The following is a 56,222-nucleotide window of genomic DNA, read 5'->3' on the forward strand; positions in this document are numbered from 1 at the left end:
GCATCACCCGGGCGCAGGCGCCCAGCGAGGTGGAGGAGATTTCATGATCCGGATCGCGGCCGTGGGCGACGTCCACGTGGACAAGGACGTGGTGGGCCGCTACCGGCCCGCCCTGGAGGAGCTGCCGGACCGCGCCGACGCCCTGCTCGTGGCCGGCGACCTCACCCGGCACGGCACCGTCGAGGAGGCCCGCTGCTTCGCCAAGGAGTTCGGCGGCCTGGCCGTGCCGGTCGTCGTGGTGCTCGGCAACCACGATCACCAGAGCGACCAGCAGGACCAGGTGACCGACGTGCTCCAGGACGCCGGCATCACGGTGCTGGAGGGCACCGCGACGGTGCTGGAGATCAACGGGCACCGGCTGGGCATCGCCGGCACCAAGGGCTTCGGCGGCGGGTTCGCCGGAGCCTGCGCGAGCAACTTCGGCGAACGCGAGATGAAGGACTTCGTCGGCACCACCGAGCGGATCTCCGCGAGCCTGCGCGAGGCCCTGCACTCGGTCGAGGCGGACGCGCTGGTGGCGCTCACCCACTACGCCCCCGTGCCCGAGACGCTCGTCGGCGAGCCGCTGGAGATCTATGCCTTCCTCGGCTGCTACCAGCTCGGCCAGGCGATCGACTCGGCGCCGACCTCGCTGGCCCTGCACGGGCACGCGCACCACGGCTCCGAGCGCGGGCGCACCCCCGGCGGGGTGCCCGTCCGCAACGTGGCGCACCCGGTGATCAAGCAGGCGTACAACGTGTATCAGCTGCTCAGCGGCGATATCGAACCGGCGCTGACGTCCGTCGGATAGGCACGTTTTCGAAATCGGGCGTACGGGTACACGGATCTCATGGAATTCGTACTCTGGATCCTCGCAGTCATTCTCGTGGTCGCCGGTATCCTCGCCCTCTTCCGGCGGCAGCTCCTCTGGGGAATCGTGCTGATCATCGTGGGCCTGCTGGTCGGCCCCGGCGGTGTCAGCATCTTCTCCTGACCCCCTTCACCACCTCCGAGAACCCCCGACGATCCCGAGCCGGGGCCACCTGAACGGGTGGCCTCGGCTCCATGCATGAGTGGGCCGCACTCGCCGTGCGATGACCTGCGCCGGAATCCTGACTGAATCACTCGCGGAAATTCTTCGATCTTTCTCGCGAGGTGGCTCCCACGTGGCCGAGGTTCATCACTTCACGTACGGCGTCTTCAATCCGCTCGCCGCATACCTGCTGGCCTTTCTCGGATCGTTCTTCGGCCTGCTGGGCACGGCGCGCGCCCGGGACGCCCGTACCTCGAGCCGGCGCAACCGCTGGCTGCTGATCTCGGCGTTCGCGATCGGCGGCGGCGCGATCTGGCTGATGCACTTCGCCGCGATGCTCGGCTTCGAGGTGCCGGACAGCCCGGTGCGCTTCGACATCCCGATGACCGTGCTGAGCCTCGCCTTCGCCGTCGCGGCGGTCGGCACCGGCCTGCTGATCGTCGGGCACGGCCGGCGCAGCCTGCCCAAGGTGATCGCGGCCGGTGTGCTCACCGGCGGCGGCGTCCTCGCGATGCACTACACCGGCATGTACGGGATGAACGTCGCCGGCGAGATGCGCTACGACCTCGGCCTGGTCGTGGCCTCGGCGATCATCGCGGTGGTCGCCTCGACCGTCGCGCTCTGGTTCGCCGTGTCGGTGCGCGGGTGGGCGCCGATCAGCGGCGCCGCGGCGATCATGGCGGTGGCGGTCTGCGGCATGCACTACACCGGCATGGCGGCGATGTCGGTGCACCTCGACCCGGCGACGCCCACTCAGGTGGACGGCTTCCGCCCGCTCACCATGATCGTGCCGATCACCCTGATCACCGCCGCCACCATCGTCGGGGTGGCGCTCAGCGCCCTCCAGGCGATGACCGAGGAGGAGTTCACCGACGGCGCCGGCACGCCACGCCGCGGGGTGCACGCCGAGACCGCCGTCCCGTGGTCGCTCAAGCAGGCCACGATGGCCACGCCGACGGTGGGACGGCGGCCTTCGCCGCGCCCGGTTCCCCTGCGCTCTCCCACCAACGGCTGACGTGTCCGGTACGTTCTCGGCATGGCTCCACGGATGCTGCTGTCGATGCCGTTGCACGCGATCACCGAGGTGTACGGCGAGGCCGGTCTCCGTGAGCGGTTCCTGCTGGAGGTGGAGTCCTTTCCGGAGGGCGAGCGGGAGACCCTGACCGAGGCGCTCGACCTGGCGGCGCGGCTGCACGCGAACGACCGGCGGGTGCGCGAGCCGTACCTGAACCACCTGCTCCGGGTCGCCATCCGGATCATCAAGTACTACGGGGTCCGGGACGTGGACGTGCTCACGGCGGCCCTGCTGCACGACGCCGTCGAGGATCACCCGGCCGAGCTGGCCGGCCGCGCGACCGGCACGTACCAGGAGCTGACCGACGCGGCGATCGCCGAGCTGGCCCGCCGCTTCGGCCCGCGCACCGCCGAGCTGGTCCGCTCGGTCACCAATCCCGAGTACGACCGGGACCGCGACCGCCACGAGCAGTACCGGCAGCACGTGGCGGCGAGCCTCGAACGCGACCCGTGGGCCCGGGTGATCAAGGTCTCCGACTTCACCGACAACGGCGTCGGGGTGGTCCACACGACCCCGGAGAAGGCGTTCAAGGCGGCCGTGAAATATCGCCCGCTCGTGCCGAAGCTGCGCGAACTGGTCGGCCGCCCGGACACTCCCCTGTCGATCGCCGCCAAGGACCACATCCTCGATCAGCTCGACCTGGCCGAGGAGAGATTCGCGGCAATCCTGGATGACTAGCCTGGGTGCATGCCCCGCACAGAACACTGGTGGCGCGACGCCGTCATCTACCAGGTCTATCCCCGTTCGTTCGCCGACAGCGACGGCGACGGCATGGGCGACCTGCCCGGGATCACCGGGCGCCTGCCCTACCTGCGAGAGCTCGGCATCGACGCCGTGTGGCTCTCCCCGTTCTACCCGTCGCCGCAGCACGACGCGGGCTACGACGTGGCCGACTACCGCGGCGTCGACCCGCGCTTCGGCGATCTCGGTGACGCCGACAAGCTGATCACCGAGGCACACCACCTGGGGCTCAAGCTCATCGTCGACCTGGTGCCCAACCACACCTCCAGCGAGCACGAGTGGTTCCGCGCGGCGGTGTCGGCGCCCAAGGGCAGCCCGGAGCGGGCGCGCTACATCTTCCACGACGGCAAGGGCCCGGACGGCTCGGAGCCGCCGAACTCGTGGCAGAGCGTGTTCGGCGGCAGCGCGTGGGAGCGGCTGCCGGACGGGCAGTGGTACCTGCACCTGTTCGACGTCACCCAGCCCGACCTCAACTGGGACAACCCGGAGGTCCGCGCCGAGTTCGTGGACATCTTGCGGTTCTGGCTCGACCGGGGCGTCGACGGCTTCCGGGTGGACGTGGCGCACGGCCTGATCAAGGACAAGGACCTCACCGACTGGACGTCGACCAGCCAGATCCTCGGCGGCCTCGAGCCGGCCGGGCCGCCGCCGCCGATGTGGGACCAGGAGGGCGTGCACGAGATCTACCAGCAGTGGCGCTCGGTGCTCGACGAGTACGACGGCGGCCGCATCCTGGTGGCCGAGGCGTGGGTGCAGCCGGCCTCGCGGCTGGCCCGCTACGTGCGGCCCGACGAGATGCACCAGGCGTTCAACTTTCCGTACCTGGACGCGCCCTGGACCCCGCCGCGGCTGGCCGAGATCATCGACGAGTCGCTGGCCGCCAACGACGCGGTCGGCGCGACCACCACCTGGGTGCTGTCGAACCACGACGTGGTGCGGCATGCGACCCGGCTCGGCTATCCGGTCGGGCAGGCGCGGATGCACGGCATCGGCGCGGAGGACCCGCAGCCGGACACCGCGCTGGGCCTGCGCCGCGCGCGGGCGGCCACGCTGCTGATGCTCGGGCTGCCCGGCTCGGCCTACCTCTATCAGGGCGAGGAGCTGGGGCTGCCCGAGCACACCACGATGCCGGACGAGTTCCGTGAGGACCCGGCCTGGGAGCGCTCGGGGCACACCGAGCGGGGCCGGGACGGCTGCCGGGTGCCGCTGCCGTGGGAGGCCGACGCCCCGTCGTACGGCTTCGGGCCCTCGGACAGGAGCTGGCTGCCGCAGCCGCCGGTCTGGGCCGAGTACGCGGCCGACCGTCAGCAGGGGGTGCCCGGCTCGACCTGGGAGCTCTACCGGGCCGCGCTGGCCACCCGGCGGTCGCACCACCTCGGCGGCGGCACTCTCGTGTGGGAGAGAAAGGACGAGAACGCCCTGATGTTCCGCAACGGCGACGTGCTGGTGCTGACGAACTTCGGGGTGGAGGCCGTTGAGCTACCGGCCGGGGCCACCGTCCTGCTGAGCAGCGAGCCCCTCGACGACGGGCGGGTCCCCGCCGACGTCACCGTCTGGGCGATGCTCTAGCCGGGCCGCGCGGGCCAGCAGGGCGGCGTGCGTGTCGGACATGTCCTTCGCCACCGTCCTGCTGGCCAGCCAGAACATGACGCCGGTCGGCACCCAGAAGAGCTGGAAGGCGGCCAGCCCGACCGCGTAGTTGAGCGGCGGCGGAAAGGCTCCGGCCAGCACGCGGAAGGCCACCGCCACCATGGCGTTGCCGCCGGCCCGGCCGAAGCCGTTGATCAGGTTGCCGAGGCTGTAGACGGTGCCGCGGTGCTCGGGCGGGTTGACGTCGGCGATCAGCGCGAACCAGTTGGGCGAGTTGGCCGAGGTGAGCATCAGCGCGAAGACGGCGGTGGCCAGGCAGATGCCGACCGTGGGCGAGGTGAAGACGCTGCCCAGCACGGCGCCGATCACCGCGCCCGTCCCGGCGCCGTCGGGCACGTCGATCTCCATCGGCACGAAGAAGAGCACGATGTAGAACGGGACGGCGGCCAGGACGCCGACCGAGGCGACCAGGGCGCGGCCGCGCGGCGTACGCCGCTGGAGCCGGTCGCCGGCCAGGCCGCCCAGGATCGACAGCGCGCCGCCGAGCTGGAAGAGGGTGGCGAAGACGCTGCCGACCAGCACCGCCGTGCCGGCCGAGTAGCCCTGGTCCTCGGCGCGCGCCCGGAACAGCACGGGCAGCCACACCAGCGAGCCGAGGGCGATCTGGGCGGTGCCGCCCTGGAGGATCAGCCAGATGTTCGTGCGCCGGCGCAGGATCAGCGGCAGGTGGTCGTGGTGGATGCGCTCGTCGTAGTCGACGCCGGCGAGCTCGGGCTGGCTGTCGCCGCGGGGCACGTTGTAGGTGAACAGGTAGGCGACGCCCGCGACCACGCCGGCGGCCGCCGTGACGAGGAACGGCTCGCGCCAGTCGGCGTGGCCGAGCAGCCCGCCGACGAGGGTGCCGGCGAGCGTGCCGACGCCCTGGGAGAGGCCCCAGAAGCTCATCACCAGGCCGCGGCGGCGCGGTGAGATGAGGTCGCTGACCACGGCGAAGCTGACCGAGGCCACGGCGCCGAGGCCGAACGAGGCGACGATCTGGGCGATCAGGAAGCTCGGGTAGCTGCCCGCGAGGCCGGACCAGGCGGTGCCGGCGACCCAGATCAGCGTGCCGAGGATCAGCACCGGCTTGCGGTCGGTGCGGTCGCCGGCGTACGCGAAACCGATCGCCGCCACCGCGCTGATCAGGAACATGATCGTGGTGGCGAGGGCGATGTGGCCCTCGCCGACCCCGAAGGCGTCGCCGATGCTGCCGTAGAGCGGTGGCACGAGGCCGATGGCGACGTTGTCGAGCGAGGCGAGGACCACGAAGACCACCACGCTGTACGCGCGATGGGCGGCGCCTCCCCTGGTCACCCGCAAAGGTTAGCGGGCGCGGTCGACAACCGCGTCTCGTGCGGCCGCGTACTGCTGCCGGATGAGCGGGACCGGCGTCGCCTCGTACGTCTCGGGCTGCTCGGCCGACCACGCGGGCGGTTCCGCGCCGCCGAGCGCGACCCAGGCCGCCTGCCGCGCCGCGCCGTCCGCGACGTATTCGCCGGGCGGCGGGACCAGCACCGGCAGGCCGAACAGCTCGGGCGCGATCTTGCGGACCGCCTCGCTGCGCGCCCCGCCGCCGACCAGCACGATGCGGTTGGCCGTGGCGCCGTTGGCCACCAGCGCGTCGAGGCCGTCGGCCAGCGCGCAGAGCATGCCCTCGACCGCGGCCCGGGCCAGGTGGGCCGGGTCGGAGGTCTTGAGCGTGAGGCCGTGGACGGCACCGGTGGCGTCCGGCTTGTTGGGGGTGCGTTCCCCTTCCAGGTACGGGATGAGCACCAGCCCGTCGGCACCGGCCGGCGCGCTCAGCGCGAGCCGGGACAGTTCCGCGTGGTCGACGCCGAGCAGCTTGCCGGCCGCGTCGAGCACCCGCGCCGCGTTCAGCGTCACCACGATCGGCAGGAACCGGCCGGTGGTGTCGGCGAACCCGGCCACCGTGCCGGTCGGGTCGTTCGGCGAGACCTCGGACGACACGAACACCGTGCCCGAGGTGCCGATCGAGACGATCACGTCGCCGGTGCCGGCGCCCGTGCCGAGGGCGGCCGCCGCGTTGTCACCGGCGCCCGGGCCGAGCGGGGCGCCGTTGGGCAGGTGGCCCGCGATGCCGGTGGGGCCGAGCACCTCGGGCACCTTGATGCGCCGGCCGAAGCCCAGCTCGAGCAGGTCGAGCCGGTATTCGTTGGTCTTGGCCGACCAGTACAGCGTGCCGCTGGCGTCGCTGCGGTCGGTTTTGATGTCGTCGATGTTCGTCGACCCGGTGAGCTTCCAGGTCAGCCAGTCGTGCGGCAGGCAGACCGCGGCCACCCGGGCCGCGTTCTCCGGCTCGTTGCGGGCCAGCCACCGCAGCTTGGTCAGGGTGAAGCTGGCGACCGGCACGATGCCGACCGCGTCGGCCCACTTCTCGCCCCCACCCAGCTCCTGGATGAGGTCGGCGGCCGCCCCGGCGCTGCGCGTGTCGTTCCACAGCAGCGCCGGGCGGACCACCTCGCCGTTCTCGTCGAGCACCACCATGCCGTGCTGCTGGCCGGCGACCGAGGCCGCGGCCACGTCGTCCAGGCCGCCGGCCTGCTCGATGGCCTCCTGGAGCGCGGCCCACCAGGCGTCCGGGTGCACCTCGGTGCCCTCCGGATGGCTGGCGCGGCCCTGGCGGACCAGCTTGCCGGTCTCCGCGTCGCGGATGACCACCTTGCAGGACTGGGTGGAGCTGTCGATCCCGGCTACGAGGGTCATGTCTTCCCTAACTCAGTTCGCGCGGAGAAGGTGGTCGATGGCCAGCTGGTGCAGCTTGACGAAACCGTAGCCCTGAGCGCCGGCCGCGTCGACGTCGTACTCCTCGAAGGCGCTCTTGTCGTTGAGCAGGTCCTGGTAGGTCTCCCCCGGGTTGAGGGTCGGGGTCTCCAGCTCGAGCACCTTGCTGGCGCGCAGCGCCTCCTGCACGGCCGGGTCGGCGCGGAACTCCTGCGCGCGCTCCTTGAGCAGCAGGTACATCCGCATGTTGGCCTTGGCCGACTCCCACACGCCGTCGAAGTCCTCGGTGCGGGACGGCTTGTAGTCGAAGTGGCGGGGGCCGTCGTACTTGGGGCCGCCGCCGATCGGGCCGTGCTCGAGCAGGTCGACCAGGGAGAACGCGTTGAGCAGGTCGCCGTGGCCGAAGACCAGGTCCTGGTCGAACTTGACGCTGTGCTGGCCGTTCAGGTCGATGTGGAAGAGCTTGCCCTGCCACAGCGCCTGGGCGATGCCCTGGGTGAAGTTGAGGTTCGACATCTGCTCGTGGCCCGTCTCCGGGTTGATGCCGAACAGCTCGGGGCGCTCCAGCTCGTAGGTGAAGGCGATCGCGTGGCCGAGGGTCGGCAGCAGGATGTCGCCGCGGGGCTCGTTCGGCTTGGGCTCGATGGCGAAGCGCAGGCCGTAGCCCTTGTCCTCGCTGTACTGCGCGACGAGGTTGAGGCCCTCGCGGTAGCGGTCGAGAGCGGCGTTGATGTCCTTGGCCGCGTCGTACTCGGCGCCCTCGCGGCCGCCCCAGAGCACGAAGGTCTTGGCGCCCATCTCGGCGGCGAGGTCGACCTGGCGCAGGACCTTGCGCAGCGCGTAGCGGCGGACGGAACGGTCGTTGCTGGTGAACGCGCCGTCCTTGAAGACCGGGTGGCTGAAGGTGTTGGTGGTGACCATCGGGACGATGAGCCCGGTCTCCTCGAGCGCCTTCTTGAAGCCCGCGATGATGTTGTCGCGCGTCTGGGCGTCGGTGCCGAACGGGATCAGGTCGTCGTCGTGGAACGTGATGCCGTACGCGCCGAGCTCGGCGAGCTTGTGCACGGCCTCGACCGGGTCGAGGTGCGGGCGCGTGGCCGAACCGAACGCGTCTTGGGCCTGCCACCCGACGGTCCAGAGGCCGAATGAGAACTTGTCTTCGCGTGTGGGCTGGACCGGCACGGTTACCTCCACGTAACAGCTCGGATTTGTTTAGTGGTTGAATTATTTGGCGCCCGTGTGGCATTGTCAAGGCCGTGAACGGTCGCCTGATGAGTCCTTCCCGGGCGCCCGTCCGGCAATCGAGCGTGCGAGCCCACAATCTCGCGCTGGTGTTGCAGACAGTGGCAAACAGCGCAGAACGCCCGTCACGGGCGGCGATCGCGGGTGCCACCGGGCTCACCCGCGCCACCGTCAGCGCGCTCGTCGACGACCTCATCGCCGGCAGCCTGCTCACCGAGCACGGTCCCGCGCCCCGCAGCGGCGCCGGCCGGCCCGCCACCGCGCTGGCCCTCTCGCCCGACGGCCCCGCCGGGCTCGGCCTGGAGATCAACGTCGACTACCTGGCCGCCTGTGTGATCGACCTCACCGGCGCGGTGCGGCACAGCTTCACGACCGGCTCGCCCTCGCTGGCCGGGCTGGGGCAGCTCGCCGCGCGCGCCCGGCAGGCGGCCGCCGAGGACGGCCTGCGGCTCGCCGGCGCGGCCCTCGCCGTGCCCGGTCTGGTGGCGCCCGACGGGCTGGTGCGGGTCGCGCCGAACCTCGGCTGGCAGGACGTGGACGCGATCGCCTACCTGCGCGAGGTGCCCGCGCTCGCCGACCTGCCGATCACGGTCGACAACGAGGCCAACCTGGCCGCCCTGGGCGAGCTGCGGGCCGGCGGCGGCGAGCCCACGTTCCTCTACGTCTCGGGCGAGGTGGGCATCGGCGCGGGCATCGTGCTCGACCGCGAGCTCTACCGTGGCGGGCGCGGGTGGAGCGGCGAGATCGGGCACGTCACCGTCTATCCCGACGGGCGGCCCTGCCGCTGCGGCGCGAACGGCTGCCTGGAGCAGTACGCGGGCGCCTCGATGGTCGCCGACGACCCGGCCCTGGCGGCCAAGGCGCTGGGCATCGCCCTCGCCGCCGTGGTCAACCTGCTCGACCTCGACGTGATCGTGCTGGGCGGCGGCTACGCGCCCTCGTTCGACCGGCTGCGCGAGGGCATCGAGGCCGAGCTGCGCCGCCGGGTGCTCACCGCCGAGCTGGCCCCGGTCACGCTGCGGGCGGCCACGCTGGGCCCGGACGCGGCCGTCCGCGGCGCTGCCGACGCGGTGATCCGCGGCGTGCAGGACGATCCGGCGGCGTGGCTGGCGCTTCAGGCCGTCTGAGCGGGGGCCGACCCGTCGCCCGACTCGCCCGCCGCCGCCGCGAACTCGGTGAGCCCGCGCAGCAGGGCGGCCCGGCCGGTGGCCGACATCTTCTCGAGCACGACGGTCAGCGCCTGGCGGCGGATGCGCCGCAGCTCGGCCAGGAGCGCGCGGGACGCGGGCGTCAGGTAGAGCGCGATCTCGCGCCGGTCGGCCCGGCCGGGAACGCGCTCGACCATGCCCGAGGCGACCAGGCGGTCGCAGAGCCGGCTCGCCGACGACAGCAGCATGCTCAGCTCGGCCGCGAGACCGCCGAGGTTGATGCCCTCGGCCCGCTCGACGGCGAGCAGCGCGCTCAGCTGCACCGAGGACAGCCGCGGCGTGACCTGCTCGCGGGCCACGTCCCAGGCGAGCAGCAAGGCTTGCGCCGCGTCGTCGATCGCGGCGGCGTGCGTCGGGTCCGGCCCATCCGGCCCATGGTGAACGGCCATGGTGCGCAAGACACTACCGGTACCCGTGGATCCGATCGAGGAGGTCGCCATTGACCGACAGGCTACGCGCGGTCCGCCGGGCACTCGCCGAGGCCGCCGCCGACGCCGTGCCCGAGAGTCTCGCCGCGGCGCTGACCTCCGAATTCGCGCTCAGCGACATCGAGATCTACGTGGTCGACTACCGGCTCGCGGCCCTGCTGCCGCTGCTCGGCGGCGAAAGCGTCACCCATCCCGGCGACGCGCCCTGGCGCTGCTTCGATCACCAATCCGCGGTGTTCGACGACGGCGTCCTCCACCTGCCGGTCACCGCCCGGGGCGAGCGGATCGGCGTGCTGCGCGCCGGGCCGGTCCCCGACGAGCCCGCGACGCGCGGCGACCTGGCCGAGGTCGCGACCCTGCTGGCGCACGAGCTGCAGAGCGCGGCCGCCGGCACCGACCGCTATCGCACGGCGGCGCGCACCAAGAGGCTCACCCTCGCGGCCGAGATGCAGTGGGAGCTGCTGCCGGGCCGCAGCCGGGTCCGGCCGTCGTTCAGCCTGGCCGGGCAGCTGGAGCCGTCGTACGCGGTGCGCGGCGACAGCTTCGACTGGGCCGAGCGGGACGGCCGGCTCTTCCTCACCGTGCTCAACGGCATGGGCGAGGGCGTGCAGGCGGCGCTGTTGACGGCCCTCGCCACGTACGCCCTGCGCAACGCGCGCCGGTCCGGCATCGCGCTGGCCGACCAGGCGGCCCTCGCCGACCAGGCGGTCTTCGCCCAGCATCGCGGAGCGGAGCACGTGTCGGCGCTGCTGCTGGAGCTCGACCTCGCGACCGGCGAGGTCCTGGCGGTCGACGCCGGGTCGCCCCGGCTGCTCCTGCTGCGCGACCGGGCGGTAGTGGAGCAGAAGCTGACCGCGCAGTTTCCGCTCGGCATGTTCGAGGACACCGACTACCGGGCGCAGGGCTTCTCGCTGCGGCCCGGCGACCGGCTGGTGATCGTCAGCGACGGCGTCCACGACGCGGTCGCCGGCAGCGGGCGCTACGGGGAGGCGGCGCTGGCCCGATTCGTGCGCCGGACCGGAGCGCTGGCGCCGTTGCAGGCGGTCCGGTCGCTCCTCGGCGACCTGCGGACCTTTGTGGGAGAGACCGACCTCGACGACGACGCGGTGGCCGTCTGCCTGGACTGGGCGGGGCCGCTCGCCTGAGCGCGGCCCCGCCGTCGTCCGTCGTCTAGCTGGTGGCGCCCGTACGGCGGCCGATCGCCTCGGCGAAGATGGCCGACATGCGCGCCGGGTCCCGGGCGATGAAGACACCGCCGGCCGGCGTGACCTGCACGATCTGCTGGAGCACCGGCTCGTCGACACCGTCGCCGATACCGATGATCACCAGGCGGACCGGCTGCTTCGGGTCGTTCAGCTTCTTGAGGTCGGCGAGCAGCTTCTCCTTGCTGATGCCGTCCGGGTTCTCTTCCTTGCCGTCGGTGAAGAGGATGACGGAGTTGACCTTGCCCGGCTCCCAGGTGCGCTTGACCTCCTGGTAGGCGGCCAGGATCGTGTCGTAGAGACCGGTGTCGCCGCCCTTCTTGGGCACGATCTGCGGGATCGCGCTCGCGATCTCGGTGCGCGACGACGCGAGCGGCTTGATCGACTGGACCTGCCTCCAGGGCCGCTTGCCGTTCATCTCGGTGGAGAACAGCCAGACACCCACGGCCCACTTGTCGTCGAACATGCTCAGACCCGCGGCGGCGGCCTTCTGGGTCACCACGGCCCGCGACTGGTTGCCCGCCGAGGGCACCGGGTCGGCCATCGAACCGGAGACGTCGAAGACGGCGAGCACCCGGCCCGGCTGCGTGATGGCGTTCCAGCTGCCGAGCACCTGCGAGAGCGTGCTCGCGTCGAGGCCGGCGGCAGCCGTGCCGCCACCGTTCTCGTCGCCGCCGGCCGCGGGCTTCGTGACCGCCGGGGAGGCGTCCGGAGCACCGAGCGGGCGGGCGAAGCCTGCGCCGTAGGAGCCGTCGGGCGAGCGCAGGCCGGCCGCGCCGAGCGCGTTCTTGAACGAGGCGCTGGCGAGCTGGCCACGCAGGCCCTCGGCCACCTTGCTCTTCTGGAGATCGACCTGCGGCATGACCGCGTACGGGTAGTCGAGCGGCAGCGGGCTCGGGTTGAGGTAGAGCGCCACCAGCGGGACGGCCGGCTTCTCGGCGTTGTACGCGACCACGTCCTCCTCGGACAGCGGCGCGGCGCCGAGGCTCGAGGCGATGTCGGTCGGGTCGGCCGAGCGCGGGAACTTCTGCAGCAGGTCGTCGCGGAGGGCCGACGCGCTGTTGGCCAGCCCCTTGATCGCGGAGACCTTGGTGGACTGCGCCTTCTCGCCGGAACCGGCCGCCTGCCCGAGCGCGAGCAGGCCGGAGAGGCCGGCCGCGTCGAGGCTCGGGTTGACGATGCCCGTGTTGAGGCTCGTGCTGGTCAGCATCTGGCCGAGCAGCGTGTTCCAGGTGAGCTTCTTGTCCGGCCAGCCGATCTTTTCGGCGACCGGCTTGGGCATGGCCACCACGACGGGGCTCTGGGCGATCGGCTTCTGATCCGTCGGCGCGAAGCCCGGCGCCTCGGCCTTGAGCCGGAGCAGCCAGGTCGACGAGTCGGGGATCCACACGTCGGGCACCTTGACCGACTCGGGCGCCGTGCCCAGCCCGGTCAGCTGCACCTTGTGCTCGCCCGCCACGGCCGCGGCCATGGTCGACGAATTGGCATTGACCACGCTGACTGCGACACAGGTGCCGTCTACATTTGCTCCGTCCTGCACCCAGCGTTGCGCAGCTTGATCAACTGCGGGCTGGATCTCGTTGGCGGCGGCGACCGTCAGCCGGATGGAACCGGTGCAGCCCTTGTCGGAGAGTTGCTGGTAACCGAGGTAGGACCCGGCCAGAACGACGACTATCGCCATCGCGGCCCCGACGACGCCCGCTCCTCTGGAATTGAAGTTTCTACGATGGCGGCCAGACACGCGCTCGATTGTGCGCATCACCGAAGGCGAATGCCATATACGTTCGGGCGAAAGTTACTCGGATTGGGATTGTTGGCACCCTGAGTGACCGATAGTGATGCCGCCGTTCCGATCAGTCGCGGGCGCTGACCGTTTTCTTCCAGTTAACCCTTATGCCTCTTTAGCCGTAATCGTCCAGCGCAGCAGGGCCGTCGGGCTGGCGACGGCGGTGGGTTCGCCCTGGACGGCGGGAACGCCGGTCTCGGGGTCGATCCGGAAGGTCGTCACGCTCTGTGACAACTGGTTGGTTACGTAGAGGTGATCCCCGAGCAGGATCATGTGCCGCGGCCAGTCCCCGCCGGTGGGCGTCTCGGCGATCAGGGTCGCGTCGTCGCCGTCCCAGGCGAAGGTGGCGATCGTGTTCGGGCCGCGGTTGGCCACGTACACGAAGCGGCCGTCCGCCCGCACGATGATCTCGGAGGGGAAGTTCTGGCCCTCGGCGGTCGTGGTCGGGGCCTCACCGGCCAGCTCGAGCGTGCCGTCGACCGCCGGCCGCCACCAGCTCAGCGTGCCGGAGAGCTCGCCGACCAGCATCAGCGCGCCGTCCGGCGACCAGCGCAGGTGACGCGGGCCGGTGCCCGGCTCGGCGACCACGGCCGGCGGCAGCATGGTCAGCCGGCCGGCGACCGGGTCGAGGCGGGTGCGCCAGACACGGTCCGAGCCCAGGTCGGCGACGAGGACGTCGTCGCGCACCGGGACGACCATGTGCGCGTGCGGGCCGGCCTGACGGTCGGCGACCGGGCCGCTGCCGGCCAGGCCGAGCAGGTCGGAGCGCTCGCCGGGAGCACCCTCCGGGTCGAGCGGGTGCACGGCGACGGAGCCGCCGGCGTAGTTGGCGACGAGCAGGAAGCGGCCGTCGGAGGTGACCGAGAGGTGGGCCGGGTCGCCGCCGCCGGTCGGCTGGATCGACAACGGGGTCAGCTCGCCGCCGGGCGACACCGTGAACGCGCTGATGCTGCCGTCCGGGTCGAGCTCGTTGACGGCGTACAGGATCGGGAGGGTGGGGTGCTGGGCCAGGAACGACGGCGACGGCGTGCGCGCCGCGACACCCAGGTGGGTCAGGACCCCGGTCGCCGGATCGCGGCGCAGCAGGGCGATGCCCTCACCGTCGCCACCCTTGTCGCCCGTGTAGCCGCCGACGAAGATCAGCTCATCGCTCGTGCCCATGGCCTGATCCCATCACAAGTTCCCGCGCCGCCTCACGGCAGCCCGCGTCCACCGGCAGATCGACGCGCGCCTCCAGGACGTCCACCAGCTCCGGGCGGCGCACGGTCCCGACGTTGCGGATCCGCCGCGCCACCGTTCCCGCGCAGCCGGGATAGCGGTCGGCGAGGCCCAGGCGGGCGATCACCCGGTCCAGCGGCGCCGGCCGGCCGATCTCGTCGGTGCCCATCGCGGCCAGCAGGTCCCCGGCCTGGGCGCTGCCCACCTCGGCCAGATCGCCGGTCACGGCGGGCGGGTCCGAGGACATCGAGCTGTACGGGAAGGAGGCGAGCCGCCCGTCGGACCGCCACCAGTGGAAACGGCGCGCCCGGGGGCCGGCGTGCAGGCGCCAGCGCGCGGCACCGTCGCGCCCGCCCAGAAAGAGCGGCCAGCGGGCGCAGTGGTACGCCTCGACAGCGGCGGCCCACTCGGTCGCGACACCCCGCTCGCGCAGGCAGGCGACGTGGCACGGGCCGGGGATCACGCCGGTCGCCTCACCGCCGGTCATCCAGGGCAACAGCGTCCAGTCCCATCCGGTCAGGCCGAGCACCGGGCGGCCGCAGAGTTCGCACATGATCCGGCTCTTCGCAGGCCGGGCCCCGCTCAGGCCTCGGCGGCCGCGCGGACCCCCGTAGACCCGCGCGACCGCCTCGGCGGCTTCGGTTGACGTCAGCTGTTCAGCAGCTCGTAGACGGTGGCCGTGGGCCTGCTCGTCTCGGCCGGGACGGTCGGCGTCTTCGTCCGGCCGTACCCGGCGTAGGTGACCTTGTAGGTCGACGCCGTGGACCCACCGGTCGCGGGGATCTTGACGGTGAGGCTGGTCAGATGCCCCTCGGGGCCGACGACCGCGTCGAACGGCACGGACTTCGCCTGCTCGCCGAGCGCGGTCAGGGTCTTCTCGTCGACGATCTCGGCCGCCTTGGCGCCGGTCAGGTCGGTCGTGCCGGCGTACCGGCCCTTGCCGGTCTCCACCACGTCCTGGGAGTTCCGGATGATCAGCTCGGTGTAGCCGGGGTCGATCTCGTCGTCGTTGTACGAGAGCGGTGCGTCGTCCGGGTCCTTGATCTTCTTCGGGTCGATGAGCATCCACTTCTTCGGCAGCCGGGGAAAGCCCTCGGGCGCCCCGGTGACCGAGAGCTTCATCCAGCTCTTGTTCTTGATGATCAGGGCGTGGAGCGTGAGTGACACGCCGTCCTCGGCATGGGTGACCTTCACCTGGGCGGTTCTGTTCGGCGCGTCCAGCAGGCCCGAGAACGGGGACATCCCGCCCTTGATGTCGAAGGTGTAGGCGCCCACCTTCTCGTCCGGCACGGTCTCGATCAGGACCTCGCGCGGTGACTTCTCCGGCGTGGCCGGACGGTCGCCGAGGGCGCTGGTGTCGCGGGCGCCGCCCACGAAGCCGCAGCCGGAGAGGGCGAGCGCGACAGTGGTGACGCCGAGGGCCAGTCTGTATGTGTTCATCGATGGCACGTCCGTTCAGCTCGGGTGATGCCTCGAAGCCTCCGGGAGCGTGCTGCGGTCGCTCTGCCGTTATGCTGCTGCCCGCTGCCGTTCCACTGCCGAATCACGTTCGCGCAGCTCACGCATGGGGGGACACGCTGCGATTCGAAATCCTCGGCGACGTGCGGGCGCTCCGCGACGGCACGCCGGTCGACCTGGGACCGGCCAAACAGCGCGCCGTGCTCGCCGTCCTGGTGCTGCAGGCCGGCCGTCCGGTGCCGACGCACCACATCGTGGACGCGGTCTGGGGCGACGATCCCCCCGAGAACGGCGCGAACGTCGTGCAGAAGTACGTGGCCGGGCTGCGCCGCGTGCTCGACCCGGCCCGGCAGCCGCGCACGCCGGGCGAGTTGCTCGCGCTGACCGGCAGCGGCTACGTGCTGCGGATCGAGGGGCATGCGCTCGACGCCGACGAGTTCATGGCGGCGGTCACCGCGCCGGAGGCCACGGCCGCGGCGCTGCGGGAGGCCCTCGCCCTGTGGCGCGGGGAGGCGCTGGCGGGCCTGACCGGGCCGGTGTTCGAGGCGGCGCGGGTGCGGCTGACGGAGGCGCGGGCGACGGCCTGGGAGCGGTGGGCGGAGCTCTCCCAAGGGCGGGAGCCGGGGCTGATCGCCGAGCTGAGCCGGCTGATCGGCGAGTTCCCGCTGCGCGAAGGGCTGCGCGCCCAACTCATGATCGCGCTGCATCGGAGTGGGCGGCAGGCGGAGGCGCTGGCGGCGTTTCGGGAGGCGCGGGCCTATCTGCTGGACGAGTTCGGCATCGAGCCGGGTGAGCTGCTCCAGGAGACGCATCGCCGGATCTTGCGGGGCGACGCCTTTCCGGTGCCGGCGGGGCCGGATGCTGCCGAGGTCGCGGGCTCGGCGCCCTCCGGCCCGCCTTCCGCTCCGCCTTTCGCTGGGCCGCCTTTCGCTGGGCCGCCTTTCGCTGGGCCGCCTCCTGCTGGGCCGTCTTTCGCTGGGCCGTCTTTCGCTGGGCCGCCCGCCGCCGGGCCTGTGGTGGCGTGGCCGCACGGCTTCGCTCCGCACGGGCCTGTGCCGCCCGCGGTGCCGGACTTCCTGGCCCGCCCGGCCGCGGGGCGGCCACGGGTGCCGGTCCTCGAGGTGCTCTTCGCCGCCGTCCTGCCGGTGGTCACGCTCTCCCTCGGCTCGTGGATCTACTTCGTCGTCGCCGCCGCCCGGCTGCACAACCGGCGGCTGCTCATCCCCGCGGCCGTCTACGCGCTGATGGTCGTCGCGGCCGTCGTCTTCATGGAGCTCGACCCGTCACCGCTCGACTCGGCCGAGACGAGCGCCGCCGAGGGCGCCGGCATCATCCTGTTCGGCGCCACGGTCCTCCTCTCCGCCGTGCACGGCGCCGTGATCGCGGCGCTGTCCGCGCGCACCACCGGCGAGTGGCTGGTCCGGGAGCAGTCCCGCCTGTTCGCCACGCTCGACCCGCGGCGCGCCCGCACGCTCGGCATCGGCCGCCCCGACCTGGCCCGCCGCTTCGACGACGGCGGCCTGATCGACATCAACCACGTGCCCGCGGCCGCACTCCCGCACCTCACCAAGCTCGCCCCGAAGACGGCCGAGCGCATCGCCGCCGCCCGGCCCTTCACCCACCCGGCCGACCTGCTCCACGGCGGCCTCCTCTCGGCAAGGACCTACCGCCGCCTGGAGCCACGCCTGATCGCCCTGCCCCCAGCGCCGCCGGAAGCGACCTCGCCCACCTGATCCGCCGACCCGACCTCGCCGCGCTACGGGGCGTCGACGAAGCGGGCGCCCGGTCCCGGCGTACGGCAGATGTCCTCGGGGTGGAGGTGGGTGTGGCCCGCGGCGCACTGGAGGACGACGCGGACCGGCTCGTCGCAGGCGGCCTCGTCGTCGGCCGGGCGGTGGCGGACGATCACCGACGGGCCTTCCGGGGTGGGCAGGTACTTGTCGCCCCACTCCAGCAGGGCCACGAGGGTGGGGCGCAGCGCCTCGCCCTGCTCGGTCAGCTCGTAGGCGAAGCGCTGCCTGCTGCCAGGCTCCTGATAGGGCACCCGGCGCAGGACCCCGGCGGCCACCAGGGAGTCGAGGCGGGTCGTCAGGAGGTTCTTCGCGATGCCGAGGCGGGCGTGGAACTCGCCGAACCGGCGGGCGCCGTCCAGCGCCTCGCGGACGATGAGCAGCGACCAGCGCTCGCCGACCACCGCGAGGGAGCGCGCCACCGAGCAGTTCACCGGGTCGATCCGCCGCGTCCGCATGCGGCCAGCCTACCCGGCTGAGTTGACAACTTGAACTCAGCATCCCTATGGTCCAGCTGAGTTGAAGAAATAAACCCAGGAGAGCCGATCATGCCGATGCTGGACGTGTACATCCCCGAGGGCGCGCTGCGGCCGGACGCCGAGGCCGCGCTGCTCGACCGGATCACCGAGATCCTGATCCGCCATGAGGGATTCGACCCGGCCGACCCGGTGACCCGTTCGGTCTCCTGGCTGTGGCTGCACCGGCCGGCCGCCGTGTACGTCGGCGGCAAGCCCGCCGGCGAGCCGCGCTACAAGGTCGTCCCGTCCGCGCCCGAGGGTCAGCTCGGCGAGCGGGCCCGTGCCGGGGTCATCGCCGAGGTCACCGAGGCGATCCTGGACGCCGAGGACGGCGCCTGGCCACGCGACCCGAGCCGGATCTGGGTCTTCCCCACCGAGATCCCCGAGGGGCACTGGGGCGGCTGGGGCACGATCAGGCCGCTCGCCGCGATCCTCGCCCGCCTCACCGGCGGCGACGCCGAGCAGGCGCGCATCCTGGCCCGCCGCAGGATCGAGGCCAGCCGAGCCGAACGAGCCCGCCAACCCTGAGCGGGACCCGGGCCTCCCTAACGGGAAGCCGAGGCCAGCTGGCGGCGGGCCACGTACTCCACCAGCTCGATGAGGACGTTGCGGGCGGCCTGGGGCTCGCGGGCGTCGAACAGCACCACGGGGACGCCCTCGTCGAGGTCGAGGGCCCGGCCCACGGCCTCGGGGGCGAAGCGCTGCTCGGACTCGAAGCAGTTGACCGCGACGACGAAGGGAGTGCCCCGCTGTTCGAAGTAGTCGATCGAGGGGAAGCAGTCGGCCAGGCGGCGCGTGTCGGCGAGGACCACCGCGCCCAGGGCACCCTCGGAGAGCTCGTCCCAGAGGAACCAGAAGCGGTCCTGGCCGGGCGTGCCGAAGAGGTAGAGCTGCAGGTCGTCGGTGATCGTGATGCGGCCGAAGTCCATCGTGACCGTCGTGGTGGTCTTGCCCTCGACACCGTCGACGCTGTCGGCGCCCTCGACGCCGGTGAGGATCTCCTCGGTCTGCAGCGGACGGATCTCGCTGACCGAGCCGACCATCGTGGTCTTGCCGGCGCCGAATCCGCCGGCGATCAGGATCTTGAGCGCGACCGGGATGCGCGACGACGCGCCGTTGTGGTCAGAGCGCACGGAGTCCATTGACAACCGCCTTGAGTACGTCGACGTCGTGCGGCTGGGTGGCCGCGGGAGGTTCGTACAGCGAGATGAGCCCCGCCGAGCGTAGATCACCGAGCAAAACGCGGACCACGCCGATCGACAGGTCCAGGCCCGAGGCGAGCTCGACGACCGAGATCGGCTCCCACGCGGCGGCGACGATCGCGTGGTGCTCGGGCTGGAGCGGGGTGTCCTCGCCCGGCCGCCCGCCGGCCGTCGCGACGACGAAGGCGACGAGGTCGAACTCGCCGCCCTCGGGCGCCACGCGGCCCTGGGTCATCGCGTAGGGGCGGACGACCGGCCCGGCGTCGTTGTCGAGCCAGTCGTGCGCCGCTCGGGGGAGGTCAGCTGGCATCGGACGGAGCCACCGCCGAGCGCTCCGGCGCGCTCATGTTCTGGCCGACGCGGGTGACGAGCATGGCCATCTCGTACGCGATGAGGCCCAGATCGGCGTCGCTGGAGGCCAGAACGGCGAGGCACGCGCCGTGACCGGCCGCGGTGACGAAGAGGAAGGCCGACTCCATCTCGACCACCGTCTGGCGCACCGGACCGGCCCGGAAGTGGCGGCTCGCGCCCTTGGCGAGGCTCTGGAAGCCGGCGGCCATCGCGGACAGATGCTCGGCGTCCTCGCGGCGCAGGCCGGCCGAGGCGCCCATCAGCAGGCCGTCGGCGGAGAGTACGACCGCCTGCTGCGCCGTCGGCACCCGCTCCACCAGATCGTCGAGGAGCCAGGTGAGGTTCGCGCTCTGCTTGGTCTGTGTCACTTATGCGTCCTTTTCCGGCCGTGTCACGTCATTGCTTCCGGGTTCGGTGGCACGGTCGCCGGCCGCATCCTCTCCGCCCCCGGATGATGCTTCTCGTTCCCGGGCGAGCGCGACGTTCACGATCGCCGGGAAACTGACGGTAGCCGCATCGGCAAAGGATCCGCCGTTCGAGGGACGCTCGATGTCCGTGTCATCCGCATTGGACCGATCTTCAGATGCGGAATCCGTGGCGCGGGACGGCATGTCGTTGCGCTTTCCGTGTTCACCCCCCTTCGGAGCGTCACCGAGATAGCGGGAGGCGTCGATGCGGCCTCGCGTGGTGCCGGACTGGAGGGCGCTCATGATGCTGCGCACCTGCTCGGGCGAGCGGAGGGTGGCGGCCGGCTCCGGCTCCTCGGCGGGACGGGACGTGCGGCGCAGCTGCGGGGCCAGGCTCGCCTGGCGCACGCGCTTGGGCAGTCCGTCGTCGATCTCGTCCGCGCCGGCCGGGGGCGCCGCCGGCGACGTGGGAGCGACGAACATCGGCGCGGCCGAGGTGGGCGCCGCCGAGGGCGCTCCGGTCGGCAGCGCGGTCGGGAAGAGCGGCGCGGCCGAGGTCGGCATCACGGGCCCGGCCCCGCGGTGGGGCAGCACCTCGGGCTCGGGCGCGTCGCGCCGCGGCAGCGGGATCACGGCTTCGGGCGCCTCGCGCTGAGGCAGCGGGATCACGGCTTCGGGCGCCTCGCGCTGGGGCAGCGTGGCGCCGGGCACGGTGTCGGCGGCGTCCATGGCTGCCAGGTCGGCCGGGCGGCGGGCCCGCTTGCGGCGGACCAGGCCGTCCTCGCTGAGACCCTCCGCGATGGAGCTGGGCGCCGGTCCACCGACGGCCGGCGCGGCGGGCGGCTCGGCGGCCGGCGCCTCGGCCGGCTCTGTGGCCGTACCGTTGATCGTGACCGGACGGCCCGGGACGGTGACCTGACGCAGCTCCTCGGTGCCGTTCCACTGGAGCGTGGCCAGCGAGTGGCGCGACGGGTCGTCGGTGCCCGAGCCGACCAGCGGGCGCTCCTTGGTGGCGCCGCCGGACGGCAGCGCCGCCGGGCCCGCACCCGGCGCGACCAGCTCGCCGGGCACCAGCACGATCGCCGTCACGCCCGCGAACGCGGACGGCCGCAGCGACACCCTGATGCCGTGCCTGTTCGCCAGCTGGGCGACCACGAAGAGACCGAGGCGCGCGCTGTCGGCCGGGTCGAAGTCGGGCGGCTCCACCAGGCGCCGGTTCGCCTCGTCGATCGCCTCCTGGGTCATGCCGAGGCCACGGTCCTCGATCTCGACCGCGTAGCCGTTCGGCAGGACCTGCCCGGAGACCTGGACCCGGGTGTGCGGCGGCGAGAACGAGGCCGCGTTCTCCAGCAGCTCGGCGAGCAGGTGGATGACGTCGCCGACCGCGCGGCCCAGCACCGAGGCGGACTCGACCGAGCGGATGTCGACCCGCTTGTAGTCCTCGACCTCGCTGATCGCGCCGCGGATCACGTCGATCACCGGTACGGGGTTGCGCCAGCCCCGGCCGGGCGCGGCGCCGGCCAGGATCACCAGGTCCTCGGCGTGCCGGCGCATGCGGGTGGCGAGGTGGTCGACCCGGTAGAGGTCCTCCAGCTCCTGCGGCTCGGTCTCGCGGCGCTCCATGCGGTCGAGCAGGGCGAGCTGGCGGTGCAGCAGCGTCTGGCTGCGCCGCGCGATGTTGAGGAAGACCTCGTTGAGCCCGCGCCGGACGCCGGCCTCCTCGACCGCCGACTGCACGGCCGTGCGCTGCACCTCGTTGAACGCCTGGCCGAGCTGGCCGATCTCGTCGCGGCCGTACTCGAGCGGGGGCGTCTCGACGTCCACATCGACGTTCTCGCCACGCTGGAGCCGGCGGACGACCATGGGCAGCCGCTCGGTCGCCATCTCGCGCGCCTCGCCGTGCAGACGGCGCAGCCGGCCGACGATCGAGCGGCCCACCTTGATCGAGAGGAGCACCGAGACCACCAGGGCGGCGAGCCCGAGGATGCCGGCGAGGCCGAGGCGCACCAGGATGGTCTGGGCGACGGGGCGGGCGCGCTCGGTCAGCGAGTCGGTGGCGGCCGTCTCGAAGGCGCGCAGCTCGCGCGCGGCGGCCACGTACACCGGGCGGAACTCCTCGCTGCTGACCGGGGACACCACGCCGTCGCGGCTCTGCTGGACCAGCGCGGTGAGCAGGGCGTCGAGCCGGCTGAAGGTGTCGCCGCCGTTCATCTTGCCGTATGCGGTGCGGTCGGCGGCCGACATGTCCTCGACGCCCTGGCCGAGCAGGAACCGGGCCGTGCCGACGTCCTGGATGAGCTGGCTGCGCGTCTCGGGGTCGAACCGGCCGCGCGCGGTGGCGCCGCCGACCAGGGCGTCGACCCGGCTCAGGTATTCCTGCCCCTGTCCGACGGTGGTGAGCGCGCGCAGCTCACGGTCGATGCGCTCGTCGTCGAAGGTCGCGGTGGCGGCGAAGGTCTGGAAGCCGGACGCGATCACGCTGTTGTAGAGGTTCTGGCCGCCGATCGCGTCCATCTCTCGCTTGTCGATGTGGTCGCGGTTGCCGGCGAGGCTGTCGAGCTGGGTGAAGAACTGGCCGATGCGGGCGCGCAGCGCGTCGCTCGCGGCGTCGTGCGCCTTGTCGCTGCCGGCCTGGCGGCGGAAGTCGGCGATCGCCTTGTCGGTGGCGGCGCGCTGGTCCTGGAGGGTGCGCGGGATCGGGCCCTTGGCGGAGAGGTACTCGACGCTGAAGAGCCGCTCGCGCTGGAGGTGACCGACCAGCTCGATGCCGGGGTTGCCGACGGTGTCGAGCACCGTGCGCGCGGAGAGCAAGTTGAACGCCGGACCGGCGGTGAGCGCGGTCGCGAAGAGCCACAACGCCAGCAGCGCGGTCAGCGGCACGGCTGCCAGCGCAATGATCTTCGAACGGATCGACCAGTAGCGGGTGGTTCTCATGAGGCTCCGCCCGAGGGTTGGCGACGGCGTACGCCCTCGGCAGAATACGTAAAACCTTCACGGCGAGCCACCTGCCCCGCGTACCGAAATAATGGCTTTCCGTCCTCTTTGTCCTGCGAGATTGCCGAGTCGTGGATACGACAGCCCACGTTCGTGCGGCAGATGCGATTGGCGACACACCTTCGGTGGGCATACCGGGTATGACAAAGGAGGAGGCCGATGTCCACCACACTCACGATCATCCTGATCGTCGTCGTCCTGGTCGTGATCGCCGCCATCGTGTACGGCATCCAGGTCGGTCGGCGCAAGAAGCTGCAGAGCACGTTCGGGCCCGAGTACGACAAGGTGGTCGCCGACACCGGCAGCCGCACCGAGGCCGAGAAGGAGCTGCGCGAGCGCGAGAAGCGACACGCCTCGCTCGAGCTCAAGCCGCTGTCGCCCGAGGCGCAGGCGAAGTACTCGGCCGCGTGGGAAGAGGTCCAGATCCAGTTCGTGGACAACCCCACCGAGGCCGTCTCCACCGCCGACGAGCTGGTCACCCGGCTGATCGCCGAGCGCGGATACCCCACCGGCGAGTACGACGAGCGCCTCGCCGACCTCTCGGTGGAGCACGCCAACACGCTTCAGCACTACCGCGACGCCCACGCGATCAGCGAGCGCAACCGCGCCGGCGAGGCCGGGACCGAGGACCTGCGCCAGGCCCTGGTCCACTACCGCGCGCTCTTCGCCGACCTGCTCGGCACGGACCCGGTTGCTGGTACTACTGAGAGCAGGATCGTCCCCAATGGAGACAACGCGCCGGCGCCCGCTCCGCGTGAGGCCGGCGACGCTTCCGCCCGCGACACCAGCCGCTAGGAGCCACCGACATGAAGTTCTTCTCGAACGAGAAAGAGAACGAGGCGCAGTACGCCGACGACGACCCCGAGCGCACCCAGCACGTGGCCTCCGAGCCGGTGACGGTGCCGCCGCAGCGGGCCGGGTCGCCGTGGAGCGACCGGCCGGGTGACGCCCCGGCCGCCGTCCCGGCCGACACCTCGCCGCACACCGACTCCGACCCCGAGCGCCGCGACGGCACGACCTACGGGCCGGACGGCACCGTGGTCACCGAGCGCGCCGACTCCCACCCGGACGACGTGGACATCCGCCTGGACGACGAGGACACCCGCGCCGCCGGCACGGGCCACGATGTGCACGAGGGCGTGGCGCCGGCCGACGCGGACAAGCCGGCGGAGCAGACGGCGGTCCAGGACGACGGCACGTTCGACAGCCCCACCGCGGTGGAGCCGGCCACCGGCGAGCCGATCCGGCCCGAGGCCCAGGACGCGATCAAGGACGACGGGACGTTCGAGAGCCCGGCCGTGGTCGAGCCGGCCACCGGCAAGCCCGTCGAGCGGTCCGGCGCCGCCACGAGCGACCGGCTCCTGCCGGACGGCGACGCCTTCACCGAGCGCTTCCGCGACATCCAGCTGCGCTTCGTCGACGACCCCAAGGACGCCACGGCCGAGGCGTCCCGGCTGGTCGAGGAGGTCGTCGACAAGCTGACCAGCACCCTCAAGGCCCAGCGCGACGCCCTGGGCGGCAACGCCGACGACACCGAGAAGCTCCGCGTCGAGCTGCGCGGCTACCGGGACATCCTCAACCGGCTGCTGTCGCTCTGAGCCTCGGCCGTTCTGCGGGGAGCCCGTCGGGCTCCCCGCACCCGTTATAGCTTTGCGGCATGCGCGCCGGCCGTCTCGTCTCCCTGCTCCTGCTGTTGCAGACGCGCGGCCGGATGACGGCGCAGGACCTCGCCGACGAGCTGGAGGTCTCGGTACGCACCGTCTACCGCGACGTCGAATCGCTCGGCGCGGCGGGCGTCCCGATCTACGCCGACCGCGGGCCGGCCGGCGGCTATCAACTGCTCGACGGCTATCGCACCCGCCTCACCGGCCTGACCTCCGACGAGGCGGGCACGCTGTTCCTGGCCGGCATGCCGGGACCGGCGGCGGAGCTGGGCCTGGGCTCGGTGCTGGCGGCGGCGGAGCTCAAGCTGCGCGCGTCGCTGCCGGGTGAGCTGGGGGACAGAGCGGATCGGGTACGGGAGAGGTTCCACCTCGACGCACCGGGCTGGTTCCGCGCGGGCGAGCCGACACCCCACCTGTCCACGGTCGCGGAGGCGGTCTGGAGCGGGCGGGTGCTCCAGATCCGGTACCGCCGCTGGAAGGCCCCGCGCGAGGTCGACCGCAGGCTGGACCCCCTGGGTGTGGTGCTGAAGGCCGGCCGCTGGTATCTGGTGGCCGCGGCGGGCGAGCGCACGACGGCCTACCGGGTGTCGAACATCCTCGCCGCGGACATCCTGGACGAGCCCGCGTCCCGCCCGCCCGGCTTCGACCTGGCGGCCTACTGGGCGGAGTGGACGGAACGCTACGAAAGCGGCGTCTACACCAGTGTCGCGACGGTCCGCATGACGGAGGCGGCGCTGCAACGGATGGCGTTCGTCTTCCCGCCGGAGATGTCCCGCACGGCCCGGGCCGAGGCGGGCCCACCGGACGAGAACGGCTGGCTGCTCACCCGGGTCCCCATCGAGTCGATCAGGCACGGCCACATCGAGCTGCTGAAGCTGGGCGCCGAGGCCGAGGTGCTGGACCCGCCGGAGCTGCGGGCACAATTCGCCGAGACCGCGCGGGGCTTGATGGCGACCTACCTGCCGACCGGCTCGCCACCCCCTTCGGTCTAGCGTTCGATCCCGCCAGCGGCCGGAGCGCCGGACGGAGTCGGTGCCGCTTACTTGCCCGCGGGGTGGCGCCGGCCAGCCTCGTGCCGCTTACTTGCCCGCGGGGTGGCGCCGGACGGCCTCGTGCCGCTTACTTGCCCGCGGGGTGGCGCCGGCCGACCTCGTGCCGCTTACTTGCCGGTGGGGTCGGCGGCCAGCCAGCTGCCGGCGCGGTCGTTGTCGGAGGTGCCGTCCCAGCCGGTCTCGCCGCCGGTGTCGCCGTGGCCGGCGTCCTCGCCGGGGTAGGGCGGCCACGACGGGTCATCGGTCTCGTCGCCGGTGGGCGGCGTGGCCGGGTCGGTCGGCTCGGTGGTGCTGGGGTCGGTCGGCTCGGTCGGCGGCAGCGGCGGGGTGGTGGTCGTCGTCTCGGCCGGCGGGGTCGCCGGGACGGTCGTGCTCGCACCGGTGCCGGTGCTCGCACTCGCGCTCGCACTCGTGGAGGCGGACACGGTCGGCGTGGTGATCGGCAGCGAAGGCGAGGGCGACGTGGTGGCGCTCGGCGTGGGCTCGGCCGCGGGCGACGTGTCCATCGGCAGGACGTTGCCCTGCGGTGCGGTGTCCACAGGGGAGTCGTCGCTGTCCGTGGTCTGCTCACCCGCCCCGGTGCCGCCGACGAGCTGGTCGCCGGTCACCTTGTTCTTCTCGGTGACGACGGCCGGCGGTCGCGCGGGCGACGTCGGCATGCCGCCGAGCTGAACACCCATCCAGAGGGCCGGACCGAGCCCGACCGCGATGATCGCTCCGAAGAGCGCCAACGGTCCCCGCTCCATGATCTGGCCTCCCCCGCCCTCATAGGGATCGTCCACCGTCACCGGAAACTCATCTACCCATTTACGCAACCGGTAAGCGAACGGCCCCCGAAGGTCATTGTGACCTCAGGTGACCAGCAGATCACTCATCCGTCGCGAATGAGACGCTGATGACCGGTACCACGCACGGCAAGGGTGGAACAGTTCACTGTGGGTCATGCCAGACGGGTGAAAGGTGCGCGGCGTCACCCGTTGTGGCGAGTGCGCGTGAGGAACGACACCGCCTCGTCGAGCGCGGCCCACCCACCCGGCAACTCCTCGGAGTCGAGGGCGGCCCGCACCCCGAGCCGGCTCCCGTCCCGCAGCCCGATCTCCCAATGCCGCCGCCCGTTGCGCCCCGCCACCACGGAAGCGACATCAGCAAACGGCACAAACCGCGTCTGAACCCCCTCATCGACCACCGGCAACGTCGCGACCGACCCGCCGTCACCGCCCGGCGCCGGCCCAGAACCGCTCCCGGCCCCAGTCGCGGCAGAACCGCTTCCCGTCCCAGCCGCTGCAGAACCGCTCCTGGCCCCAGCCGCAGAATCGGCCCCAGCCGCCACAAAACCGCTTCCACCCCCGGCCGCCGAACCAGCCCTGGCCGCAGAACCGCTCGCGGCCCCAGCCGCAGAACCAGCCCTGGCCGCCACAAAACCGCTTCCACCCCCGGCCGCCGAACCAGCCCTGGCCGCAGAACCGCTCCCGGCCCCAGCCACGGCAGGACCATTCCCCGCCGCAGCCGCCGCGGACCGTGCCGGCCCTGTCCCCGGCCCACCCTGCGACGCGCCCGAACCCGGCTGGGTGGGGACAAGGCGGCGGTGGGCCGGAGAGCCGTCGGCGAGAACGCCGTCGGAGGCCAGGCGGGTGAGGCGCCGCTTGGCCTCGGCGTGGCGGGTGCGGGGCAGGCCGGCCACCAGCACAAGACCGGTCTCGACGACGAGCAGGTCGGTGCGCGCGCCGTCGACCAGCAGGTTGACAACACCGCCGAGCACCGGCACGCGCGCGGCGGGGCGCCCGCCGCCACCTGCCGAGGCGGTGATGTCGATGCCGAGGGTGGCGAGCCACTCGCGCGCCTCCCCGACCGTCGCCGGATCGCCCGCGAGCACGGCCGGGCCGTGCAGGTCGAGGTGGGACCCGTCGATCGAGACCAGCTCGGCCGCGCCCGTCCAGCTATGTCGCCAGCGAGCCCGCCCGTCATGCAGCGCCGTCAACGCCAGCAACAGCGTGATCAGCTCGGTGACCCGAGCCGCGATCTCCTCGGCAGGCAGACGCCCCCCGAATGCCGGCGGTGACCCACCAGGCGGAAAGGCACCGCCGGATGCGGCCAGGCCGCCTGCCAAGGAGGGGTCGCGGGACGCCGCCGAGCCGCCAAGCAAGGAAGGGTCGCGGGACGCCGCCGAACCGCCAAGCAAGGAAGGGTCGTGGGACGCCGCCGAACCGCCAGGCAGGGAAGGGTCGCGGGACGCCGCCGAACCGCCAGGCAGGGAAGGGTCGCGGGACGCCGCCGAACCGCCAGGCAAGGAAGGGTCGCGGGACGCAGCCAAGCCGCCAGGCAAGGAAGGGTCGTGGGGTGTGGTTGCGCCGCCCGGCAAGAAGGCGCCGTCGCGCGAACTTGCGCCGCCAGGCAACGAGGGCTCGCCGGGTGAGGCGTCGCCACGTTCGGCGTCACTGGCCAGGGATGTGCCTTCGGGTGAGATGGCGGCGGCCTGCGCGCCGGGCGTTGATGCCCCGGCGGGCGGGTAGTCGGCCGAGGATCCGATGGGCGAAGCGCCCGGCGAGGAGTTGGTGGGCGGGGCGCCTCGCGAGGATCCGGTCGGCGGGGCGCTCGGCGAGGAATTGGTGGGTGGGGTGTTCGGCGAGGAATTGGTGGGTGGGGTCCTCGGCGCGGAGGGGCCGGCCGGGGATGGCAGGTCGGCCAGGATAAATTCGGCGAGCTTGGTGAGGTGGCCGTCCTCGGAGAGGCGTAGGACGTCGTCGATGGTGGTCACGGGGGTGCCGGCGGCGTGGGAGAGAGCTCGCAGGGACGCGTCGGCCTCGCGTTCCATCTCGGCTGTGCGGGCGGCGCCGAAGAACTCGTCCCAGCTGACGGTCTCGCGGCCGGCTACGGGGTAGGCGACGGCCTGCAAGGCGCGGCCGAGGCCGGGCAGGTCGGGGACCAGGTCGCCGGCCGGCGGGGAGATCGGGTCGGGGCCCTCGGGGGTGATCGCGGCGAGGGCGGCCAGTCGCTCGGCCAACGGCGGGTGGGGGTCCCACTCGGCCGGCTCCTGTGGGCCGCGGGCGCGCAGCAGCGCCGCGTCCTCGGCGCGGGCGGCCAGGACGCGCAGGAAACCGCCGAACACGTCGTCGGGCACCAGGCCGGCCTGCCAGCCGGGGCTCAGGTATTCGACGTGGAACAGCTCCTGCATGCCCTCGAGCACGGGGCCGTCGCGCAGCACCGCGGCCGCCACGCGGGCGCCGGCGAACTCGGCGGCGACCCGGTCGGCGGCGAGCTCGTGGGCGCGGCTGTACGGATCGTCGACAGCCCTGTACCACCTGGCCCACAGCCGCAACACCGGGCCGGCGGGGCTGCGCGCAGGGATGCGCGGCACGACACGGGACAGCACGACCCGGCCGCGGCGGGCCACGGGGGCGAACCGGCCGCCGAGCCGGGGCGAACCGTGCGCCAGCTCGTGCGCTACCACGGCCCGCAACCGCGCCTCGTCCCACGCCTGGAACAGCGGGAGTCCGAGGTAGAGCTCGCGGTGCCCGCCGACGAGGCCGCCGAGCCGCGCGCGCTCGACCAGGGTGGCGGCCGCGGACGCGACGACTGTCACGCCGTCGGGCGGCGCGACGCCGGCCGCGGCGGCGGCCTCGTCGATCATCGTCCAGAGCTTGGGCGCTCGCTCGCGGGTCACGGGGACGCCGGCGGGCGACGGGCGGCGCAGCCGCAGGGCGCGCATCGTGGCGTAGCAGAGCAGGCCGGCGGTGGCGATGGCGAGCGGAACCGCGACCTGCACCGCGACCGTGCCGGGCAGCAGGTCGAGCACCAGCAGCACGGCCAGCAGCGCCGCGACGACCTGGAGCCATGCCACCACCAGGAAGCCGGCCACCATGGCGGCGGACCTACTCGCCTTCACAGGCACTCCCTCCGTCAGGCGTCCCAGAGTAGGGCGGGGGTATGACGGAAACCCCAGACGCGAAGTCCGCCAGGAGGAAAAATAAGGAAGATTTTCGGCAGCGGTTTCGCGCCGTCACGAGAGGGGACACGGACGGCCATGGCTCTTCTCGACCAGTCCCTCGCCTTCGCGGCGAAGGGGTACGCCTGGCTTCCGGACCTGCGGCGGCAGTCGCACGGCCGCCCCGTCGAGATGCGGGTCGGCGGGCAGCGCGCGGTGGCGATCAGCGGACCGGACGCGGCTCGCTTCTTCTACGGCAAGGGCAACCTGGAGCGGCACGACGCCCTCCCGCCGAACGTGATCGCCACGCTCTTCGGCAAGGGCGTGCACACGCTCGACGGCGAGGCGCACCGGGCGCGCAAGGCGCTCTTCGTCGCGCTGCTCATGAACGCGGACGGGATCGACAGCCTGGCGAAGCTGGCCGGCGAGGTCTTCGACGAGGCCGCCGAGGGCTGGCGCGGCGCGGGCGCGATCTCGATCTTCGACGAGTCCGCGAAGGTGCTGGCGGAGGCCGTGTCGCGCTGGACCGGCGTACCGGATGAGGAGCGTGACCGGGACGCCCTGGCCCGGGACCTGATCGCGATGGTCGACGGCTTCGCGACCCTGGGTCCGCGCTTCGCGCGGGCGCGATCGGCCCGGCGGCGGCGAGAGCGTCAGTTTTCCAAGATCATTGATGCCGTACGCCGTGAGGACCCGGCCCCGGAGCCGCTGTCGGTGGTCGCGCACCACCTCGAGGACGGTTACCTGCTCGACTCGAGGACCGCGGCCGTCGAGCTCATCAACATCATCCGGCCGGCCACCGCGGTGGCGTGGTTCGTCGCGTTCGCCACGCACGCGCTCGACCGCTGGCCCGCCACCCGCGCCCGGCTGCGCGCCGGGGACGACGACTACACGCTGGCGTTCGTGCACGAGATCCGGCGGTTCTACCCGTTCGCCCCGTTCCTCGGCGCCCGGGCCGCACGCGACCTGGTCTTCCAGCGGGCGGAGATCCCGGCGGGCGCGCTGGTGCTGCTCGACGTGTACGGCCAGCACCACGACCCGCGGGTGTGGCCGTCGCCGTACGAGTTCCGGCCCGAAAGGTTCCTCGGGCGCCCGGTCGGCGAGTTCGAGCTGATCCCGCAGGGCGGCGGCGACCCGCGTACGGGCCACCGCTGCCCCGGCGAGAAGATCACGATCGCGCTGCTGGGGACGCTGGTGCAGCGGCTGGCGAAGCTCGACTACTACCTGCCGCCGCAGGACACGAGCATCGACCTGAGCCGCATCCCGGCGCGCCCGGCGAGCGGGCCGGCGATCGTCGTGCCCTAACCCCGTACCCAATCGATCTCTGGGGAACGGTGGAAGTTGACGCCCTGCGCCTCCCAGCGCGGGGCGAACTCCGCCAGGCGGCGGCGCAGCGACTGCCAGTCCCGGGCGGCGCGCGGTGACCAGCCCACCTCGGCGATCGCGGGCAGCCGCGGGAAGGCCATGAACTGCACGTCGGCGAGGCTGCGCAAAGTCTCGGACCAGAGCGGCGCCTCCACGCCGAGCAGCGACTCCTCGGCGACGCCGGGCAGGCGGTCGGCGGGATCCCAGTCGTACGAGCGCTCGACGCCGACGTGGCCGGCCCAGTCGAGGCCGAGCGGGGTGGACTCGTCGTACTTCATGTCCAGATAGGTACGGTCCGCCGGCGACATGATGACCTGGTGCCCGGCGGCGGCCGCGCGGGCCACGCCACCGTCGGCCGGCTCGATGCGCCAGTACTGCGGGATCGCGGTGGCGGGCAGGTCGACGGCGGCCATCTCGTGCCAGCCGATCGCGCGCTTGCCGTACTTGCCGGCCATCGGCAGCACCCGCGACATGAAGGTGCGGTAGTCGTCGGCCGTGGTGGAGAAGGCCTCGTCGCCGCCGATGTGCAGGTAGGGGCCGGGGGTGAGCTCGGCGACCGTACGGAGGACGTCCTCGACGAAGGTGTAGGTGATCTCCTTGTCGGCGGACAGGGTGCTGTAGCCGACCTCGCCGTCGGTGCGCTGCCGGACGGGCACGCCGTCGGGGGTCAGCTCGGGATAGGCCAGCTGGGCGGCGTTGACGTGACCGGGCAGGTCGATCTCGGGAACGATCGTGACGAAGCGCGTGGCGGCGTAGGCGACCAGGTCCGCGTACTCCCGCGCCGTGAGGAACCCGGGCCCCGCGCCGTCGACGCCGGTGCCCTCGCCGCCGCTGATCTCGGTGAGCAGCGGCCAGCCGGCGATCTCGAGGCGCCAGCCCTGGTCGTCGGTGAGGTGCAGGTGCAGGTGGTTGATCTTGAACTGGGCGATCGTGTCGATGTAGGACCGCAGGTCGTCCGGCGAGTAGAAGTGCCGGGCGAGGTCGATCATGGTCCCGCGGTACGGGAAGCGCGGCTCGTCCTCGATGCGGCCACCGGGCAGCGTGATCTCGGCCGCGGCCGTCGCGGCGGCAGCCGCCGGGTCCGCAGCCGCTGGGTCCGCCGCCGCTGGGTCCGCCGCCGCGGCCGCTGGGTCGGTGGGCAGGAGCTGCCGGAACGTCTGGACGCCGGCGAAGAGGCCCTGGGCGGTCGGGGCTCGCAGCGTGACGCCGTCGGCGGTGATGTCGAGGCGGTAGTGCTCGGGCGACTTGGCCGTGTCCTCCTCGACGAGGAGGCGAATCGGGGCCGTGCCGCCGACTCGGGGCACCGGGAAGCCGGTGGCGTGCCGCAGGAGGGCCGCCAGCTCGTCGGCGACCGCCGCGGCCTCGCCGACCGCGCCGACCGACACATCCGGCGCGATCCGGAAATCGGCGGACGGATCGGGCCGCACAGAGGCGGGCAAAGGAATGACGTCGCCGAGTTGTCTCATCGTGGGAGCGCGCACGCGAGAAACCTTAAACTGTCTTTCCATGTCGATCACGACCCGCCGGGCCGAGAAATCGGACGCCGAACAGCTGCACGACCTGGCCGACCGGACATTCAAGCTGGCCTGTCCGCCCGGCACGAAGCCGGAGGACATCGCGGCGTTCGTGGCCACGAACCTGTCCGCCGACAGCTTCCGGAAGTACCTGGAGGACCCGGACCGGATCATCCTGCTGGTGGCGTCCGGCGGCGTGCCGATCGGCTATTCGATGCTGGTCAGCGGCCCGATCGAGAACGACGACGTCGCGGCCGTGGTGGACGAGAAGGTCAGCATCGAGCTGTCGAAGTTCTATCTGCTCGAGGAGAGCCACGGCTCCGGCGCGGCCGCCGCCCTGATGACCGCGACCCTGGCCGAGGCCGCCGCGACGGGCGCCGAGTTCTGCTGGCTGGGGGTCAACCAGAGGAACGAGCGAGCCGCCAAGTTCTACGCCAAGCACGGCTTCGAGGTGATCGGCGTGAAGCGCTTCCTGGTGGGCGCCGAGTGGCACGACGACTACATCCGCCGCCGCCCTCTCCCCTGAGAGAGGCGAGAGCCGACATATCGCTTATGTCCAGTGCGGCAAGGTCCTGCCACCCGGTCGACCGAGACTGATGCGGCCGAGCCGGTAGGGCCGAGCCGGTCGTGCCGAGCCGGTCGTGCCGAGCTGGCGGGCCGAGCCGGTGGGGCCGAGCTGGATCAAGCGGGGACGATGTCTGTCCACGTTGTGTATTTGCCGGTGCGGTTGTCGCCCGAGGAGCGGCCCCGCAGGCGGCGGTTGATCCACGGGAGGACGTGTTCGCGGTAGTAGCGGGCCTCGGCCAGGACCCGGCGCGACTCGGCGGGGCCGGGGTCGATCACGTGGGCCTCGGTGGAGTGGCCCAGGGCGGTCAGGACCAGGCCGGCCACGCGGCGGTGGCCGGCGGCGTTGAGATGGAGGCGGTCGGCGGACCAGTAGCCGGCGCGGCGGATCTCCCTGTCGTGGAAGACGTCGACGAAGGTGATGTCGTAGCGCGGCACGAACCGGGCGACCGCGTCGGTCAGCAGCTCGCCGCGGCGGCGCATGGTGGAGCCGAACGGGAGCCGGTCGGACGGGTCGGCGCCGCTGAGCAGGACCACGCGCACGCCCGCCTCGAGGCAGCGCTGGACGGCCCGCTCGGTCATCGCGGCCAGGCGGTTCATGTCGCCGCCGGGGCGCATCATGTCGTTGCCGCCGCCGTTGAGCGACAGCAGCGTGGGCGGCGGCGACAGCGCGAGCGCCGCGTCGAGCTGCTCGGTCACGATCGGCTCGAGCAGGCGCCCGCGGATGGCGAAGTTCGCGTATTGGATCGGCTCGCCCTCGGCAGCGGCCAGCCCGGCGGCGACCAGATCGGCCCAGCCCCGCTCGGACCCGTCCGGCAACCCGTCACCGAGCCCCTCGGTGAAGCTGTCCCCGATCGCCACGTAGCGCGTCACGCCGAACCTCCCGCATCGCCCCGCCTTGATCAACCGAGGCACCCCGGCCGAGGCTATCGGACCTGCCCGGCGCAACTAACACCGATAGCCGAACCGCACCGAGCCGACGCCCGGACCCACCTCGCGGCGGCCCTCGGTGGCGGGGGCGCGCTCACACGACCGGCACTCACACGACCGGCACTCACCCGACCAGCGCTCACGCGACCGGCACTCATCCGACCGGCGCTCACCCCCGACCGGCACTCACCCGACCGGCACTCACCCGACCGGCGCTCACCCCCGACCAGCGCTCACCCGACCGGCACTCATCCGACCGGCGCTCACGCCCCGACCAGCGCTCACCCCACCAGCGCTCACCCCACCAGCGCTCACCCTCACACCAGCGCTCACCCCACCAGCGGGCGCACCTCCTCGGCGACCCAGCGGCAGTACTCGGCCGGGTCGTCCTCGGGCAGGGGCTGGAGGATGACCTTGGTGGCGCCGGCGGCCGCGAACGACGCCACGCCCTCGGCTATCTCGGTGGGGCTGCCCGAGAGGCCGGTGAACGAGTGCTTGTATTTCTCCTGCCACGCGATCAAGCGGTGGGCGGAGTCGCCCGGCAGCGCCGGCACGAAGACGACGAGCTCGTGCGGGCCGGGCGCGGCGATCAGGTCGCGGGCCGCCGCCACCTCGGCCGGCGACGTGCCGCCCGCGAGGACGGTGGCGTCTCCGACCTGGCCGGCGAGGGCCAAGGTCTTGGGGCCGCCGGCCGCCACATAGAGAGCGGGTGGCGACGGCGGGGGCCAGTCGAGGCGTACGGCGTCGAGCTGGACGTAGCGGCCCGAGACGGTCACCTCCTCGCCGTGCAGCAGGGCCCGCAGCGCGGTCGCATGCTCGCGCAGGAGCGTGAGGGGCGACGCGGCGCGCGCGCCGACCTGGGCCATCCACTCCTGCACCCCGTGGCCGATGCCGGGCAGCACGCGGTCGCCGAACATGCGACTGAGCGTGGCGACCTCCATGGCGGTGGCCGCGACGTTGCGGAACGGGACCGGCATGATGCCGATGCCGACGCGCAGCCGCTCGGTGAAGGCGAGAGCGGCGGCCGACGCGGACACGCCGCCGTTGAGGAAGCAGTCCTCCCACAACCACAGCTCGTCGAGGCCGGCCCGGTCGGCGGCCCGCGCCACGTCGCGCAGCTCCTCGGGCGGGTGTTGCGGCAGGTAGATCGCACCAAGCGTCGTCATGGGGAGATGATGCACCGGCCCTCCGACATTTCCGCGGAATAAATAAGCCAAAGTTTATATAAGCTTTGCCTTATACGACACCGGAAAATGTCGGGGGCTCCCGATAGCTTCCTTCACGCGGATCGGCGCCACGGGGGCGCCGATCCGTCCACAACGGAGCCCGCGATCATCGCCTCGCCCGCACGGCGCAGGTGATCTCGCAGCTCAGGAGGTGACTCGACAGTGAACGGCGCACCCATCACCCCCAGCACCATCACCGGCCACGCGAGGTCGTCCACGTTCATCCGCAGACGGCAGCCGGGCGCGAGCTCCTCCACGGTGCCGTAGTTGCCGACCGTTGCCCGCACCTGCTCCGCGGGGGCGTCGACGAGCACCGAGACCTCGTAGCGCAGCGGCATGGTCTTCATCCGCGAGCGCAGCCACTCGTTGTAGTCGCCGCCGGGGATGTCGCGGGGGCGGAAGCGTGCGCCGGTCAGGGCCGGGGATGTCAGGCGGTCGACGCGGAAGCTGCGCCAGTCGCCGCGGTCGAGGTCCCAGGCGACCAGATACCAGCGGCGGCCCAGCGGCACCAGGCGGTGCGGCTCGACGTGCCGTGTGGTCGGGTCGCCCTCGCGGGGGTGGTAGTCGAACCTCAGCCGCTCCTCGCCCCGGCAGGCCATCGCCAGCGTGGTGAGGACCGTCGCGTCCAGGGTGGGGCCGCCGCCCAGCGTCCCGGGTGCGGTGACCGCCCGCAACGCGTCGATGCGGCGCCGCAAGCGGGGAGGCAGGAGCTGGATGACCTTCGCCAGCGCCCGTACCGACGTCTCCTCGAAGCCCGAGGCGGCTCCGGCCGCCGCCGTTCGCAGGGAGACCGCTATGGCCACTGCCTCGTCGTCGTCGAGCAGCAGCGGCGGGACCGCCGCGCCCGCTTGCAGTTGATAGCCACCGGCCACGCCGCGCGACGCGTCGACCGGATAGCCGAGCTCGCGCAGCCGGTCGACGTCGCGGCGCAGGGTCCGCGGGCTCACCTCGAGCCGGCCCGCCAGCTCGGCGCCCGGCCAGTAGCGATGGGTCTGGAGCAGCGACAGCAGCCGCAGCATTCGGGCGCTCGTGTTGGCCATGGATCCAGACTCCCCAGCATTGCGGTCAAAAACTGGCCGCAACCGATTCTAGGTTCGGTCACATGATTGAGACACGAGGGCTGACAAAGCATTTCAAGGACGTGCGGGCCGTCGACGGCATCGACGTCACCGTCCGGGCGGGCGAGCTCGTCGCGCTCCTCGGCCCCAACGGCGCCGGCAAGTCCACCACCCTGCGGATGCTCACCACGCTCATCCCGCCGACCTCGGGCACCGCGACGGTCGCCGGCTTCGACGTCGTGCGCCGCCAGCGCGAGGTGCGGCTGCGGATCGGCTACATCGGCCAGGGCAACGGCGCGGGGCACAGCCAGCGCGGGCGCGACGAGCTGATCAGCCAGGGCCGGGCGTACGGGATGAGCGTGCGGGACGCGCGCGCCCGCGCCGCCGAGCTGATCGAGTCGCTGGGGCTGGCCGAGGTCGCCGACCGCCGGGTCTCGTCACTCTCGGGCGGCCAGCGGCGCCGGCTGGACATCGCGATGGGTCTCATCCACGCCCCCGAGCTGCTCTTCCTCGACGAGCCGTCGACCGGTCTCGACCCGCAGAACAGGGCCAACCTCCAGGAGCACATCCTCGCCCTGCGCGCCCGGCACGAGACGACGATCGTGCTGACGACCCACTACCTGGACGAGGCCGACTCGATGGCCGAGCGGGTCATCGTGATCGACCACGGCCGGATCATCGCGGACGACACTCCCCAGCGGCTCAAGGACGAGCACGTCGGCGACCGGATCCTGCTCGGCTTCGACGCCGAGACCGACGCCGCGGGCGCGGCCGGCGTGCTGCGCGCCGAGCGTCAGGGCAAGCAGGTGCTGCTCCACCTGCCGGACGCTCCTCGCCGGGCGCCCGTGGTCCTCGAGGATCTGCGCGCCGCCGGATACCCGGCCGCCGAGATCGAGGTCACCCGGCCGACGCTCGACGACGTCTTCCTGCACCTGACCGGGCGCAGCCTCCGCGAGGGCGGCGCCGCCACCGACAAAGAGCTCGTGGAGGTCTGAGCCATGACCACGCTGATCGCCGACACCACGACCGTGTTCAGCCGCGAGCTGCGCCCGCTGCTCCGCGACCCGTTCACGATCATCTTTTCGATGGTGCAGCCGCTGGTCTTCCTGGCGCTGTTCACCCCGCTGCTGCCGGACGAGGGCGGCAACGCGCTCCAGTGGTTCGTGCCCGGCATCATCGTCATGTCCTGCCTGTTCGCGTGCTCGATGACCGGCTCCAACCTGCTCTTCGAGATCCAGACCGGCTCGCACGAGCGGATGCTGGTCACCCCCCTGCGGCGGCCCGCGCTGCTGATCGGCCGGGCGCTCAAGGAGATCGTCCCGATGTTCGCCCAGGCCGCGCTCATCGTGGTGGTCTGCCTGCCGTTCGGGTTCCGGTTCGACCCGCTCGGCGCGGTGATCGGGCTGGCCATCCTGGCCGCCTTCTGCGTCGGGCTGGGCGCTCTCTCGTACACCCTGGCCCTGGCCTCCAAGAATCAGGAGTGGCTGTTCTGGACCGTGCAGCAGACACTGCTCTTCCCGCTGTTGCTGCTCGCCGGGGTGCTGCTGCCGATCGAGAACGGGCCCGGGTGGCTGCGCGCGCTGGCGGCCGGCAACCCGCTGAGCTACGTGGTCGACGCGGAGCGCGCCCTGTTCAACGGCGACATCTGGGCCTCGACCACCCTCGGCGGCGTGATCGCCGCGGCGGTGGTCGCCGTGATCGGGCTCCTGGTGGGCGTACGAGCGATGCGCCGGTCCGACTAACGTCGTGCCGCAGGTGCGGCGGAGCGACAAGGGGACGGCAGATGTTCCGATGGCGGCGGCGCGGGCGCAACCCGGTCGCGGAGATTCTTCCGAGAGCGCTCGGACGGTTGATCGAGGGCCTCAACCCTCGCCCGGAGACACCGCGGCCGCGCCACCACAATCCGGACGCCGTCGTCGATTGCGCGGTCTATGCCGCGGGGGTGCGCAAACCGGGCGCGGTGGATTTCAACAGCGCCCGCATTCCCCGGGGCGGCTTCCTCTGGCTCGGCCTCCACGAGCCGGACCGGGCCACCATGCGCGCCGTGGCCAAGGCGTTCGGCCTGCACGAGCTGGTCGTCGAGCAGACCGTGGAGCGCGGGCACCGGCCGGGCGTCGAGGTGATCGGCGAGGTGACCCGGCTGGTGCTGCGCACCGCCCGCTACGTCGAGCACGAGGAGCTGACGGCGACCTCCGAGGTGATCGACACGGGCGACATCACGCTGCTGATCGGCCCCTCGTTCGTGATCTCGGTGCGGCACGGCGCCCCGGGGGCGCTCTGGTCCGTGCGAAAAGAGGCCGAGAAGCGTCCCGGCCTGCTGCGGCACGGGCCCTGGGCGGTGGCGTACGCCATCGCGAACCGGATGGTCGACGACTACCTGGCCGTCTCCGCCGCCGTCGAGCACGACCTGGAGCACCTCGAGGAGGAGACCTTCGAGGCCAGCCGGTCCGCCGAGGTGGCGCACTTCTACCAGCTCAAACGCGAGATGGTCGAGCTGCGCCGGGCGGTGCTGCCGTTGCAGGAGCCGCTGACCATGATCACCCCACCGGCGGCGCTCCAGCCCTACTTCGTCGACGTGCGCGGCCGGCTGGCCCGGGCCGCCGACCGGATCAACGGCTTCGACAACCTGATCGACTCGGTGCTCCAGGCCCGGCTCACCCAGGTCACCATGGCCCAGAACGACGACATGCGGATGATCGCGGCGTGGGCCGCCATCGCGGCCGTGCCGACGGTGGGCGCCGGGATATACGGGATGAACTTCGCGAAAATGCCCGGACTCGACTCCCCGTACGGCTTCAGCCTCACCATCGCGGTGATCGCGGTGATCTGCGCCGGGCTCTACTGGCGCTTCAAACGGGCGGGGTGGCTGTGAGGCCCGAAAGATCCCCGGGGCCGCCCGAAAGGATCATCGTCTACAACGGACAGTACGGGTAATTCGGGTCACTCGCCCGTAGCCGCCCCAACCGGTGCGTAGCTATCTTCGTACCGTCGTACTCCGGGGAGGCTGTGTGACCGCGACTCAGGTCATCACGCCGCAAGGCGCGACACCGCCGAAGCCGGCGAAGCGCCGGGGCGGTGTCCTGACGGCCCTCAAGGGGCACGTCGACCTATTCCTCAACGCCGGCTCGCTGATCGCCACGACGGCGATCACGTCGCTGCTGGGATTCGTCTTCTGGTGGGTGGCCGCGCGCGCCGCGTCGCCCGAGGCCGTCGGGCAGGCGTCGGCGGCGGTGTCCGCGATGACGCTCATCGGCACGATCGGCATGTTCGGCATGGGCACCATGCTGATCTCCGACCTGTCGCAGCTCCGCAGCCCCAAGTGGGAGCTGATCTCCACCTGCCTGCTGGTCGCCGGCGCCGTCGCCACGGTCGGCGGCATCGCGTACGTCACCGTCGCCCAGCTGTGGATCCCCGGGCTCCAAGAGGCGCTCGGCGGGCGGTTCGGCACCGTGCTGCTCGTCGTCGGCATCGCGATCAACGCGGTCACGCTGGTGCTCGACGAGGCCCTGGTCGGCCTTCTCAAGGGCCCGCTCCAGCTGATGCGCAACGCCTGGTTCTCGGTGATCAAGCTGGTGCTGCTCGCCGGCCTGGCCATCGCGCCGGTCGAGCTCACCGGCAACGAGCTGCTGCTCACGTGGGTCGCCGGCATCGTGCTCTCCACCGCGGTCCTCGGCGGGGCGCTGCGCCGGCGCCGCCTGATCGACTCGGTGCGCCCGCGGCTGTCGCTGCTCAAGGGGCGCGGCCGCTCGGCCTTCGACCACAACCTGCTCAACCTCTCGACCTATCTGCCCCGCGCGGCCCTGCCGCTGCTCGTCACCGCGGTGCTGTCGGCCGAGGCGAACGCGTCGTTCTACACCGCGTTCATGGTGCTGTCGTTCCTCGCGATGGTGCCCGGCAACGTCGCGCTCACCCTCTTCGCCGTCGCGAGCGGCGACCGCAAGGCGCTGCGCTCCAAGGTGCGGGTGGGCCTGCTGATCTGCATCGGCGGCGGCCTTCCGGCGTCCCTGCTGGTCGCGCTCCTGGCCAACCCGATCATGTCGCTCTTCGGCGCCGAGTACGCCGAGACCGCCGGCGACGCCCTGCGGATCCTCGCGCTGACGTACGTGCCGTTCGTCTTCCTGCACTTCTTCATGGCGATCTCCCGGGTACGGAACAAGGTCCGCGGCGCCGGCGTCTTCGCGCTCTTCGCGGGCCTCGCCGAGCTGGGCGCGGCCTGGTACGGCGGCTCCCACGGCGGCCTGGATGACCTGGTCACGTGGTTCGCGGTCGTCATGTGGATCGAGACCATCTGCGTCGCGCCGACCGTGTTCCGGGTCGTCTTCGCCGGCGCCGCACGACGGGGTGACACCGCGAACAGCACGAGCATGACCCTGCACGAGCGCGCGTGGTTGCCGCTGGAGTACATCCGGACCGTCGGCCCGGTGTACGGCGTGACCGTCGACGGCGTACGCAAAGCCCTGATCGGCCTGCACGCGGCCGACCCCAAGCACCGTGCGGTCTCCAAGCTCGACCGCGTGGGTGCCCGCTGGGAACACCTGAACGGCGCCGAATTCGCCCAGTTCGTGCACCGTGCCGTGCAGGACTCCGGCGACTGGTCGCTCGACATGGACGGGATGACCCGCAAGCTCCAGTCCGAGCCCCGCGGCGTGCACCCGATCCGCATCCTGGTCGGCGCCGGCTACGTCGCGATGAAGGTCTCGCACGCGTACGGCGACGCCGGCCCCGTGAACTCGCTGCTGCACGAGCTGGTGCTCGCCGCGAGCCAGGGACGCGCCGCGGTGATCCCGCCGCTGGAGCGCAACCGGATGGCGCTGCCCAAGGCCTGGTGGAAGCAGTTCGGCACCAAGCCGACGCGGTGGAAGGAGGGCATCAGCTTCGCCCGCCCGCCGGAGCCGGAGGAGACCCGGATGCGCAAATGGCAGCCGAACCTGACGGTGCGCACGGCCCGCTCCGCCGACACGCTCAAGAAGATGCGCCAGTGGCGGGACGAGTACGCGCCCGGCGTCACGACCTCGGCGATCACGTTCGCGGCGTTCACGGCGGCGCTCTACCACCTGGGCCTCAAACCGGACACGAACGGCGCCACGTTCCTCGCCGACGGCCGCCGCTACCTGGACAAGGACGTCCGGATCGACAGCAACTTCTGCATGGGCCCCTACCTCTCACCGGAGGACATGATGGACCCGCTGTCGGTGCACAAGACGATCAAGCACGAGCTGGCGACGGGCCGCATCCTCACCATGATGGTGCTGCGCGAAGGCAAGATCGCGCTGGACGGAGCGCCCGGCATGCCCGACCCGTACCCGTCGGAACTGCCGATCCCGCCCCGGCCCCGGCTGACCTTCAGCAATCAGGGCCGGCACGACCTGCTCGCCGACCTGCCCTGGTCGGTCGGCCCCGCATGGCGGGTCAACCTGAGCGTGCCGACGCTGAACAGTCCCGAGGGCGTCACGCTGACGACGAGCGAGATGAACGGCGTGCTGCACCTGGAGGCGACCTTCCACGCGTCGACCTTCGACCCCGATCTGATCTCCCGTGCGCTCGAGATGGTGATCACCGATCCGGCCGGGCAGATCATGTCGGTACGCGAGATAGCGGCCTGAAATAGGTCGCGCCCGGCCGGTGATCCGGTCGGGCGCTGCTATGTCCGGCTGTCGCCGCATTCTCGGGCGCTCGCGGGCGCCCCATCGATCGGTCGGGCGCTCGGTGCGCCACTATGTCCCGGCGCTGCGGCGCCGCTTGGTCCCTGCAATTCCGAAATCTACCGTTCGGGCGCTTCGGGGGAAGGTGAATCCGGGGGTGCGCTCCCGGCCCCTGATGGTGCGGTGCTCGGGGCCGGGAGCGGCACATTCGGCCGGGTCAGCGGTGGCCGTGGTGGTGGCCTCGGTCGCCCTGCGCGCTCGCGGTGGAGGTCGGCGTGACCACCGCGGCCGGTGTCGTGGTCGCGGTCGCCGCCGGGGTGGTGGCGGCCGGCGTGGTGGCGGCCGGCGTGGTGGCCGGGGCGGTCGTCGCGGGCGTGGTCACCGTGGGGGCGGTGGTCGGCGGGGTGGTCGGGCGGGTCGGGCGGCCGTTGTTGTCACCGGGACGGTCCGGGCGGCCGTTGTTGTCACCGGGGCGGTCCGGTCGCCCGTTGTTGTCACCGGGACGGCCGTTGTTGTCGCCCGGGCGGCCCGGCCAGCCGTTGTTGTCGCCCGGACGGTCCGGTCGCCCGTTGTTGTCACCGGGACGGCCGTTGTTGTCGCCGGGGCGGCCGTCGTTGTCGCCGGGGCGGCCGTCGTTGTCGCCGGGGCGGCCCGGCCAGCCCGGGCGGTCGTTGCGCAGGACCGGCAGGATCAGCGTGAACGTCCTGACCTGCGTGCGGGCGCGGCGGCTGCAGTCGTCGTACGAGATCATCGTGCGCAGGCGGGCGATGCCGGCCCGGTCGAAGTCGGGGTTCACGTCGAACTCGACGTAGTCCGAACGGCCCGGCCGCAGGTTGTCGCCACGCGAGAAGGTCGCCGAGCGGGCCCGGCCCGGGTAGTCGATGTCCACGTCCCGAGCGCTCACCCGCACCTCGGCGTCACAGATGCGACGGTCGGTCCGCCAGTAGACCCTGACCTCGGTGTCGGTGTCCGCCCGCACCGCCCGCAGCCAGGTGGTGACCGGCTGAGGCCCCCGATGCGCCGCGACCGCGGGCGCTGCCACGGTCACCGTAGCCACGCTGACGGCCGCACCGGCCATCGCCACCAGTGCCCCGATGCGCCGACTGTTCTTCATTCCATCCTCCAGAGACAGGTCAGTTTCTAACTCAGTCGCTAACCGACGAACCGGACAATATGGGCATCCCCGAAGCTCGCGCCGCCTTTCAGCCGCGTTTCGGCCTAAATTCCTCTTTCTTGTACAAAATGTTTAGCCGAGATCGTCCGAAAAGCTGACCTTGATCAGCCGCCGGGATTCCGCCCGCCAAAGCACAAGCAATATGCGGATACGGCGATGCAAAACATCACGTGAACAGCGAATTCACACCACCCGAGACGGCACGGAAACAGCGGTCCGACACAGCGACAGACTCGGTCGAGACCGCCCACCCGGCGCGGCCGGGGTTGGGCGAGGCCCCAGGGCCGCAGCCTGAGGCGAGGGCGGGCCGGAGGGAGGACCGGGCCGGGTCGGGCCAGGCCGGGTCGGGCCAGGCCGGGTCGGGCCAGGCTGGGTCGGGGACAGAGGCGAACCAAGTCGGGCCAGGAGTGGGAAGCAGGGCCGAACCAAGCAGGGCCGGGGCCGGGCAAAGGCTGGGGCCGAGACCGGCCTGACGAGGGCCGGGCCGACCTTGGCCCAGAGGCGAGGGTCGGCTTGGCGCCCGGAGCCGAAGTCGGCGGCGGAGCGCTGGGGCGGGGATCGAGGGCCGTTGGGCCCGTGAAGGGTCACTAGGCAGAGGCGCAATCCGGAGACGGTCGGGGCGGATTAGGGCGCGGCGGCGGTCTTTGAGGTGCGCGCCGAGGGTGGGTGGGCAATCGGGAGCGGCGTCGGCGGGGTGGCTGAACTCCACCTAAGGTCGAAATAGTGGGTCGAACCCTCTCGAAAGTGTCCGATGCGACACGATGGAGGCGTACACGCAGGAGGGAGAGCCACGGATGTCGCTCAGCGGAGCCCACCGGGCGGCGTTTCGCCGGGAGGCGGCGCGGGACGGGCGCGTCTTCTCGATCCGGGACGCCGAAGGGTTTCCCGCGCCGGCTGGGCCGGACGGGCGGCGGACTGTTCCCTTCTGGTCGAAGTCGTCGCGGGCCGGGCGGGTGGTTGCCCAGGTGCCGGCCTATCAGGGTTTCGAGGTGGTGGCGGTCGAGGTGGGCGAGTGGCTCTCCGACTGGCTCGATCGCCTCGAAAGTGACGGCATGCTGGTCGGCGTCAACTGGGCCGGCGCCCACGCCACCGGCTTCGACCTGGCGCCGGGGCAGGTGCGGCAGTGGTTCGCGGACGCTCCCGCCGACCTCGCGCCCCCGGCCACCTCGGCGAAAACCGAACCCCGCGCGCCGAAGACAACGGCCGGCAACCACGCGCCGAAAAGAACAGCCGAGGACCGCACTCCGACGGGAACGACCGAGACCCGCGCTCCGAGAACGACGGCCGAGACCCACGCGCCCGAGACAACGGTCAAGAACCACACGCCAGAGACAACTTCCAAGAACCACGTGCCGGAAGCGGCGGCCGGGACCAACGCGCCCGAGACCAACGCGCCCGAGACCACGGCCGAGACCCGCGCGCCCGAAACAACGATCGAGAACCACCTCCCGAAGGAAGCGACCGAGAATCGCGCCCCAAGGACTACAGCCGAGGACGGCCGAGCAAGGACGGCGGACGACCGCCCCACGAAGTCCGCCACCGCAGCAGTGGGCCGGCATTCAAAGGACGCAAATCCGGCGCCGGGCAGGACCAGGCCCGCCAAGACCGCGACCCCAGCGGCCGCCGGGATCAGGCCCGCGAAGACCGCGACCCCGGCAACGCCCAAGGCTCGGCCCACGAAGACCGCTTTCCCGGCGACACCCGAAACCCAGCCAACGAACACTGCGCCCCCAGCGACGCCCGAGATCGAGCCGACGAAGGCGGCAGCTCAGGCAAAGGCGAAGGCGGAGACGGAGACGGAGGCGGAGGCGGAGGCTACGAAGGCGGCGACTGAAGCTGAGCCCACATCGACGGCCGAGCCGACGGCTGCCGAAGGGCGTCTCGCGAAGATGGCGAACCCGGCGGCGGTCGGGCCCCACTCCCCCGGCAGCCCCGACCCGGCCGTGAGCGGAGACGCCGATACGAACGCGGCCGGTGCTCCCAGCCGTCGGCGGGTGTCGAGTCGCCCGGCGGATGACGTCGTCGACGAAGGGAAGAAGGCCGTTCCCGAAAGGGCTGGCGCTGCGCCGGACGACATCGGTGACGCTGCCAGGACCGCCGGTGTAGCTCACGAAGCGGCGGAGCTGGGCAGCGCAGTCTCCCCCGCGGCAGAAGCAGCGGAAGCAGCGGAGGGCCGAGAGGACACAGCCGGCCGGCACGAGCCCGCGGGCCCGGAGGACGCACGCACACCTCATCGGTCGCCGAGCGGCGGAGGCGCGCGCCCGAACCCCGAAGCGGCGACGCCGGGCGCCACCCCCGCGGCGGACGTCGAGGATCAGGCAAACGCCACCGAAACGCCCCAGGCCGGACAAGAGCAACCGCCGGGCAAGGACACCGAGCGGCCGGCAAGGGCCAACCACGGCCCCGCGGTAAGCAAGATCGAAGCAGCGGCAGCAAAGGTCGAGTCAAGCGCCCAGGCCGCCGCGGCCAAGGTGGAGGCGGGCGCCCAAGCAGCCGCCGCCAAGGTCGAAGCGGGCGCCCAAGCAGCCGCCGCCAAGGTCGAAGCGGGCGCTCACGTAGCGGCAGCCAAGGCGGAGGCCGGTGCGCACGCGGCGGTGGAGAAGGTGAAGGCCGGCACCCATCAGGCGGCCGTCAAGCTGGAGACCGGAGCCGCGAGGGTCAAGGCCAAGGTCAAGGCGGCGAAGAAGCACAACCCGGCCAAAACGGACCCGCCGGTGGAGAGGAACTGAGTGAGTAGGATTTCAGTCGCCCGACCGTAGGTTCGCGGCGTCCGTACCCCTATGCTTGCGGCACGGCAAACAAAGGGGCTTCCGTGCACGGTCTGCAAATCCTCGTCGTCGATGACGATGATGCCGACGCGCTCATGATCTCCGAGGCGTTGGAGTCGGCCGACAGCAGCGCGTCGGTCGAGCGGGTGGCCGATGGGCGGGAGGCGCTCGACTACCTTCGCCGGCAGGGTCCCTACGCGCAGGCGCACCGGCCCGACCTGATCCTGCTCGACCTCAACATGCCGCGCATGGACGGGCGCGAGACGCTCGCGGCCATCAAGAGCGACGACGGGCTCAAGGCGATCCCGGTGGTGATCCTGACCACCTCGGGCGCCGCCCCGGACATCGTGGCCAGCTATCAGCATCGCGCGAACGCGTACGTGACCAAGCCGTTCGGGCTCGACGACTTCGAGAGCACCGTCCGGCAGATCAACCGGTTCTACCGGGAGGTCGCGACCCTGCCGCAGCCGCGCCAGGCTTAGCGGCGGGCCGCCTCGGGTAACCGGGGCCCATGACCGATAACCAAGCACCCGAGGATCTCGGCGCACCCGTCGCCTACCTCGTGTTGAAGGACGGGACGGCCGTGTACGACCGGTCGGGCTCGCGGGTCGGCACGGTCGAGCATGTGCTCGCCGACGAGCGGCAGGACGTCTTCCACGGGCTCGTCCTCGACACGCCGCGGGGCCACCGGTTCGCGCCGGCCGGCCAGGTCGACGGGCTCTTCGAGCGGGGCGTCATCGTCGCGGTGCCCGCGGGTGAGCTGCCGGAGCCGAGCGAGGACCCGTCCGCCTCCGTCGCCGACGAGGGCCTGCGGGACACGCTGAAGAAGGCGTGGAACTGGCTCGTACAGCCTAAATAGCCCGCCACCGCAGCAGGCAGGCGCCGACCGACATGCCACCGCCGAACCCGGCCAGAAGCACGAGGTCGCCGTCGGTCAGCGCACCCGAGCGGGCGGCCTCGTCGAGGGTGACCGCCACCGAGGCGCTGCCGACGTTGCCGTAACGGTCGAGCGTCAGGTGGGTCGTCGCCGCCGTCAGCCCGGTCTGCTCGACGAGCTCGGCGAGCATGACGCCGTTCGCCTGGTGGGGCACGAAGTGGTCGACGTCCTCGACCGCCACGCCGGCCCGCTTGAGCAGGGTCTCGAGCGCCGGCGGGACGCCACTGGCGACGAACTCGCGGACGCCGCGCCCGTTCATCTTGAAGTAGTGGTCGCCGTTCGCCACCGTCTCGGCGGAGGCGGGCAGCCGGCTGCCGCCGGCCGGGACGTGGATGAGCTCGTTCGCCTCGCCGCGGGACACCAACTCGAGGTCGACCAGGCCGTAGCCGTCGGGGACCGCGCCGAGCACCGCCGCGCCGGCGCCGTCGCCGAAGAGCACTGCCGTGCGACGGTCGCCGAAGTCGAGGATGCGCGAGTAGACGTCCGACGCGATCACCAGGACCTTCGCGCCGGGCTGGGTGGCGATGAGGCTGTTGGCCAGGGCGATGCCGAAGACGAACCCCGCGCAGACGACGTTGATGTCGAAGCAGGCCGCCCGGCCGGCGCCGATCTTGTCCTGGACGAGGGCGGAGGTCGGCGGCTGCGGCGAGTCGCCGGTCGACGTCGAGACGATCAGGTAGTCGATGCCGGCCGCGTCGAGCCCCGCGCCGCGCAGCGCGCGCACGGCCGCCTCGGCCGCGAGATCCGAGGTGGCCTCGCCGGGTGCCGCGAACCGGCGCGCCTCGATCTTCGTCTTGCGGCTGACCCACTCGGGGTCGGCGTCCGGCACCCGGCGCACCAGGTCGTCGTTGGTGACCACCTCGGCCGGCAGGTAGGAGCCGGTTCCCAGGATCCCCACGCCCATGTTGCCCCCAGCCCTCGGTCGACTCCGCCCGTCCCGAAAGAGGCTAACCGCCTTCGGTTATAGCGATCGGCGGCCGATCATGCCGCTGACCTGCGACTATCTCCAGCCGGAGCGACGTGTCACCGACGCGTATACGCTCTGTCACGCGAATCGCCCAGCGGGGCGGATTCGGTGGAGACCAAAACCACGAAAAAGCCGGCGCTCGATGCGAGCGCCGGCTTTACGGGTGAGGTCAGCGGGACGAGCGATCCCGGTACGTCCACGCGCCGGAGCTGAGCGCGCCGGGCGCCGGGGCGGCCGGCTGCCGCGGGGCGCGGGCGGCCGCCTCCTCGCGGCGCTGCGCCAGGTAGGCAGCGGCCGCCTTGTCCTCCTCGGTCGGGGCGGACATGAGGGCGTACGCCAGGCCGATGATGCCGAAGACCACGGCCAGGCCGATCGGGACGAGCATGCCGCCGGCGGTGGCGCCGGGCAGCTGACCGGCCGACGGCTCGGTCTGCACCGACATGGCGCTCATGCCGGTGAAGTGCATGCCGTTGACGGCGATGCCCATGACGAGCGCGGCGACGAAGATGACGAGCGGGCGGCGCACGGTGACCGCGAGGAAGAGCGCCACGGCGGCGGCGACGACGGCGATGCCGATCGACAGGCCGACACGCGTCATCCCGTACGAGATGTCGCCGTTGAGGTTCATCGCGGCCATGCCGGTGTAGTGCATCGCGGCGACACCGAGGCCGGCGACGACGCCACCCGCGACGATGCGGAAGTTCTGGGCGCCCTTGCCGAGCGCGGCGATCGCCAGGCCGATACCGACCGCGACCACGGCGATGATCGCGCTCGCGGCGGTGAGGCCCACGTCGTAGCGGATCGGCGTGCCCGAGACGCTGAACCCCATCATGGCGACGAAGTGCATGCTCCAGATCGCCGTGCCACCCAGCGACAGCGACGCGAGCACCAGCCACCAGGTCTGCTCGCCGCGCGCGGTCGCGGAACGTAGCCGTACGGCACATGTCAGGGCAAGCATCGACCCCAGCACCGACAGCACGTAACTGACCGTCGGGGTGATCCACCCGTGGTCGAAATGATGGATCTGCGCCATCGCGGTTTCCCTTCTGAGTGCCCCGCTCCGGGAGAGCATCATGCACGCACCCTGGTGATCGCGAAAGCCGAGAGCGTCACCTTCTCGCTACAGATGGAGAAACAGCCGGAAGGCCTTGCCCGATCGTCTGATTCCGCAGGTCAAAGGCCGTGTCGTTTGTCCACTTTTACGGTCATCAATGGCGCTCTGCCGCTCATCCGACGGTCTGTAGCCCGCTGTCGGCACATACCGAGGACATGTCGGCGGCCGCGGCGCTGACCGCCGCGACCGCGTCGGGCTCACTCTCCGTGCCCGCGGCGTCGGCCGCTTGGCGGTACGCCGTGAGGAGCGCCTGAGCGGCGTCGGCGACCGGGGCGTCGGCGGTGGCGCTCGCCTCGACGATGCCGGCGACCACACCCCGCTCCATGAGGCTCGCGTCGGTCACCGCGCCGGCCAGGGCCGCGCAGGCCAGCGTGCCGGGCGGGTCGTCGGCGAGCTCGGCGGAGGCGCTGGACTCCACGGAGGCCGCCGGGGGGAAGGCGGGCGCCGGCGCCGGCTCGCTCTCGGCCGAGCAGGCGGCCGGCAGGAGGAGGGCAACCAGGGCGGTCAGCCCCGCGATTTGTCGCACTTCTCCAGATTAGGGGCGCTTACCGGCGTACGGACGAAAAAAGCCCGGCCGAGACGGCCGGGCCTTGATCGCAAAGCTTGCTCAGAGGTAGGAGCCCTTTTTGTACTCTTCCCAGCTCATGTTCCAGTCGGTCCAGCCGTTGCCGTTCTTCAGCTTCTCCTCGGTGCCGCTGACCGTGATCACGTCACCCATGAGGGTCTTGTTGAACAGCCAGGCGCCCATGGCCTCGGAGACGTTGACGCAGCCGTGCGAGACGTTGACCTTGCCCTGCTTGCCCTCGGACCAGGGAGCGGCGTGGATGTACTGCCCGGACCAGGTGATGCGCTGGGCGAAGTCGATCGGGGTGCGGTAGCCCTCCTCGGGACCGAGCTCGTCCGTCGTGTCGAAGATCGTGTGCTTCTTCTTCTCGATGACGACCATGGTGCCGCTCGAGGACGGGGTGCTCGGCTTGCCGAGGCTGACCGGCAGGGTCTTGATGACCTTGCCGTTCTCCTTGACCGTCATCTGCTTGGTCTTGTTCGACACCGTCATGATCAGGGAACGGCCGATCTTGAGGTCGACGGTCAGGTCGGACCTGCCGTAGTAGCCGTCGCCCAGCGGCACGCCGGCCAGGGAGACCTTGTAGAAGACCTTGGTGTTGGGCTTCCAGTAGACCTTGGGCCGGTAGTGGACCTCGGTGGGGCTGGTCCAGTGCCAGGTGCCCTCCTGGGCCGGGGTGGCGGTGACGACCATGCGCCGCTCGACGTCGTCACGGTAGCTCTCGGGGATGGAGCGGCCGAACTTCATGATCAGCGGCATGCCGACGCCGACCACCTGGCCGTCGCCGAGGAAGCTGGTCACGCGCACCACCTTGGACGGCTTGGCCATCGTGGTGAAGGTGCTCGTGGTGGTGTTGGTCTTGCCCTCGGCCTCGGGGCCGGTGACCGTCACCGTGTACTTCGTGCCGTACGCCAGGGCCTTGGCCGGGGTGAACGTCTTGGCGTCCTTGTCGAGGGTGCCCTCGACCTCCTTGCCGGCGGCGTCGGTCACCTTGACCGTGGTGCCCTCGGCGTCCTCGGTCGTGTACTTGATCGGGCTGATCGCGACGACGTTCTTGGCGTCGGCAGCCGGCGAGGTCACCGCGACGGTGCTCGGCAGCGGCTGCTGCGAGGCCTCCGACCCGCCCGCGGGCGCACCCGCGCTGCTGCCGGGCTCGGCGCCACCCTGCCACGACGACGACTTCTTGTCGTCACCGCCGCAGGCAGCGGAGCTCAGCAACACGCTTCCCGCGATCACCGTGATCGCGGCGAGCCGCCAGCGTTTCGTTCCCCAGGTCTTCATGGTCCCTCTCACGGCGTCGTTCATCCCCGGCGCCCAATACTGCTTCGTTTTTCCCCGGTGACCAATCCCGGAATCGTGCCGCTTCCCGATTCGCATCCGGACATTGCGCTTATTTCAGACTTTCCGGTACGGGGAGAGCACTGCCCTTGGTGAACTCGTCCCAACTCACGTTCCACGGCGTCCATCCGTTTCCGTAGTCGAGCTTGTCCTCGGTGCCCTTCACGGTGACCGGGTCACCGATGAGCGTGTTCTCGAAGAGCCACCGGGCGTTGCCGGGCGACACGTTCACACAGCCGTGCGACACGTTGCGGCGGCCCTGCGAGTTGACCGACCACGGCGCGGAGTGGATGTACTGACCGCTCCAGGTCAGGCGCTGGGCGTACTGGATCTCGGTGCGGTAGCCCTCCTCGGGCCCGAGCTCGGCGGTGGTGTCGAACACCGTCTCGGCGAGCTTGTCCATCACGACCATGGTGCCGCTGGACGACGGGGTGCTCTTCTTGCCGAGGCTCACCGGCATCGTCTTGACGACCTTGCCGTCCTGGAGCACCGTCATCTTCTTGCTCGCGTTGTCGACCTTCATCTCGAAGTCGCGCCCGATCTTCGCGGTGGCCGAGCGGTCGCGGTCGCCATACCGCCCCGAGCCGGTGGGCAGGCCGCCGACGGCGATGCGGACCTTGAGCGTGGTGCCCGGTTTCCAGAACTCGGGGGCCCGGTAGTAGGCCTGGGTGCCGCTCGCCGTCCACGACCACACGCCGGGCTGCGCCGGGCTCGTCGACACGAACATGCGGCGCTCGACGGCGGCGCGGTCGGCCTTCTTGATGCCCGGGCTGAACTCGACGACGACCGGCATGGCCACGCCGTACGTCTTGCCGTCGAACAGGTAGAGGCCGGTGCCCGTCTTCTTGGCCGGGGCGCCCATCGTCGTGAACTTGGTGGTCGCCGTCTTGCTCTGGCCGCCGTCGGTCGTGGCGGTGACGCTCGCCACGTACGTCTGCTTGGCCTTGAGGGGCGCACTCGGCACCCACGACGAGCCGTCGGCGCGCAGGGTGCCCGAGACTGCCTTGCCGGCCGCGTCCTTGAGGGTGACGGTGCTCACCTTGCCGCCGCTGACCTTGAGGCCGATCTCCGTGCTGACCGGCACGTTCGCCTTGCCGGCCGCCGGCGTCACCGTGAGGCTGATCGGAACGGCAGCACTCTCGGTCTGGCCACTCTCGGTGATCGGCGCCCGCGCCTGCGCACTCGCCGACGCCCCCGGATCAACCCAGGCGTGCGGTTTGTCGTCTTTGTCCCCGCCGCCGCACCCCGACAGCGCGAGCGGCGTGATCACTGCCGTCGCCAACAACGCCACCAGCGTGCGCCGCATGCTGACCATCCCTGAAGGCCGATCTGAAGTTTGCGGGGCCATCCTGCCTCATGGATGCAAGAGATCGAGTCCCCCTGACGGCCGAGATCTTTTGGGTGGGGGTGGATTTCAGGGATCGCGGAGGTGGGTGCTAAGGTTTTCCTCGTTGCCAGGGCGAGCGCCGCTAGCTCAATTGGCAGAGCAGCGGACTCTTAATCCGCGGGTTGTAGGTTCAAGTCCTACGCGGCGCACCGGTTAACGGGGCTCTGATCAGGCGTTTTACGTCTGATCAGAGCCCTTTTCATGTCCCTTGTGGACGGTTGTGTGATCCATGTGTGCTCTAGAGCCGTTGACACCACCCGACAGCAACCAGCGACGATCACCAGATAGCCATAGACGTGACGGCGGTCACGTCCCATCCGGCCCGGTATTTCAATGCCGGCGACCTCAGCCCGACGCCGCCCCTGAGTCGCGGGCCAAAGGCTCGCCGCGCACTCCCGCCGCCAGCTGATCGAAAGCCCGTCGTTACGGCTTCGTTCCGTCGGCCGCGGCTGCCCGCCGTCGCTCCATCGCTTCGAGCTCTTCCGGAGTCATCGTCGCCACATGCTCCTCCCAGCGAAGCTGAATTTCGATCGTGGCGATCTCAGGACCAAGCTCATCCATCAACGCCTGCCGCAGCTCAAAGGTGACCGCTCGCAGCGCGTGAACCGTCTCCTGCACGACAGCGACGGAGGTGCCCGACGCTGGAAGGGTGTGGTCACGACGTTTACTGCGTAGCAGCACCGGACCGTCGGGTCCGCCAGAGGCCCATACATCGTGAACGAGGCGGTTACGCCGTTCGCTGAGTGTCTTCGCCGTGCTCAGGACCTCCGTCAGCCTAGTTCTGGCGGGCTCGGTAATCTCGCGATGCCGCCTCGTCACGGCGGCACAGTTCTCTATCAGTTCCCCAGCCATCATTCCGGCCACGATGACCGCCGCGTACTTGCTGCCTATTAGCGCGCAGAGCGCGGTCCGAAGCTGCATCTCAAATGTCGACGCCGCGTCTACGAGCTCACCGAGAGCGAGGTAGCGGGCGTTTGTCTCCTCCACGCCTGACAATTCCACCGGGCAAGGATCTCAGATCGCTTGCGGCTGGCGCGCCGAGCCAGGCCGCCAGCGCCGCTTGCTCGGATGTTGCTCGGCTGGAGGTCACCACGCGCGCATCGCGCCCACTGCGTGGGGTAATGGAGTGCGCCAGTCAGGCCATGACACGTACAAGGGCAGCTGTCATCGCAATCAACGTCTCGACCTCGGTCCGGCTGTATTCGTAGTCCTTGGTTCCCGCATCTCCGTGCATGGCCCCGCTGGCCTGGTCCTCCAGCGCTGCTCGGATGAAGGCCCATCGTTCGCCAGCGGTCCGGTCCGTCTTGTCCTTCCTGCCCGGCCAGTCCCAGTTGCTCGCGCCCCTGACGCTCTCCAGCGCTTTGCGAACCTGAAGCATCGCGGAGTCAATCTCGTTGCCGCCAAGCAGTCTTTGAGCTTCGCGCAGGAAATCCCCGATCACTCGCCGAGGCTCATCGTCAGCAGGAAATGGGATCAGCATCTCTACGCCGAGCGTCCGGCCGAGAGCGGCGAGCTGTTGACGCCACCTACTCTCCGCAACGCTGACGTGTTCGGTAACTTTCGAACAACCGGGAAACCCCGAGGCCCTCGAAAGAAACCCTTGCACGTCGAGTTCCAGGCGCAGGTCTCCCGACCGGTACTGCTCCAACGCCAGCAGCTGAGCGTTAGTGATCAAGTACGTAAGTTCTTCTCTGCGAACCTCGCCAGTCCTGTTGAACGGCACAAAAGCGTTCACCGACCCCAGGGGAACACGAGGGCCATTGCCCTGCGGGGCATACAGGGTCGTTTCAAGAGCTAGCAGTTGACCGGCTGCCTTAGCGACTTGAGGTACACCGACCTCCAGCTGGAGCCGGAAGACGTGCGCTCCTAGTCCTTTGGATATCCATGGACTCTCGGAAGCGACGCTGACGGTATAGGTTCCGAGGTCTGCCTCGAACCTCAGCTGATTCACGTTGCGCCTTCCATCTCTGTTGCAGTCGAGTGACCTGGGGCAACCCCGGCCTCGCGAAGTGTGATGCCAGCCCGGGGCAGGAGGCCCCTTATGTAGCGTGCCGACCCTGCTTCACCCCGGCCGCTGTCCGCCCTGGGCGCCCTTCCGGCCGATCATTATCTTGCAGACAGCGGACGAGGACACTTGGATATTGCTCACCTGAGCCAGCCCTCGGTCAACGCCGCCGCGGAGTCGCGCGGCGCCTCGCATCTGGCTGCCTCTGCGTGCGTCACTGGCCACGATCAAAAGGCCCGTGACAGCCGGAGTCACCGACTGTCACGGGCCTGATCTGGTCAATCAGCCGACGGCTTTGAGTGGCCGTTGGCGGGGCACGGTGGCGGCGGCCTTCTCAGCGGCATCGAAGGCGAGGTCGGGTAGGACTGTGGTGTAGAGGTCACTGGTCGTGGTGGCCGAGGCGTGCCGGAGCAGGTCTTGTACGACTTTCATGTCAACTCCGGCGGCGAGGTTGATCGTGGCTGCGCCGTGGCGTAGGCCGTGCAGGCCGATCGGCGGGAGGCCAGCCTGTTCCAGGCGGAAGTAGAAGTGGTCGGTGACGTCGGCGGGATGCAGCATCTCGCCGGTCTTGGTCGTGAAGATCAAGCCGTTCTCCACCCACTTGTCGCCAGCGGCCCGCCGCTCTTGACGTTGCTGGGCAAGGTGGTTGTCTAAGGCGAGGACGGTGCCGGCGTCGAGAGGTACGTCGTCGTAGCTGCCGTCGGTCTTGGGTCGCTCCAGCCGGGCTTCCCAGCCGTGCTGGACGACCTGCCAGGCGATGGTGACCTTCTTTCGTCGGTTGTCGTACTCGGCGCGGTGCAGGCCGCAGCCTTCGCCTCGGCGTAGACCCCGATAAGCGATCGTGTGGAAAAGGGCGTACAGCCGGTCGCCGCAGGCGATGAGGTGATCGAGGAAGATGCCGGTCTGTTCGGGCGTCCAGACCATGACCGCGTCGTCGGGCACCTTGCCGGTGAGCTTCCATTCGGCAACGCGTTCGTCGGTCCAGAGGAGTTTCTTGGGCGCCTTTTCGGCGGCAATCTCGACGTACTTGACCGGGTTGACGGGCGGGATGATCCCGCGTTGGATGCCCCAGTTGTAGCCCGCGCGGAGCGTGGCCAGGATGCGATGTTGGGTCGCGATGCCGACCTTGCGCATCCCTTTGACCTGGCGGCGTTTCTCCGCATCTGGGCTGGCGCGGAGTTCGTCGATGAGGGTGTTGCGTTCCTCGATGGTGTCGAGCAGGCCGGTCTCGATCAGGCCGGCGGTAAGCCGGTCGGCGACGATCGTGCCCAGGTTCGGGACGATGTGGTTGTCGATGTGGCCCTGATAAGAGCGCCGGGTGCCCTCCTTGATCTTCTTTCTTTTGCCGTGGCTTCCGCCGCGGCTGGTGATGAACATCGTCATCAGAGTGGCTACGTCCGGGACGGTGTCGAGCTTCTCGACCGCGTAAAGCAGCCGCCGGACGGTGGCCGCGTCGGGGACCTGCTGGTCTGCGTTGACGGCCGTCTCGATGATGTCCCCGGCTCGGGTGAGGTTGGCGATGTCGCCGGGCTCGCACACAGCAAGGGCTTCGGTGATACGTCTCAGCACCTCGCTCGCCGCTGCTTGGCTGTCGAACCCGGCTCGGCGCAGCGGGCGGCGACGGCCATCGGCTGATTTGGGAAGTTCGATCTGGTATTGCCAGACGCCGTGGTTGGGGTTCCAGGTGGTGCCCCGGCGTAGCTTCGGACATGCCGTGCCCCAGGGTTTGCCGGTGGCGGGGTTGCGGCAGCCGCAGCGCTTAGAAGTGGTTCCGGTTTTCATGGGTCCGTCCGTTTGGGTCGCGGGTGCGTCCCAGCGGATTCGCGGATGGGCGGGTCCGCTGGGATCGCGTGGTCGACGCCATCCATGCCGGGTTGGGCTATCGGATCAAGCGCGGGGTCGGCGGTCTTCGTTTATTCGCCGGACCCCTCTTGGCCGCGGTTCCTCGGGGCGGGAAGAGCGTCAGCCGACGTTCTCGGTGGCTCCGATGGCACGCAGTAGGTGGGGTACGCCGACGACGAAGCGGC

At 71.3% G+C, this 56,222-nt stretch carries 50 protein-coding genes and 1 tRNA gene (1 of these 51 cut by a window edge); 23 read left to right on the top strand and 28 right to left on the bottom strand.

Features of this window, described 5'->3' with window-relative positions:
• From Ade02nite_RS11325 to Ade02nite_RS11350, 6 genes are all read left to right on the top strand, one after another.
• A protein-coding gene (locus Ade02nite_RS11325; RefSeq protein WP_203761545.1) for a hypothetical protein crosses the window boundary here: on the top strand, positions 1–47 show its 3' portion. Its footprint begins 202 nt before the window's first position; 47 of the gene's 249 nt are visible here — the last part of the coding sequence; the start codon falls outside the window, past its left edge; the stop codon is at positions 45–47.
• Positions 44–790, top strand: coding sequence for a metallophosphoesterase family protein (locus tag Ade02nite_RS11330; protein WP_203761546.1), 747 nt, complete (start codon positions 44–46; stop codon positions 788–790). The genes Ade02nite_RS11325 and Ade02nite_RS11330 overlap by 4 nt, the downstream gene beginning before the upstream one ends.
• Positions 791–829: 39 nt before the next feature.
• Positions 830–973: a GPGG-motif small membrane protein gene (locus tag Ade02nite_RS11335; RefSeq protein WP_203761547.1), complete on the top strand. Its 144-nt coding sequence runs from the start codon at positions 830–832 to the stop codon at positions 971–973.
• A gap of 172 nt (positions 974–1,145) precedes the next feature.
• A complete protein-coding gene (locus tag Ade02nite_RS11340) occupies positions 1,146–2,027 on the top strand; it encodes an MHYT domain-containing protein (protein ID WP_203761548.1) in 882 nt (293 codons plus the stop codon).
• A 21-nt stretch (positions 2,028–2,048) separates the two neighbouring features.
• The gene (locus Ade02nite_RS11345) at positions 2,049–2,765 is read left to right on the top strand and encodes an HD domain-containing protein (protein ID WP_203761549.1); all 717 of its coding nucleotides are present in this window, start codon (positions 2,049–2,051) and stop codon (positions 2,763–2,765) included.
• 9 nt (positions 2,766–2,774) lie between these two features.
• Positions 2,775–4,397: a glycoside hydrolase family 13 protein gene (locus Ade02nite_RS11350; RefSeq protein WP_203761550.1), complete on the top strand. Its 1,623-nt coding sequence runs from the start codon at positions 2,775–2,777 to the stop codon at positions 4,395–4,397.
• On the opposite strand, the gene Ade02nite_RS11355 is transcribed toward Ade02nite_RS11350, so the two are convergent.
• Genes Ade02nite_RS11355 through xylA form a run of 3 tightly spaced genes read right to left on the bottom strand, consistent with a single transcriptional unit; the run spans position 4,308 to position 8,381 of the window.
• Positions 4,308–5,771, bottom strand: a complete 1,464-nt coding sequence (locus tag Ade02nite_RS11355) for an MFS transporter (RefSeq protein ID WP_203761551.1) — start codon at positions 5,769–5,771, stop codon at positions 4,308–4,310. The two genes, Ade02nite_RS11350 and Ade02nite_RS11355, sit on opposite strands and share 90 nt — an antisense overlap.
• A gap of 9 nt (positions 5,772–5,780) precedes the next feature.
• The gene (xylB, locus tag Ade02nite_RS11360; protein ID WP_203761552.1) at positions 5,781–7,181 is read right to left on the bottom strand and encodes a xylulokinase; all 1,401 of its coding nucleotides are present in this window, start codon (positions 7,179–7,181) and stop codon (positions 5,781–5,783) included.
• A gap of 12 nt (positions 7,182–7,193) precedes the next feature.
• Positions 7,194–8,381 carry a xylose isomerase gene (xylA, locus tag Ade02nite_RS11365; RefSeq protein WP_203761553.1) on the bottom strand — a complete coding sequence of 396 codons (1,188 nt, stop codon included), beginning with the start codon at positions 8,379–8,381 and terminating at the stop codon, positions 7,194–7,196.
• Positions 8,382–8,470: 89 nt separating this feature from the next.
• Between xylA and Ade02nite_RS11370 the strand changes: the two genes are divergently transcribed.
• Positions 8,471–9,568, top strand: a complete 1,098-nt coding sequence (locus Ade02nite_RS11370; RefSeq protein ID WP_203761554.1) for an ROK family protein — start codon at positions 8,471–8,473, stop codon at positions 9,566–9,568.
• Here the strand turns inward: Ade02nite_RS11370 and Ade02nite_RS11375 are convergent.
• Positions 9,556–10,038 (bottom strand): MarR family winged helix-turn-helix transcriptional regulator, encoded by a 483-nt coding sequence (locus Ade02nite_RS11375; RefSeq protein WP_203761555.1) that lies wholly within the window; start codon positions 10,036–10,038, stop codon positions 9,556–9,558. The genes Ade02nite_RS11370 and Ade02nite_RS11375 overlap by 13 nt on opposite strands.
• 50 nt (positions 10,039–10,088) lie before the next feature.
• Between Ade02nite_RS11375 and Ade02nite_RS11380 the strand changes: the two genes are divergently transcribed.
• Positions 10,089–11,222 carry a PP2C family protein-serine/threonine phosphatase gene (locus Ade02nite_RS11380; RefSeq protein WP_203761556.1) on the top strand — a complete coding sequence of 378 codons (1,134 nt, stop codon included), beginning with the start codon at positions 10,089–10,091 and terminating at the stop codon, positions 11,220–11,222.
• A 25-nt stretch (positions 11,223–11,247) separates the two neighbouring features.
• On the opposite strand, the gene Ade02nite_RS11385 is transcribed toward Ade02nite_RS11380, so the two are convergent.
• The 4 genes from Ade02nite_RS11385 to Ade02nite_RS11400 all read right to left on the bottom strand — a co-directional run bounded on the left by Ade02nite_RS11385 (position 11,248) and on the right by Ade02nite_RS11400 (position 15,723).
• Complete coding sequence (locus Ade02nite_RS11385) at positions 11,248–12,960, bottom strand: substrate-binding domain-containing protein (protein ID WP_203761557.1); 1,713 nt, start codon at positions 12,958–12,960, stop codon at positions 11,248–11,250.
• A 210-nt stretch (positions 12,961–13,170) separates the two neighbouring features.
• The gene (locus Ade02nite_RS11390; protein WP_203761558.1) at positions 13,171–14,226 is read right to left on the bottom strand and encodes a lactonase family protein; all 1,056 of its coding nucleotides are present in this window, start codon (positions 14,224–14,226) and stop codon (positions 13,171–13,173) included.
• Positions 14,210–14,836, bottom strand: a complete 627-nt coding sequence (locus tag Ade02nite_RS11395; protein ID WP_203761559.1) for a hypothetical protein — start codon at positions 14,834–14,836, stop codon at positions 14,210–14,212. The genes Ade02nite_RS11390 and Ade02nite_RS11395 overlap by 17 nt, the downstream gene beginning before the upstream one ends.
• Before the next feature lie 95 nt (positions 14,837–14,931).
• A complete protein-coding gene (locus Ade02nite_RS11400; RefSeq protein WP_203761560.1) occupies positions 14,932–15,723 on the bottom strand; it encodes a hypothetical protein in 792 nt (263 codons plus the stop codon).
• 161 nt (positions 15,724–15,884) lie between these two features.
• On the opposite strand from Ade02nite_RS11400, the gene Ade02nite_RS11405 reads away from it, so the two are divergent.
• Positions 15,885–17,474: an AfsR/SARP family transcriptional regulator gene (locus Ade02nite_RS11405; protein WP_203761561.1), complete on the top strand. Its 1,590-nt coding sequence runs from the start codon at positions 15,885–15,887 to the stop codon at positions 17,472–17,474.
• A gap of 23 nt (positions 17,475–17,497) precedes the next feature.
• On the opposite strand, the gene Ade02nite_RS11410 is transcribed toward Ade02nite_RS11405, so the two are convergent.
• Positions 17,498–17,989, bottom strand: a complete 492-nt coding sequence (locus Ade02nite_RS11410; RefSeq protein WP_203761562.1) for a winged helix-turn-helix transcriptional regulator — start codon at positions 17,987–17,989, stop codon at positions 17,498–17,500.
• A 90-nt stretch (positions 17,990–18,079) separates the two neighbouring features.
• Here Ade02nite_RS11410 and Ade02nite_RS11415 point away from each other — a divergent pair, with 90 nt between their 5' ends.
• Positions 18,080–18,577 carry a hypothetical protein gene (locus Ade02nite_RS11415; RefSeq protein WP_203761563.1) on the top strand — a complete coding sequence of 166 codons (498 nt, stop codon included), beginning with the start codon at positions 18,080–18,082 and terminating at the stop codon, positions 18,575–18,577.
• 17 nt (positions 18,578–18,594) lie between these two features.
• Here the strand turns inward: Ade02nite_RS11415 and Ade02nite_RS11420 are convergent, their stop codons facing one another.
• The 4 genes from Ade02nite_RS11420 to Ade02nite_RS11435 are packed head-to-tail and all read right to left on the bottom strand — an operon-like array spanning position 18,595 to position 22,943.
• Positions 18,595–19,191: a GTP-binding protein gene (locus Ade02nite_RS11420; protein ID WP_203761564.1), complete on the bottom strand. Its 597-nt coding sequence runs from the start codon at positions 19,189–19,191 to the stop codon at positions 18,595–18,597.
• Positions 19,172–19,561, bottom strand: a complete 390-nt coding sequence (locus Ade02nite_RS11425; RefSeq protein ID WP_203761565.1) for a DUF742 domain-containing protein — start codon at positions 19,559–19,561, stop codon at positions 19,172–19,174. Before Ade02nite_RS11425 ends, Ade02nite_RS11420 begins: the two co-directional genes overlap by 20 nt.
• Positions 19,551–19,970, bottom strand: a complete 420-nt coding sequence (locus Ade02nite_RS11430; RefSeq protein ID WP_203761566.1) for a roadblock/LC7 domain-containing protein — start codon at positions 19,968–19,970, stop codon at positions 19,551–19,553. The genes Ade02nite_RS11425 and Ade02nite_RS11430 overlap by 11 nt, the downstream gene beginning before the upstream one ends.
• The gene (locus Ade02nite_RS11435; RefSeq protein WP_203761567.1) at positions 19,971–22,943 is read right to left on the bottom strand and encodes a sensor histidine kinase; all 2,973 of its coding nucleotides are present in this window, start codon (positions 22,941–22,943) and stop codon (positions 19,971–19,973) included.
• A gap of 219 nt (positions 22,944–23,162) precedes the next feature.
• On the opposite strand from Ade02nite_RS11435, the gene Ade02nite_RS11440 reads away from it, so the two are divergent.
• From Ade02nite_RS11440 to Ade02nite_RS11450, 3 genes are read left to right on the top strand one after another with little or no spacing between them, the layout of a single operon-like run.
• Positions 23,163–23,798 (top strand): hypothetical protein, encoded by a 636-nt coding sequence (locus Ade02nite_RS11440; protein WP_203761568.1) that lies wholly within the window; start codon positions 23,163–23,165, stop codon positions 23,796–23,798.
• A gap of 11 nt (positions 23,799–23,809) precedes the next feature.
• Positions 23,810–24,601: a hypothetical protein gene (locus Ade02nite_RS11445; protein ID WP_203761569.1), complete on the top strand. Its 792-nt coding sequence runs from the start codon at positions 23,810–23,812 to the stop codon at positions 24,599–24,601.
• 59 nt (positions 24,602–24,660) lie between these two features.
• On the top strand, positions 24,661–25,659 hold the full coding sequence (locus Ade02nite_RS11450) for a helix-turn-helix transcriptional regulator (protein WP_203761570.1): 999 nt from the start codon (positions 24,661–24,663) through the stop codon (positions 25,657–25,659).
• A 167-nt stretch (positions 25,660–25,826) separates the two neighbouring features.
• Here the strand turns inward: Ade02nite_RS11450 and Ade02nite_RS11455 are convergent, their stop codons facing one another.
• Positions 25,827–26,465, bottom strand: coding sequence for a hypothetical protein (locus tag Ade02nite_RS11455; RefSeq protein WP_203761571.1), 639 nt, complete (start codon positions 26,463–26,465; stop codon positions 25,827–25,829).
• 224 nt (positions 26,466–26,689) lie between these two features.
• Positions 26,690–29,602 (bottom strand): M48 family metallopeptidase, encoded by a 2,913-nt coding sequence (locus tag Ade02nite_RS11460; RefSeq protein ID WP_203761572.1) that lies wholly within the window; start codon positions 29,600–29,602, stop codon positions 26,690–26,692.
• 138 nt (positions 29,603–29,740) lie between these two features.
• Between Ade02nite_RS11460 and Ade02nite_RS11465 the strand changes: the two genes are divergently transcribed.
• Positions 29,741–30,946: a cytochrome P450 gene (locus Ade02nite_RS11465; RefSeq protein ID WP_203761573.1), complete on the top strand. Its 1,206-nt coding sequence runs from the start codon at positions 29,741–29,743 to the stop codon at positions 30,944–30,946.
• Here the strand turns inward: Ade02nite_RS11465 and Ade02nite_RS11470 are convergent.
• Positions 30,943–32,487, bottom strand: a complete 1,545-nt coding sequence (locus Ade02nite_RS11470; RefSeq protein WP_239168687.1) for a beta-N-acetylhexosaminidase — start codon at positions 32,485–32,487, stop codon at positions 30,943–30,945. The two genes, Ade02nite_RS11465 and Ade02nite_RS11470, sit on opposite strands and share 4 nt — an antisense overlap.
• 25 nt (positions 32,488–32,512) lie before the next feature.
• Between Ade02nite_RS11470 and Ade02nite_RS11475 the strand changes: the two genes are divergently transcribed.
• Complete coding sequence (locus Ade02nite_RS11475; protein WP_203761575.1) at positions 32,513–33,046, top strand: GNAT family N-acetyltransferase; 534 nt, start codon at positions 32,513–32,515, stop codon at positions 33,044–33,046.
• Between the two features lie 155 nt (positions 33,047–33,201).
• On the opposite strand, the gene Ade02nite_RS11480 is transcribed toward Ade02nite_RS11475, so the two are convergent.
• The 3 genes from Ade02nite_RS11480 to Ade02nite_RS11490 all read right to left on the bottom strand — a co-directional run bounded on the left by Ade02nite_RS11480 (position 33,202) and on the right by Ade02nite_RS11490 (position 36,280).
• On the bottom strand, positions 33,202–33,957 hold the full coding sequence (locus Ade02nite_RS11480) for an SGNH/GDSL hydrolase family protein (protein WP_203761576.1): 756 nt from the start codon (positions 33,955–33,957) through the stop codon (positions 33,202–33,204).
• A gap of 386 nt (positions 33,958–34,343) precedes the next feature.
• Entirely contained in the window at positions 34,344–35,180 is an 837-nt protein-coding gene (locus Ade02nite_RS11485; RefSeq protein ID WP_203761577.1) for an LLM class flavin-dependent oxidoreductase, read from the bottom strand.
• Between the two features lie 113 nt (positions 35,181–35,293).
• Positions 35,294–36,280 (bottom strand): helix-turn-helix transcriptional regulator, encoded by a 987-nt coding sequence (locus Ade02nite_RS11490; protein WP_239168688.1) that lies wholly within the window; start codon positions 36,278–36,280, stop codon positions 35,294–35,296.
• 62 nt (positions 36,281–36,342) lie between these two features.
• Between Ade02nite_RS11490 and Ade02nite_RS11495 the strand changes: the two genes are divergently transcribed.
• From Ade02nite_RS11495 to Ade02nite_RS11510, 4 genes are all read left to right on the top strand, one after another.
• The gene (locus Ade02nite_RS11495) at positions 36,343–37,293 is read left to right on the top strand and encodes an ABC transporter ATP-binding protein (RefSeq protein ID WP_203761578.1); all 951 of its coding nucleotides are present in this window, start codon (positions 36,343–36,345) and stop codon (positions 37,291–37,293) included.
• 3 nt (positions 37,294–37,296) lie between these two features.
• Positions 37,297–38,040: an ABC transporter permease gene (locus Ade02nite_RS11500; RefSeq protein ID WP_203761579.1), complete on the top strand. Its 744-nt coding sequence runs from the start codon at positions 37,297–37,299 to the stop codon at positions 38,038–38,040.
• Between the two features lie 41 nt (positions 38,041–38,081).
• Positions 38,082–39,170, top strand: coding sequence for a magnesium and cobalt transport protein CorA (locus Ade02nite_RS11505; protein ID WP_203761580.1), 1,089 nt, complete (start codon positions 38,082–38,084; stop codon positions 39,168–39,170).
• Between the two features lie 136 nt (positions 39,171–39,306).
• Positions 39,307–41,901, top strand: a complete 2,595-nt coding sequence (locus Ade02nite_RS11510; protein ID WP_203761581.1) for a lipopolysaccharide biosynthesis protein — start codon at positions 39,307–39,309, stop codon at positions 41,899–41,901.
• 256 nt (positions 41,902–42,157) lie between these two features.
• On the opposite strand, the gene Ade02nite_RS11515 is transcribed toward Ade02nite_RS11510, so the two are convergent.
• On the bottom strand, positions 42,158–43,054 hold the full coding sequence (locus Ade02nite_RS11515; protein WP_203761582.1) for a hypothetical protein: 897 nt from the start codon (positions 43,052–43,054) through the stop codon (positions 42,158–42,160).
• Positions 43,055–43,908: 854 nt separating this feature from the next.
• Here Ade02nite_RS11515 and Ade02nite_RS11520 point away from each other — a divergent pair.
• The 3 genes from Ade02nite_RS11520 (at position 43,909) to Ade02nite_RS11530 (ending at position 46,741) form a co-directional block, all read left to right on the top strand.
• Positions 43,909–45,843, top strand: coding sequence for a DUF2750 domain-containing protein (locus Ade02nite_RS11520; protein ID WP_203761583.1), 1,935 nt, complete (start codon positions 43,909–43,911; stop codon positions 45,841–45,843).
• A gap of 83 nt (positions 45,844–45,926) precedes the next feature.
• The gene (locus Ade02nite_RS11525) at positions 45,927–46,364 is read left to right on the top strand and encodes a response regulator (protein ID WP_203761584.1); all 438 of its coding nucleotides are present in this window, start codon (positions 45,927–45,929) and stop codon (positions 46,362–46,364) included.
• A 29-nt stretch (positions 46,365–46,393) separates the two neighbouring features.
• On the top strand, positions 46,394–46,741 hold the full coding sequence (locus tag Ade02nite_RS11530) for a PRC-barrel domain-containing protein (protein WP_203761585.1): 348 nt from the start codon (positions 46,394–46,396) through the stop codon (positions 46,739–46,741).
• Here the strand turns inward: Ade02nite_RS11530 and Ade02nite_RS11535 are convergent.
• The 5 genes from Ade02nite_RS11535 to Ade02nite_RS11555 form a co-directional block, all read right to left on the bottom strand.
• Positions 46,734–47,717, bottom strand: a complete 984-nt coding sequence (locus Ade02nite_RS11535) for a 3-oxoacyl-ACP synthase III family protein (protein ID WP_239168689.1) — start codon at positions 47,715–47,717, stop codon at positions 46,734–46,736. The two genes, Ade02nite_RS11530 and Ade02nite_RS11535, sit on opposite strands and share 8 nt — an antisense overlap.
• A gap of 238 nt (positions 47,718–47,955) precedes the next feature.
• Complete coding sequence (locus Ade02nite_RS11540) at positions 47,956–48,819, bottom strand: MHYT domain-containing protein (RefSeq protein ID WP_203761587.1); 864 nt, start codon at positions 48,817–48,819, stop codon at positions 47,956–47,958.
• 193 nt (positions 48,820–49,012) lie between these two features.
• Positions 49,013–49,426, bottom strand: coding sequence for a hypothetical protein (locus tag Ade02nite_RS11545; RefSeq protein WP_203761588.1), 414 nt, complete (start codon positions 49,424–49,426; stop codon positions 49,013–49,015).
• An 81-nt stretch (positions 49,427–49,507) separates the two neighbouring features.
• Positions 49,508–50,746, bottom strand: a complete 1,239-nt coding sequence (locus tag Ade02nite_RS11550; RefSeq protein ID WP_203761589.1) for an Ig-like domain-containing protein — start codon at positions 50,744–50,746, stop codon at positions 49,508–49,510.
• A 109-nt stretch (positions 50,747–50,855) separates the two neighbouring features.
• Positions 50,856–52,118 (bottom strand): L,D-transpeptidase, encoded by a 1,263-nt coding sequence (locus tag Ade02nite_RS11555; RefSeq protein WP_203761590.1) that lies wholly within the window; start codon positions 52,116–52,118, stop codon positions 50,856–50,858.
• Positions 52,119–52,266: 148 nt separating this feature from the next.
• Between Ade02nite_RS11555 and Ade02nite_RS11560 the strand changes: the two genes are divergently transcribed.
• Positions 52,267–52,339, top strand: a tRNA-Lys gene (locus tag Ade02nite_RS11560).
• 274 nt (positions 52,340–52,613) lie between these two features.
• On the opposite strand, the gene Ade02nite_RS11565 is transcribed toward Ade02nite_RS11560, so the two are convergent.
• The 3 genes from Ade02nite_RS11565 to Ade02nite_RS11575 all read right to left on the bottom strand — a co-directional run bounded on the left by Ade02nite_RS11565 (position 52,614) and on the right by Ade02nite_RS11575 (position 55,977).
• Positions 52,614–53,192, bottom strand: coding sequence for a hypothetical protein (locus Ade02nite_RS11565; protein WP_203761591.1), 579 nt, complete (start codon positions 53,190–53,192; stop codon positions 52,614–52,616).
• Positions 53,193–53,325: 133 nt separating this feature from the next.
• Entirely contained in the window at positions 53,326–53,925 is a 600-nt protein-coding gene (locus tag Ade02nite_RS11570) for a hypothetical protein (RefSeq protein ID WP_203761592.1), read from the bottom strand.
• A gap of 552 nt (positions 53,926–54,477) precedes the next feature.
• Complete coding sequence (locus Ade02nite_RS11575) at positions 54,478–55,977, bottom strand: tyrosine-type recombinase/integrase (RefSeq protein ID WP_203761593.1); 1,500 nt, start codon at positions 55,975–55,977, stop codon at positions 54,478–54,480.
• Between the last annotated feature and the right edge of the window lie 245 nt (positions 55,978–56,222).

Origin of the sequence: Paractinoplanes deccanensis (assembly GCF_016862115.1) — a bacterium.
Classification (GTDB): domain Bacteria; phylum Actinomycetota; class Actinomycetes; order Mycobacteriales; family Micromonosporaceae; genus Actinoplanes; species Actinoplanes deccanensis.

Coding starts and splice junctions, on each gene's coding strand:
- Ade02nite_RS11520 (WP_203761583.1), top strand. CDS start 43,909: ATGTCGCTCAGCGGAGCCCACCGGGCGGCGTTTCGCCGGGAGGCGGCG.
- Ade02nite_RS11375 (WP_203761555.1), bottom strand. CDS start 10,038: ATGGCCGTTCACCATGGGCCGGATGGGCCGGACCCGACGCACGCCGCC.
- Ade02nite_RS11575 (WP_203761593.1), bottom strand. CDS start 55,977: ATGAAAACCGGAACCACTTCTAAGCGCTGCGGCTGCCGCAACCCCGCC.
- Ade02nite_RS11475 (WP_203761575.1), top strand. CDS start 32,513: ATGTCGATCACGACCCGCCGGGCCGAGAAATCGGACGCCGAACAGCTG.
- Ade02nite_RS11445 (WP_203761569.1), top strand. CDS start 23,810: ATGAAGTTCTTCTCGAACGAGAAAGAGAACGAGGCGCAGTACGCCGAC.
- Ade02nite_RS11530 (WP_203761585.1), top strand. CDS start 46,394: ATGACCGATAACCAAGCACCCGAGGATCTCGGCGCACCCGTCGCCTAC.
- Ade02nite_RS11550 (WP_203761589.1), bottom strand. CDS start 50,746: ATGAAGACCTGGGGAACGAAACGCTGGCGGCTCGCCGCGATCACGGTG.
- Ade02nite_RS11395 (WP_203761559.1), bottom strand. CDS start 14,836: ATGTGCGAACTCTGCGGCCGCCCGGTGCTCGGCCTGACCGGATGGGAC.
- Ade02nite_RS11495 (WP_203761578.1), top strand. CDS start 36,343: ATGATTGAGACACGAGGGCTGACAAAGCATTTCAAGGACGTGCGGGCC.
- Ade02nite_RS11345 (WP_203761549.1), top strand. CDS start 2,049: ATGGCTCCACGGATGCTGCTGTCGATGCCGTTGCACGCGATCACCGAG.
- Ade02nite_RS11490 (WP_239168688.1), bottom strand. CDS start 36,280: ATGGCCAACACGAGCGCCCGAATGCTGCGGCTGCTGTCGCTGCTCCAG.
- Ade02nite_RS11350 (WP_203761550.1), top strand. CDS start 2,775: ATGCCCCGCACAGAACACTGGTGGCGCGACGCCGTCATCTACCAGGTC.
- Ade02nite_RS11370 (WP_203761554.1), top strand. CDS start 8,471: ATGAGTCCTTCCCGGGCGCCCGTCCGGCAATCGAGCGTGCGAGCCCAC.
- Ade02nite_RS11420 (WP_203761564.1), bottom strand. CDS start 19,191: ATGGACTCCGTGCGCTCTGACCACAACGGCGCGTCGTCGCGCATCCCG.
- Ade02nite_RS11385 (WP_203761557.1), bottom strand. CDS start 12,960: ATGGCGATAGTCGTCGTTCTGGCCGGGTCCTACCTCGGTTACCAGCAA.
- Ade02nite_RS11400 (WP_203761560.1), bottom strand. CDS start 15,723: ATGAACACATACAGACTGGCCCTCGGCGTCACCACTGTCGCGCTCGCC.
- Ade02nite_RS11410 (WP_203761562.1), bottom strand. CDS start 17,989: ATGCGGACGCGGCGGATCGACCCGGTGAACTGCTCGGTGGCGCGCTCC.
- Ade02nite_RS11515 (WP_203761582.1), bottom strand. CDS start 43,054: ATGAAGAACAGTCGGCGCATCGGGGCACTGGTGGCGATGGCCGGTGCG.
- Ade02nite_RS11485 (WP_203761577.1), bottom strand. CDS start 35,180: ATGACGACGCTTGGTGCGATCTACCTGCCGCAACACCCGCCCGAGGAG.
- Ade02nite_RS11330 (WP_203761546.1), top strand. CDS start 44: ATGATCCGGATCGCGGCCGTGGGCGACGTCCACGTGGACAAGGACGTG.
- Ade02nite_RS11455 (WP_203761571.1), bottom strand. CDS start 26,465: ATGGAGCGGGGACCGTTGGCGCTCTTCGGAGCGATCATCGCGGTCGGG.
- Ade02nite_RS11555 (WP_203761590.1), bottom strand. CDS start 52,118: ATGGTCAGCATGCGGCGCACGCTGGTGGCGTTGTTGGCGACGGCAGTG.
- xylB (WP_203761552.1), bottom strand. CDS start 7,181: ATGACCCTCGTAGCCGGGATCGACAGCTCCACCCAGTCCTGCAAGGTG.
- Ade02nite_RS11335 (WP_203761547.1), top strand. CDS start 830: ATGGAATTCGTACTCTGGATCCTCGCAGTCATTCTCGTGGTCGCCGGT.
- Ade02nite_RS11500 (WP_203761579.1), top strand. CDS start 37,297: ATGACCACGCTGATCGCCGACACCACGACCGTGTTCAGCCGCGAGCTG.
- Ade02nite_RS11435 (WP_203761567.1), bottom strand. CDS start 22,943: ATGAGAACCACCCGCTACTGGTCGATCCGTTCGAAGATCATTGCGCTG.
- Ade02nite_RS11540 (WP_203761587.1), bottom strand. CDS start 48,819: ATGGCGCAGATCCATCATTTCGACCACGGGTGGATCACCCCGACGGTC.
- Ade02nite_RS11505 (WP_203761580.1), top strand. CDS start 38,082: ATGTTCCGATGGCGGCGGCGCGGGCGCAACCCGGTCGCGGAGATTCTT.
- Ade02nite_RS11450 (WP_203761570.1), top strand. CDS start 24,661: ATGCGCGCCGGCCGTCTCGTCTCCCTGCTCCTGCTGTTGCAGACGCGC.
- Ade02nite_RS11465 (WP_203761573.1), top strand. CDS start 29,741: ATGGCTCTTCTCGACCAGTCCCTCGCCTTCGCGGCGAAGGGGTACGCC.
- Ade02nite_RS11415 (WP_203761563.1), top strand. CDS start 18,080: ATGCCGATGCTGGACGTGTACATCCCCGAGGGCGCGCTGCGGCCGGAC.
- Ade02nite_RS11425 (WP_203761565.1), bottom strand. CDS start 19,561: ATGCCAGCTGACCTCCCCCGAGCGGCGCACGACTGGCTCGACAACGAC.
- Ade02nite_RS11390 (WP_203761558.1), bottom strand. CDS start 14,226: ATGGGCACGAGCGATGAGCTGATCTTCGTCGGCGGCTACACGGGCGAC.
- Ade02nite_RS11440 (WP_203761568.1), top strand. CDS start 23,163: ATGTCCACCACACTCACGATCATCCTGATCGTCGTCGTCCTGGTCGTG.